This window comes from Roseovarius nanhaiticus (genome assembly GCF_900156535.1).
In the GTDB taxonomy this organism is placed as follows: domain Bacteria; phylum Pseudomonadota; class Alphaproteobacteria; order Rhodobacterales; family Rhodobacteraceae; genus Roseovarius; species Roseovarius nanhaiticus.
Map to the genome: position 1 here is coordinate 57,672 of NZ_FTNV01000002.1, position 57,671 is coordinate 115,342.

Sequence of the window (57,671 nt, forward strand, 5' to 3'; positions counted from 1 at the left end):
GCGGTGGGCAAGGTACGCGTGGCGGGCATGTGCTATCCGGGTTTTGCGATGGTAATCTGTGTCACGTCGCAGTTTCCCGCGTGAAACGATCCGGCGCAAGAGGTCAGGTAGAAATTCCACATCCGCCGAAACCGCTCGTCAAAACCCAGAGCGGCGACACTGTCCCATTGATCGTTGAAACGCTCATGCCAGCGGCGCAGCGTCTGGCTGTAACTCTCGCCGAATTCAAAGGAGCCGGCCACAGTCAGGCCCGCGCGCTCGACCTCCTGGCGCAGCACCGTGGGGCTGGGCAGCATACCGCCCGGAAATATGTATTTCTGTATGAAATCAACGCCCTTGCGATAGACATCCCAGCGCGCGTCGCTGATCGTGATGATCTGCAACGTCGCACGCTTGCCGGGGCGCAGCCGATCGCGCACGGTCTGGAAATAAACGGGCCAGTATTGCTGGCCCACCGCCTCGAACATCTCGATGCTGGCGATGCCGTCATAGATACCCCGCTCATCGCGGTAGTCCTGCATCTTGAATTCGACCAGATCCGACAGGCCCGCCTTCTCGATCCGCTCGCGCGCGTAATTCAACTGCTCGCGGCTGATGGTGAGTCCGGTCACCTTCAATCCGCGCTCGGCCGCGGCATATTCGGCAAAGCCCCCCCAGCCACAGCCGATCTCCAGCACATGATCACCCGGCTCCACGCCCATCCGGTCGACCATCGAGGCATATTTGGCGATTTGTGCCTTCTCCATACTCTCCTGGCCCGTCTCGAAGATGGCACTAGAATAGGTCATCGTTTCGTCCAGCCAGAGCTTGTAGAAATCATTGCCCAGATCGTAGTGGTGGCTGATGTTCTTGCGCGCCTGCCCCTTGGAGTTCTTGCGCAGCCAGTGGCGCGCGCGTTCGAAGGCGCGGACAAAGCTCATCCCCGGAAAGCCGTCATAGACGTCCTCGTTGTCGGTGCAGATGAAATCCATCAACGCCTGCAGATCGGGTGTGGACCACCAGCCGTCGAGATAGGCGTCACAAAATCCCAGATCCCCCTCGCGGATCAGCCGCGCAAAGACGTCCGTGTTGTGCAGGTGCACCTCGCCCACCGGGCCCGGATTGGGACCCTCGGCGCGAAAGACGCGTCCGTCGGGCAGCACAAAGTCAAGCCGCCCGCGATTGACATGGCGCGCCTTGTCAAAAACAGCGGCAAAATAGCGGGGCAGATCTTTCTGGCCGTTGGTCGAAGTCAGGATCATGGCAGCGGTCATTCCATTTTTTATCGGCGTGATACGCGTCCGCGTACTGGCCTGTCATCTTCAATCGCTCAGAACGAACGACCTTTATAGGCATCGAGCGCGCGCTGGCGCCCCTCGCTCAGGCCCACGACAGGCTCGGGATAGGCATCATCCGGCCCGATGTCCCAACTGCGCGGGATCGCGTCGAAATAACTCAGCGCGCTCTCGCTCGGCTCGTCTTGTCCTTCCACGATCCACGCGCGGGTATAGTTTCCCTTTTTATCAAATTTTTCCAGCTGCGTCTCGGGGTTGAAGATGCGGAAATAGGGCGAAGCGTCCGGCCCGCAGCCAGCCGCCCATTGCCAGCCCATCGCGTTGCTGGCGATGTCCCAGTCCGTCAGGTGATCATCGAACCATGCCTGCCCGACACGCCAATGGGTCATCAGATGCTTGGTCAGGTAGCTGGCCACGATCATGCGGGCGCGGTTGTGCATGCGGCCGGTCACATACATCTCGCGCATGGCGGCATCGACGAACTTGATGCCCGTCCGCCCCTGTTTCCACGCCATCACCTCGGGCGTATCGCCATCCTCGTTCCAGGGAAACTCGTCCCATTTTTCCCGCCAGTTGCGCGTGGCGATTTGCGGCGTGTGATAGATGAGATGATATGCGAATTCGCGCCAGACCAGCTCTTTCAGCCATGCCTCGGCGCCTTTCGACCCCATGTTCAGCTTGCGCATGCCGGCGTGCCAGCATTGCGCCGGGCTGATCTCGCCGAGGCTCAGGTTCTCCGACAGGCCGGACGTGCCGTTGACGGCAGGTTTGTCGCGCGCGTCGTTGTAGTCATTGATCGGATCATCGATGAACCACGCGAGCCGGTCCTGCGCGGCCTCTTCTCCGATCGTTTGATAGGGCAGAACGATATCGGCGCCCCGGTCCATGGCGGCGCCCATGCGCCAGTCCTTCAGATCGTCCGTGCCCGGCCAGCTCTCAGGCGGGCGCAGATCCGTGGGCGCCTTCAGCGGCTCGGCCACGTCGCGGTCCTTCACCGCGCGCCACATGGGCGTGTAGACCTTGTAATAGCCGCCATCCTTCGTCTCGACCGTCCACGGCTCGAACATCAGATGGCCCGCATGGCTTACGGCATCGATGCCGTCCTCCTTGAGGGCGGATTTCACGGCCTTGTCCCGCTCGATCGCGTCCGGATCATAAAGGCGCGACCAATGCACCGCCCCTGCCCCGGTTTCCTCGATCAGATCCCGTAGCACCTGTAGCGCCTCGCCCTTGCGCAGGATCAGGCGGCTGCCCTTCTCGTCCAGCGTCTCGGCCAACTTCCCAAGGCCAAGGCCAAGCCGCCATTTCGGCGCGGCGCCCAGCGACGCGACGGTATCATCATGAATGAAGACCGGAATGACCGGCCCGCCAGCCTTGAGCGCGGCCGCCCATGCGGGATGGTCGCTCAGCCGCAGATCGCGGCGGAGCCATAGGAGGGTTGGTTTGCTATCGCTCATGTCAGGTCCGGTTTGTGCACTCGCGCATGACATAGGGCGCGGCGCACGGGATCAAAGAACTTCGTCCAGCGCATTCATCAACTTATCAACTTCGGCCGGGCTGGTGTAGTGAACAAAGCTGAGGCGCAGAACACCATGCGCCGGATCTACGCCCATCGCCCGCAGCGCGCGCACAGCGTAGAAATCGCCGCCCCCCGCCATGATGCCATAATGGCTGAGATCGCGCGCGACCTCCTCGCCCGGGCGGTCGGTGCGCAGGGCGACGGTAGGCGCGCGGCCTGCTGCGTCACCGGGACCGATCAAACGCACCGAATTGCGCGAGGACGCATAGTCCAGCAGCGGCTGCAGCAGCGCCTCCTCATGGGCACGCATCATGTCATGCACGCCGCGCCCCCGCGCCGCAGCATCGCCCTCCAACCCGTGATGATCCGCCAGCGCATCGATATAATCCGCCATGCCCGCACAGGCCGCGACCTGCGCATGATCCGGGCCCGCGGGGGTAAAGCGTTTGTAGAGGCTGTCCTCGTTGAAGTAGTGACCTTGGTTGGGCAGCATCATTCCAAGGCTGCGCCGGATCGCCATGATACCCTGATGCGGCCCGTAGGTCTTGTACGCCGAAAAGAGGTATATATCCGCGCCCAGCGCACCTACATCCGGGATGCCGTGGGGCGCATAGCTGACCCCATCAACGCAGACGAAGGCGCCTGCCGCATGCGCGAGTGCGGTGATCTCAGTGACGGGATTGATCTCGCCCACCACGTTCGAGCAATGGGGAAAGCAGACAAGCCGCACCCGCTCATCCAGCAGATCCTCCAGATCGCCGGGGTCCAGATGGCCGGTCTCCGGGTTTATGCACCATTCGCGCACCTCATATCCCTCATCGGCCAAACGCCGCCACGGCCCGGTATTGGCCTCGTGGTCCTGATTGGTCACGATGATTGCGTCGCCGGGCCGCATCCACTGGGCAAAGGCGCGTGCCAGCACATAGGTATTCTGAGTGGTCGAGGGGCCGAAGCTCAGCTCGTCCGTGTCGATGCCCATGATGGCGGCGAGCCGCGCACGAGCCTCATCCATCTCGGCGCCGCCCAATGTGCTGGCCTCATAGGGCGCATAGGGCTGCACCTTGCGCTGGCGATAAAAACGGGTCAGTCGATCAATGACGGGCGCGCATGCGTAAGAGCCGCCCGCATTCTCGAAAAAAGCCTGCCCCGCCAGAGACGGTTCGGCGAAGGCCGGGAACTGCCCGCGTACGAATTCAACGTCCAAATTGCTGCCCATCTCGGCCCCTCCTTCTGCGTTCGGGGCAGCAAACAACAAAGCCCCCCGACGCGCAAGCATCGGGGGGCCTTGTCAGATCGGCTGAAGCTGCCTTGTGCCTAGGCGCGTTTTTCGGATTGCAGGCCGCGGAAGATGGCCCAGCACATGACCAGCAGCACCATTGTGAATGGCAGGCCCGTCGAGATGACAGCCGATTGCAACGCTGCCAACCCACCTCCGATCAACAGCACGATCGCGACCGCACCCTCGAAGATGCACCAGAACACACGCTGCGTGACCGGCGCATCCACCTTGCCACCCGCCGTGATCGTATCGATCACGAGAGAGCCGGAGTCGGACGAGGTCACGAAGAACACCACCACGAGGATGATCCCGATGGTCGAGGTGATCGTCGCCAATGGCAGCTGATCGAGCATGTAAAAGAGCTTCAGCTCGAGCGAGGCTTCCTTGGCCGCCGTGTAGCCGTCATTGACGACCTGGCTGATGGCCGTACCGCCAAAGACACTCATCCACAGCACGCAGACCAGGCTGGGGATCAGCAGCACGCAGATCAGGAATTCACGGACGCTGCGGCCCCGGCTGACGCGGGCGATGAACATGCCCACGAAGGGTGACCAGCTGATCCACCAGGCCCAGTAGAATGCCGTCCAGCCTTGCACGAAGTTGGTATCGTCACGCCCGAACGGATTGCTGAGCGGGATGAGGTTTTGCAGATAGGCCCAGAGGCTGTCCGCAAAGAAGGTCAGCAAGAAAATCGGACCGCCCACGATCAGGGTAAAGAGGAGCAGAAGGCCCGCAAGGCCCATGTTGATCTCCGACAGCACCTTGACCCCGCCATCCAGACCGCGCGCCACCGAAATCAGCGCGATCGCGGTGATGCCCGTGATCAGCAGAACCAGCAGCGTGCTGCTATCCGCGACTCCCGATTCTTCGCTGTTGCCATAGGCGATGCCAAGGAAACTGCGCGTGCCTTCTGCGGCGTCGCCCGATCCGTAAAGGAAGGTCAGGCCCGATGCCGCTTGCTCGGCGCCAAAGCCCAGCGATGTTGCCAGACCAAAGAGCGTGGCAAAAACGGCCAGCGTGTCGATGATATGGCCGGTCCAGCCCCAGACCCGCTCGCCAAAGATGGGGTAGAACGCGCTACGCAGCGTCAGGGGCAGGCCCTTGTTGTAGCTGAACAGCGCCAGCGCCAACGCCACAACCGCATAGATCGCCCAAGGGTGCAGACCCCAATGAAAGATCGTCGCCGCCATGCCAAGGCGCGTCGCTTCGGCCTCGGATGCCGCCGCGCCCAAGGGAGCCCAGTCGGTGCGCAGACCGTTTTCAACGCTTGTCCCGCCCAGCGAACTGCCGAAATGGCTCATGGGCTCGGACACGCCGAAGAACATGAGGCCAATGCCCATGCCCGCCGCGAAAAGCATCGCAAACCAGCCGATGTAGCTGTAGTCGGGCGTCGCCTCGGTCCCGCCCAGCCGGATCGAGCCGTAGGGGCTGACGATCAGGAAGAGGCAGAAAATCACAAAGATATTGGCGGCGCTGAGGAAAAACCAATCGAATGTCTTGGTCACGAAGTCGAACGACCATGAAAACATGGCATTCGCCTGATCCGGCAGCGCCAACGCGAAAAATACGAAGGCGACAATAGAGATGCCGGCCATCGCAAAGACAGGGTTGTGAAAGTCCAGGCCGAAAGGCCCGATCTTCGTTTCGAAATTGTCCTGACCGATTTCGTAATCTGTTTCGATGATGTCGGAATTTCCTTCTGGAGCAGGTATTCCCTGATCGTCAACTGTGTCGACCATGCGTTATCCTTTCCCTGGTGGCCATGCCCCGTCTGCGCAACCTGCGCCGTCCGGAACCGTGCCAACCGTTTCCTTTTTGCGCGCAGCAGTTTTTGCGCGATCTTGCCGTCTGAAGCTGTACGACCCAATGCCGCCCAGCTTCGACAGAGCGATATTCGCCTGAACCTTGACGACGAAGTAGAGTGGTACAGTAACAAGACATCACAGGGGATCGCAACCAAAGCGGCACCGATCGGTCCAAAAGCGACCTCAGGCTGGCGCAGCGCGGCGTACCCAAAGGCCAAAAGACCCCACCAAGCATCCTTGGCGGGGGCCTCGTCCGAACCTGCAAGCGGTCAAAACCGGTGGGCGGTTACTCCTCGGACAGGGTCAGCGCGACAAAGCGCGGCTGCCCGTTCGAGCGCACCAACAGCAGGATCGACTTGCGGCCCGCCTCGCGCGCGTCCTCGATGCGGCTTTCCAGCTCGGCAATGCTGGTCAGGGCTTGCTGGCCTGCCTCGGTGATCACGTCGCCCGCGCGCATGCCCTTTTCAAAGGCTTCAGAGACCTGATCGACATCCTGCACCACAAGGCCGGTTGCATCGCTGTCGAGCTCGAGCTGGCCGCGCAAATCGTCGTCCAGCGGCGCCAGCGTCATACCCATCAGAGTTTGGGGCTCGGGTGCGGCGTCGGGTGTGCTTTCGTCGCCCGAGGATCCACCTTCGGCCTCTTCGCGGCGGCCCAGCGTCACTTTCAGAGTCTTGGTGCCACCATCGCGAAAGACGACGACGCGGACGGTCTTGCCCACCTCGGTCTCGCCCACCTGGCGAACCAATTCGCGCGTGTCGGGCACCTTGACGCCGTCAAAGGAGGTGATGACATCACCCGCCATCATGCCTGCGTCCTTTGCGGGGCCCGGCGGGACATCCGTCACCAGTGCGCCTGCGGCTATATCGAGACCCATGGCCTCGGCAACATCCGGGGTCACATCCTGAATGCGCACGCCCAGCCAGCCGCGGCGCGTCTCGCCGAACTCCTGAAGCTGATCGACGACGCGGGTCACCACATTCGACGCCATCGAGAAACCGATACCGATCGAGCCGCCATTGGGGCTGAGGATCGCGGTATTTACCCCTACGACCTTCCCATCCATGTCGAACAGCGGCCCCCCTGAATTGCCTTGGTTGATCGCCGCATCGGTCTGGATGTAATCGTCATACGTGCCCGAAAGCGCCCGGTTGCGCGCCGATACGATGCCCGCACTGACCGAGAAGCCCTGGCCCAGCGGATTGCCCATGGCGATCACCCAATCTCCGACGCGCGCCGTGTCACTGTCGCCAAAGCTGACGAAGGGAAGCGGATTATCCGCCTCGACCTTCAGAAGGGCGATGTCGGTCTTGGGGTCGGTGCCGATGACCGTGGCTTCCAGCTCGCCGCCCTCGTAGAACTCGATGATGATCTCATCCGCGCTTTCGATGACGTGGTTGTTGGTGACGATATAGCCATCCTCCGAGATCACGAAGCCCGAACCAAGCGCCGAACCGCGCCGCTGGCGCGGTGCGGGGGCGTCGTCATTACCCCGGTCTCGGAATTGGCGAAAGAGATCTTCCAGCGGCGAACCTTCGGGCACGATGGGCCCGGCGCCACGGCCATCGGCCACGGTCGTCGAGGTAGTGATGTTGACCACCGCGGGGCTGATCTTTTGCGCCAGATCGGCGAAGCTTTCGGGGCGGGCCTGTGCAGCCAGCGCCTGCGCCAGCACCAGTGCCGAAACCAGCATGGCCAGCGCCATCGCCTTGAAAGTCGCGGTATTCGGACGGGCCATCGCTGCGCTTTGGTGTCTCAAGATCGTTCTCCTCGGTTGCGTTTCATCCTACGCCTTGACTGCGAGTGTAGGCACAGACGCGGCGAGTGCAAACGGTGATTGCATGCTTCACGTGAGCGTGACGCGCCTCATGCCCCCAGCGACTTGGCGATCCAAACGAGCGCGAGCCCCGCCGCAATCGCGGCGAGACCCATCAATCTGCGTGTCTCGTGCGGCATGGCACGCATCGCCTCCAACATCCGGTCCACGATGCCGGGGGCCAGTGCATAAATCAGCCCCTCAACGATCAGCACAAGGCCAAGCGCAAGCGCACCGGTCGCCAGCATCACTCGGCTGCGGGTTGATCGTCGCCGGCAGTGCCGCCATTGGACAGCACACCGCTGGTTGACGCGCCCGAAGCCGCGTCCCCGCCTGTCCCTACATCCGCGCCATCCGTGCCGGCATCGGTTTCGGGCTCAGCCTCTGCGCCGCTGCTGCTCCCGGCGGTGACTGCTTGCGCGGCTTCCGCTGCTGCGGCCTGCCCGGCTGCACCCAAGGGCGGAACGGGCCCGCCGACCGAGTTGAAGTAGCTGAAGAAATCGCTGTCGGGCGACATCACGATGGAAGAGTTGCTGCCCTGCAGCGCGGCACGATAGGCATCCAGCGAGCGATAAAATTCAAAGAATTCCGCATCCGCACCAAAGGCTTCGTTGAAGATCGCGTTCGACAGGGCATCCGCCTCGCCTCGGGTGATCTCGGCCTGACGGCGCGCATCCGACACCAGCTCGACCTGCGTCCGGTCGGCCTGCGCACGCACACGCTGCGCCGCCTCGTTACCGCGCGCGATCTCGTCCGCCGCCTCGCGTTCACGCTCGGCCCGCATCCGGGCGAAGGTGGCGTCGAGGTTCTGCGCCGGAAGGTCGGTACGCTTCAGGCGCACGTCCACCACTTCGATGCCCAGCTCGCGCGCCTCTGAGATCGCGGCGTTGCGGATGCGCAGCATCAGCGCGGCACGGTCCGTGCTGAGGATGTCGTTAGAGCTGACCGAACCCAGAACTTCGCGGGTCCGCGAGCGCAGGATCGAGTCAAGCCGGCTCTCGGCAAAGGGGATACCCCCATCACCGACGGCCTCGCGGAAACGGCGCACATCCACGATGCGATAGCGCGCAAAGGCGTCCACGACGAGGCGCCGGTCATCCAGCGGTGTCACCTCGAGCGGGTCGATGTCCCGGCTCAGAATCCGGTCGTCATAGCGCACGACCTGCTGAATGAACGGGATCTTGAAGCCGAGACCCGGCTCTTCCTTTACGTCGATGATCTTGGAGAATTGCAGCACCAGCGCGCTTTCGCGCTCGTCCACGATAAAGATGGACAGCATGCCGACGACACCGGCCACCGCGACTGCGGGAAGGATGAATGCGGATTTGCTCATATTACTGGTTTCCCGAATTATTGCGCAGCTCATTGAGCGGCAGGTAGGGGACGACGCCTTGGTTGCCCGAGCTGTTCTGGTCGAGGATGATCTTGTCCATATCGCCCAGCACTTCCTCCATCGCCTCCAGATACAGACGCTTGCGTGTCACCTCGGGGGCCTTGGTGTATTCGCCCAGAACCGCGCTAAAGCGGCTGGCCTCACCTTCGGCCTCGTTGACGACACGGGCGCGATAGCCTTCGGCCTCTTCCAGCGTCTGCGCTGCCTGACCGCGCGCTTCGGCGAGGATACGGGCGGCATAGGCATCAGCCTCTTTTTCGAGGCGGTCGCGCTGCTGCTCGGCGGCCTGCACTTCGCGGAAGGCGTCGATCACCTCTTGCGGGGGATCGGCCTTGTCAAAGTTGATACGGACCACGTTGATCCCGCTGGCGTAACTGTCGAGCGTGTTCTGGATCAGATCCTCAAGGCGCGAGGCGATGACACCCCGGTCGCGGTTGAGGATGGGCGCAAGCTGCGACTGCGCGATGATTTCACGCATGGCCGATTCCGACACGGCGCGGATCGTCGCGCGCGGGTCGCGCAGGTTGAATAGCAGCATGGCCGGATCATTGATGTTCCAAACCACCTGGAAGTCGATGTCGACGATATTCTCGTCGCCCGTCAGCATGAGACCAGCTTCGCCGCCGCGTCCGCCGACGCCGATATCTTCGCTTCGCTCGGACGTCACGACAACCTTCTCATACGTCACGAAGGGCCATGGCGCGAGATGCGGGCCCGAGCCGGTCGTGCGATGATACTCACCCAAGAACAACTCTACGGCGCGCTCTTCGGGCTTGACCGTATAGAAACTTGCAAAGAGCCAGAGCGCGACAACACCCAGAAGGCCGAGGATGACCATGCCACGTGTGACGCGCGGGCCTTCGCCCCCGCCACTGCCGCCGGCACCGCCGCCGCCGCCACGACCGCCCATCAAAACGCGCAGCTGATCTTGGCCCTTGCGGACCAGCTCATCGATTTCCGGCATCTGGCCGCTGCCGCCGGGCCGCCGCCCGCCGCGGTCGCCACCACTCTGGTCGCCACCATTTTGACCATTGCCCCGGCCACCGCCCGAGCCTCCGCCCGAATTACCGCCGCCGCCCCACGGGCCGCCCGACTGTCCTGCCATGAAGATCATCCCCTTGAAATTCCCTGGCCGCGGTGCTGTGGCACCGCCGCCCTTTGTAAACTGTATAGCGCAGCCCGGAATTCAACCCAAATCCGGCCAAGCGGCGCCGATAATCGACATTGCGCCCGGTCCTAGCCCGTGCGCACCGGCGCCTTCATCGTCACCAATTCTTCTGACATGGTGGGATGCACTGCGCAAACACGGTCGAAATCCTCTTTCGTGGCGCCCATCTTGACCGCGATCCCGGCCATCTGGATCATCTCGCCCGCGCCAGGCGCGACGATGTGACACCCCAAGACGCGGCGCGTCGCCTGGCTGACCACCAGCTTCATCAGCACGCGGCCCGGGCTGCCGATAAAGGCGGTCTTCATCGGCCGGAACGAGGTACAATAGACTTCGATCGGCTCCAGATCGCGGGCGGCCTCCTCGCTGAGGCCGACGGTGCCGATTTCGGGCTGGGTAAAGATGGCTGTCGGGATAAGGTCGTGATCCACCGGCGTCGGATTGCCTTTGAATACCGTTTCGACAAAGGCCATCCCCTCGCGGATGGCCACGGGCGTCAGGTTAACCCGGTCCGTCACATCGCCGATCGCGTAGATCGAGGGCACGGCCGTCTGGCTATACTCATCGACTTCGATCTGGCCGTTCCGGCCAAGCCTTACGCCGAGATCCTCAAGGCCCAGATCCGCGCTGCTCGGCCTGCGGCCCGTGGCAAAGAACACCTTGTCGAACCGCTGCTCGGACCCGTTGGTCGGCTTGACCACATAGCCATCCCCATCGGACGCGATGTTCATGATATTGGTGCCCAGCTTCAGATTGATCCCGTTTTCGATCATGTCCTCGGCCACGAGGCCACGCGCCTCTTCGTCGAATCCGCGCAGGATCTGCGCGCCGCGGTAGAACTGGGTGACATTGACGCCAAGGCCGTTGAGGATGCAGGCAAATTCGCAAGCGATATAGCCGCCGCCGACCACGAGAATGCTGCGCGGCAACTGATCCAGATGGAAAATGTCATCGCTGACGATGCCATGCTCGGCGCCGGGCATGTCGGGCCGCACCGGCGCGCCGCCGGTCGCGATCAGGATATGCTTGGCGGTAAAGCTCTCGCCGGTCGAGAGGGTCACGGTATGCGCATCGCTGAGGCGCGCGCGGGCGTCGTAGGTCGTCACACCGCTGTTTTTCAAAAGGCCGCGATAGATCTCCTCCAGCCGGTCCAACTCGGAGTGCAGATGCGTGCGGAACGCGGTCCAGTCGAAACCACCGGAATGGACGGTCCAGCCGTAGGATTGCGCATTCTGGATCTCGGCGGGAAATTCACTGGCAAAGACCATCAGCTTTTTGGGCACGCAGCCGCGAATGACGCAGGTGCCGCCGTAACGGCTTTGCTCGGCCAGCGCGACGCTGGCCCCCGTCGCCGCCGCGACGCGCGCCGCGCGCACCCCGCCCGAGCCGCCGCCGATCACGAAGAGATCATAGTCGAATGTCATTCAGATGCCTTTCTGTTCCGTAGCGGCGACCCGCGCCTGCCCCATCGCCGCCTCGATACCGCCCAGCCGCTTTTCCAGGCCAGGCCGCCGCGCCATCAGCGCCGCGTGAAACCGTGCCGCCGCATCGGCGCCCATGACGCGCAGCGACACGATGCCGAAGCGCTCCGCCTTGCCGACTTGAGCGGGCACGGCAAAGAGAACGCCCACCCGGTTCGCCGGATCAATCGTATGCGCGATCAGATCCTCCCAGGCAAAGCTCTGCACCTTGCCGAGATTGCCGGTCACCTCAACCGCGTCCGGCGTCATGCGCGCCACCCAGCGGCGCCGCAAGAGCGACACGGCGGTGAATATCGCGCCCGAGGCGCAGAGTGCGCCGAAGAAAGCCCAGCCCACGCTGCCGCCATCCTGCCACAGCCATAGCGCCATACCCGCAGCCACCGAATAGGCGACGATGTTGAACATCATCGCCGCGCGCCGTCTCGGCGCAATCGGGAAAATCTGGACGCCGTCATCCATGCAGGGTCAATCCATCATATCCTTGAAAAGATTGTCGGATTCGACGAAATCCAGCCGGTCCTGCTCGACCGTGCCCTCGTTGATGTCACGGAGCACGACACGTCCGTCGCCATGGCCGATCACGACCACGTCGCAGATATCCACGAAAAGACCATTTTCAACGACGCCGGGGATTTGGTTCAGCACCATCGCCAGCTGGCGCGCGTTGCCGATACGGCCCAGATGCAGATCGAGGATATGATTGCCCTCGTCGGTGACATAAGGATGATCGCCGTTCATGCGCAGCGTCACATCGCGGCCCAGCACGTCGACCGAAATCAGCATCTCCTCGATCAGGGCGCGGCTGGTTTGCCAGCCGAAGGGAATGACCTCGACCGGCAGGGGAAAGGCGCCCAGATGGCCCACTTCCTTGGCCGCGTCCGCGATCACGATCATCTGGTCGCTGGCCGTGGCCACGATCTTTTCCTGCAGAAGCGCACCGCCGCCGCCCTTGATCAGATTGAGCTCACCGTCGAATTCGTCGGCGCCGTCGATCGTCAGGTCCAGCCACTTGGCTTCGTCGAGGCTGATCACCTCGATACCGACCTCACGCGCCAGTTCGGCTGTGCGGGTGGAGGTGGGCACGCCGCGGATCTTCAGCCCGTCCTCGCGCACCAGCTCCCCCAGGCAGCGCACCATCCAGGCAGCGGTTGATCCCGTGCCCAGACCGACGCGCATGCCGTCCTCGACATAATCGACCGCCTTCTTGGCGGCGACGAATTTGGCCTTGTCGATGGGCGACAATTGTCCGGTCATGGCAGCGACTCCCCGTAGCATCAGCGCATCCCGGTATAGGCACTAAGCCCATATGGTGCGAGAGGCAATCCGGGGCGCGCCGGGCTTTGCGCTTCTATCGGGGCGGGCGGCGTGTTTAACTTGGCCTCATGAGCCTAATTCTGCATTACGCCCCCGACAATGCGTCGCTGATCGTGCGCCTCGCGCTCGAAGAGCTGGGCCTGCCGTATCAGACCCGCCTCGTCGACCGAGCGGCCCGCGCGCAAGAGGGCGCAGCCTACCGCGCGATCAACCCGCATGGCCTGATCCCCGCCATCGAGACGCCCCATGGCGCGATATTCGAGACGGCGGCGATCCTTTTGTGGCTCGATGAGCAGAAACCCGGACAGCTGTCGCCGATGCCCTGCGCGCAGGGGCGCGGAGATCACCTGAAATGGCTGCTCTTCATCGCCAATACGCTGCATCCTGCGCTGCGCATGACCTTCTACTCCGAAAAATATTGCCCAGGCTCCGAAGCCGCGCTGCGCGCCCACATGCGCGGGCAGATCCTGCAGTATCTGGCGCGGATCGAGGCGGCGGCGCGGGGGCCGTTCTTCGCCGGCGACGCGCCCGGCATGATCGACCTCTACCTCGCGCCGCTCTTGCGCTGGTGCGCGCTTTATCCCGGCGGCGCGGATGGCGCGCTGGACCTCGCACCGTTTCCGGCGCTTCTGGCGATGTGCCGGACGCTGGAGCGGCGTCCCGCCGCGCAGCGCGCCGCGTTGGCCGAAGGGCTGGGCGCCGCCCCCTACAGCGCGCCCAGGCCGCCGAACCCACCCGAGGGCAGCGCGACATAAGCGCCGCGCCGATTGCATCTTGGGCGCGCTTGGGAAACTATCGGGTGGCCCGATGCGCCGATTTCCCGGCGCGGGCCACCCCCGGAGACGACCCCGCATGAGTCCGCACCGCACCAGACGCCCCCTGCCCGATTGGCTGACCCGGCACGCCCGGCGATTGCGGCAAGGCGGCGCGGCGGCGGACTCGCCGGACCGGCGCGAATTCCTGGCCATGGCCAGCGCCTTTGGCGCCAGCAGCGCGGCGGCCTACGCCATGCTGGGCCTGCCTACCCCTGCCGCCGCGCAGCGGGCCGAGCCAGCGGCGAGCGGACCGGGCACCGGCACGGTGCGCATTCAGATGCTGGTGCGCGATATCGGCGATCCTCGCACGCTCGACTGGTTTCAGGCGGCGAATTTCACGCGCGGCTGGCTGGAATATCTCGTCAGCTACGAGAACGACGGCACGTTCCGTCCGCGCCTGCTCGAAGGCTGGCAGATCTCCGAGGATGCTTCGGAATATACGCTCATCGTCCGGCGGGGCGTCACCTGGAACGACGGCAGCCAATTCACCGCCGCCGATGTCGTGCGCAATATCCGCCGCTGGTGCGACCGCACCGCGCCGGGCAATTCAATGGCGGGCCGCTTTGACGTGCTGATCGATCCGGCCACAGGCCAGGCACTGGAAGGCGCGATCAACCAGACCGGCAGCCATGAGGTCGTGCTGAGCCTACCGCGCCCCGACATCTCGCTGATTGCGGGTATGGCGGATTATCCCGCCGCCATCGTGCCCGAGGGATTTGACCCCGAAACGATGCTGGAAAACCCCATTGGCACCGGCCCTTACCTGCCAGAGACGCTCGAGCCGGGGCGCCGCGCGGTTCTGGTGCGCAATGATGCGCATGACTGGTGGGGCGCCGGGGACGGCGCTTGGATGGAGCGGATCGAGTTCATCGACACCGGGACGGACCCGCTGGCCGCCCTTGCCGCCGCAGAAGCCGGTCTGATCGACATGACTCACACGGTCGAAGGGACGTATCTTGATCCGTTCGAGGCGCTGGAGGATTGGCGCACCCACGACATTCGCACCGCCGCGACGGTGGTGATCCGCCCCAACCAGCTGGCCGAAGTCGATGGGCGCCGCCCTTATGCGGACATCCGTGTGCGCCGCGCGCTGCAACTGGCGATGAGCAACGCCGTCCTGTTGGAGCTGGGCCATGCGGACAGGGGCGAGGTGGCCGAGAACCATCACGTCTCGCCGCTGCACCCCGCCTATGCGCCGATGCCCGCGCCGGAATACGATCCGATGCAGGCGCGCCAGCTGATGATCAAGGCAGGCATGTATGACTTCGAGCATGAGCTGATCTCGATCGACGACAGCTGGCGGCGCAACACCGCCGACGCGGCCGAAGCCCTGCTGCTGGATGCGGGCATCAAGGTGCGCCGCCGCATCCTGCCCGGCCCGCTTTTCTGGGAGGGATGGGCGACACTTCCGTTCAGCGTCACCGATTGGGGGCATCGCCCGCTGGCGGTTCAGACCTATGCGCTGGCCTATCGTTCGGGCGAGCCCTGGAACGAGTTTGGCTGGTCCAATCCCGAATTCGACGCCCTGCTGAGCGACGCTTTGGCGACACTCGACATCGACGCACGCCGCGCGATCATGGCCAAGCTGGAGGCGCTGGTGCGCGAGGACGCGGTCACGGTACAGCCCTATTGGCGCACGCTGACCAATCACACGCGAGAAGGGCTGGAGGGCGGCGCGCACCACATCGCGTTCGAGATTAGGCCCGCGGAATTGCGCTGGACCTGAGGCGCGACGGGGCGTAGGTGCCCACTGGGCCAAACGCGGCCCACAGCATTGAAAGCCCCGCCATGCAACGTCCCGTCACACCTTTGCCGCTCACCGAATTCGTCATCATGCTGGCGATGATGATCTCGATCGTGGCGCTGTCGACCGACATGATGCTGCCCGGTCTGGCGACCATCGGGCATGATCTGGGCGTGGATGATCTCAATGATACACAACTCATCGTGTCCTCCCTCTTTCTCGGGTTCGCCTGCGGTCAGGCACTGGCCGGGCCGCTCTCGGATACGTTCGGGCGCAAGCCTGTGATCTACCTCGGATATGCGATTTTCATCCTCGGCTGTCTTTTGTCGCTGACCGCAACCAGCTGGACCGCGATGATCGCGGGGCGGGTGCTGCAAGGGCTGGGCGCGGCCAGCCCGCGCATCGTGTCCCTGGCCCTTGTGCGCGACGGATATGGCGGACGGGCGATGGCGCGCATCATGTCGATCGTCATGGCCGTGTTCGTTCTGGTGCCGACGATTGCACCTGCCCTCGGCCAAGGGGTGATCTGGCTTGCCGGCTGGCGCGCGACGTTTCTTGTGCTGATCGTGATGGCCCTGCTTGCGGGGCTGTGGTTCGCCCTGCGCCAGCCCGAAACCTTGCCACTGCACGAGCGCCGCCCCTTTTCAGCGCGCGCCATCGGGCGCGGCCTGCGCGAGATCCTGTGCAACCGCACCTCCATGGGCGCCACTATCGCGCTTGGGTTCATTTTTGGCGCATTTCTGGCCTATCTCAGCACCGCGCAGCAGGTCTATGAGGGTGTTTATGATGCCGGATCGCTCTTTGCGCTCTATTTCGGTATGGCGGCGCTTTCGATCGGGGGCGCCGCAGTCGCCAACTCCATGCTGGTGATGCGGCTTGGAATGCGTTTCCTGACGCGCTACGCGCTGATCGGCCTCATCGCGTTGGCGGCCCTTTTCGCGGTGCCTGCGCTGGCCTGGGGCGGGGTTCCACCGCTTGCGCTCTTCATCGGGTGGCTGATCGCGTCATTCTTCTGCGTCGGGCTTCTCTTTGGCAATCTCAACGCCCTCGCCATGGAGCCATTGGGCCATATGGCAGGCCTTGGCGCCGCATTGATTGGATCAGTGTCAAATTTCATCGCGCTGCCGATCTCCTATGTCATCGGGCATGCCTTCAACGGCACGGTCTATCCGCTTCTGGCAGGATTTGCCGTTGTCGGAGCGCTCGCACTCGCCGTGTTTCTGTGGGCCGAGCGTGGCACTACACCCGCGCCGCAAACTGGTGCATAACGTCACGCAAATTCCGATTCATCCCTCCGAGGAGCCCCCGCCATGCATGACATCCGCGCCATCCGCGAAAACCCTGCCGAGTTTGACGCGGCCCTGAGCCGCCGCAATGGCAAAGGGGCGTCGGACGCAATCCTCGCCCTCGACGAGGCGCGCCGCGCCAAGATCGCCGCCGCCGAGGGCGCGCAGGCCGAGCAGAACAAGGCCTCGAAGGAAGTGGGCGCGGCCAAGGCCAAGGGCGATGAGGCCGAATTCGAGCGCCTGCGCGCCCTTGTCGGCGAAAAGAAGGCAGAGGTCGCCCAAATGCAGACCGAGGCCAAGGAGCTGGACGCGCAGCTGACCGCGATGCTGATGGAGCTGCCGAACCTGCCCTTCGACGACGTGCCGGACGGCGCCGACGAGGCCGATAACGTCGAGCTGCGCCGCTGGGGCACGCCCGCCACCTACGACTTCACCCCGAAAGAGCATTACGAGCTGGCGGGCGTCATCCCCGGTATGGATTTCGAGGCGGGCGCGAAACTGTCTGGCACGCGCTTTGTGGTCCTTTCGGGCGCGGTCGCGCGGATCCACAGGGCACTGGCGCAGTTCATGCTGGACACGCATGTGGACGAGAACGGCCTCAGCGAGACATGGACCCCCGTGCTGGTGCGCGAAGAGATGATGTACGGCACCGGACAGCTGCCGAAATTCGGCGAGGACAGCTATCGCACCGATGATGGCTGGTGGCTGGTCCCGACCGCCGAGGTCACGCTGACGAACCTCGTCAATGGCGAGGTAGTCGAGCAATCCACCCTGCCCCGCCGCATGGTGGCGCATACGCAATGCTTCCGCTCCGAGGCCGGATCAGCGGGACGTGACACATCCGGCATGCTGCGCCAACACCAGTTCGAGAAGGTCGAGATGGTCAGCATAACCCATCCCGATAGCAGCCGCGACGAGCTTGACCGCATGACGGGCTGCGCCGAGGGCATCCTGCAAAAGCTGGGCCTGCCTTACCGCACCATCGTGCTTTGCACCGGCGACATGGGCTTTGGCGCGCGGCGCACGCATGACATCGAGGTGTGGCTGCCCGGCCAAGACACCTACCGCGAGATCAGCTCGGTCTCGGTCTGCGGCGATTTTCAGGCGCGGCGCATGAATGCGCGGTTCAAGCCCGCGGATAGCGGCAAGCCGCAATTCGTGCATACGCTGAACGGCTCGGGTCTGGCCGTGGGCCGGTGCCTGATCGCGGTTCTGGAGAATGGCCAGCAAAAGGACGGCGCCGTACGCCTGCCCGAGGCGCTGCACCCCTATATGGGTGGCAAGACCTTGCTCAGCGCGGATGGCCAGCTGGTCTGAGCGACCCCGTATCCTCGGGGCCGGGAACCGCAGCCGTGCGGCGGCGGTTCTCATTCGACAGCTTTTCCAGTCAGGACATACCCCATGCCCATCCTCGTCCTTCTCGCAACCATCGCCTTCGCGCTATCGCCGCTGCTTGCGCCCGATTTCGGCGGCTTCGATGCCGATCAATTCCCGATTTCGCAGGTCGATCCGCCGGTGCAGCCCGCAGGTTATGCCTTTGGCATCTGGGGGCTGATCTACCTGCTGCTGATCGCGGGCGCAGTCTATGGCCTCTGGCAGCGGCGGAGTGACGCCAGTTGGGCCGCGATGCGGGTGCCGCTTCTTGCGTCGCTGGTGGTGGGCACCGCATGGCTGCCCGTCGCCGTGACCAGCGCAATCTGGGCGACGGTGCTGATCTGGATCATGTGGGCCTTCGCCGTCTGGGCGGTGCTGCGGGCACCCGCGGGCAATGGGATCGATGCATGGCTGGGCCGCATGCCCGTCGCGCTCTATGCTGGCTGGCTGACCGCGGCCTCCTGCGTGTCGCTGGGCCTGATGGCCGCAGGGTACGGCCTGATGGGCCAAGCGCCCGCCGCGCTGATCGCGCTGGCGATCGCGCTGGTGCTGACGGTGCTGATCGCGCGGCAGCGGCCTGATGCGTTCGGCTATCTGGCCGCAGTCATCTGGGCGCTGGTGGGCGTTTGCGTGCAGAACGCCCAAGGCGGGGCGATGCCGGTGCTGATCCTGGCCGCGGTCGGGGCTGCGGCCCTCGTCGCGCTCGGCGGACGCAATATCACTCGCACCTGAGCCGGGGCGCGGGCAGCGTCCTAGCTGCCCGGTTTGCCCAGATGCTTGCGCAATGCCGAGGGACCGGCCTTCTTGCGCGCCTTGTAGGGGTTCTTGTCGTTCTGGCTGCGCATATGCAGGCGGATCGGCGTACCCGGCATATCGAAATCGACGCGCAGGCCATTGACCAAATAGCGGGTATAGCTCTCGGGCAGCTTGTCGGGATGGCTGCACATCACGACAAAGCCGGGGGGCCGCGTCTTGGCCTGCGTCATGTAGCGCAGCTTGATGCGCTTGCCGCCCGGCGCGGGGGGCGGGTGCTGCTCGAGCATGCCCGTCAGCCAGCGGTTAAGCTGCGCCGTGCTGACGCGGCGGTTCCAAACGTCATGCGCCTTCTCGACAGCTGCGCGCAGCCTGTCCAACCCCTTGCCTGTCTTGGCCGAAACCGTGACCATGGGCGTGCCGCGCAGCTGCGGCAGCAGACGCTCGAAGCTCTCGCGCAGATCACGCAGCTTTTGCTGCTTTTCCGGCTCGACGTCCCATTTGTTGACAGCAACGACCACGGCGCGGCCCTCACGCTCGGCCAGATCGGCGATGCGCAGATCCTGCTGCTCGAACGGGATCGCAGCATCCAGAAGGACGATCACGACCTCCGCGAATTTCACCGCGCGCAGACCGTCTCCAACGCTCAACTTCTCCAGCTTTTCCAGCACGCGGGCCTTTTTGCGCATGCCCGCCGTGTCGAAAATGCGGGTGTGGAGCCCGTCCCACTCGATCTGAAGCGAGATGGCGTCGCGCGTGATGCCGGCCTCGGGGCCGGTCAGCAGGCGCTCTTCGCCGAGGATCTTGTTGATCAGGGTGGATTTCCCGGCATTCGGGCGGCCGACCACGGCGATCTGCAGCGGCTTTTTCGCGGTCGGCACACGGGGCGCGTCGACATCGCCCTCCTCGTCCACAGCCACGTCGGTCTCGGGCGCGTCGTGCTTGGCGCGTTCCTCGAACCCGTCTGCAAGCGGCATCAGAACGGAATAGAGATCATTCAGACCCTCGCCATGTTCCGCGGACAGACGGATCGGCTCGCCCAGACCCAAGCCATAGGCCTCGATCACACCACCATCGGCGGCGGAGCCTTCAGCCTTGTTGGCGGCAAGGATCACATGCTTGGACCGCTTGCGTAGAATATCGGCAAAGACCTCGTCAGTCGGCGTCACACCAGTGCGGGCGTCGATCATGAAAAGGCAGATATCGGCCATGTCCACCGCGCGCTCGGTCAGCTTGCGCATGCGGCCTTGCAACGATTCGTCCGTCGCCTCCTCGAGACCGGCAGTGTCGATCACGGTAAAGCGCAGATCGCCCAGACGCGCGGCGCCTTCGCGCAGGTCGCGTGTGACGCCCGGCTGGTCATCGACCAGCGCCAGACGCTTGCCCACAAGGCGGTTGAACAGCGTGGATTTGCCCACATTGGGGCGCCCCACGATAGCGAGGCTGAAAGTCATCAAAGTGCTCCGAGACGGATCAAGCCGCCCTCTTAGTGCAATACGGCGTCAGCGGAAAGCGTGCAGTTGCCCATTCGTGCCGACCACGTACAGAACGCCGCCCGCGACCACCGGATTGGTCGTCGCGCCGCCGGGTACCTCGACGCGGCCGCGCAGCGCACCATTGACCGGATCAAAGAACCGCAGGAAGCCGTCATTCGAGGCGACCACCAGCTGACCACCGGCCATGACGGGGCCGTAATGCGCGAAGACCTCGGCCTGACGCTTGGGCTTGGACTTGACGAAAAGGGGCAGCTTGGTGCCCCAGACGCGACTGCCATCGCCCGCGTCGAGGCGCACCAGCTCGTTCTTGTCCGAGACGAGGAAGACCGAATCCGCAGTCGGCCAAACGGGGCTCATCGGGCCCTCATTGGCGGTCCAGATCCGTTCGCCGTTGGCAATGCTCAGAGCGGCCATGCGGCCCGACTGATTGCCCACATAGACGCGGTCGCCGTAAATCACCGGATCGCCCGTGATGTCTGTCACGCGGCTTTGCGCCAGGCCGTCGCGCTGGCCCGCGATTGCCGCATCCCAAAGACGCAGACCGCCCTTGCGGAACGCGCCCTGCACCTCGCCCGAGCCGAAGGCAAAGATCGCGTATTTATCCGATACCGCTGGCGCGGGGCCGCCGAGCACGTTGTTGATATTGGGCGCCGCCGTCAGCTGCCATTCGATCCGGCCAGTATCCGTATCCAGCGCCCAGGCGGTGCCGTCGCCTGCCACCACGTAAACGAGCTTGCCATAAACGCTGGGCGATGCGGTCGCCGTTTCCATCAGCTCCTGCTCCCACAGGACGCCGCCTGTGGCGGGGTCAAGTGCGGTCAGGCGGCCAAAGCCGGAGGACGCAAAGAGTTTGCCGTCGCCATAAGCGAGGCCGCCACCGCTGCCGTCCGAAGGCGAATCGGTGCCCGGCACAAGACTGGAGGTCCAGAGCGTCGCCCCATTCGGCGCCGTGGCGCTGACCGTGGCAAGCGCGTCCATTGCAAAGATCCGCCCGCCTGCAACCACCGGGTCAGCGGTGACGCGGCGGCGCGCGCCGTCGCCCGCGCCGATCGCGCTGGACCACACAAGGCTGGGCGCGGTTGACAGTGCGGGATGTGCCGGGCGGGATGCGGGAGATCCGATGCGCTGCGTCCATTCGGCATTCGCGCTGGCACGCGGAAGGCTGACGGGGGCGGCGCGGTTTGGCCCGGCAGCACCGACAACCTCGGTCGCAGCCGCTTCGGCCTGATCCGTCTTGAGAACCTCACGCAGGCCCTCGCGCTTGCCCGGCAGGATAGGGTCCGGTTCAGAACAGGCAGCCACAAGGGCCAGCATTGACAGAAGGCTCAGCGCCTTGGCGCGCGAAGATCCAAGTCGCAGGATCATGGAAGTCTGTTTCGCCGCATGCATGTCGTGTCGTCCCCAATTTCCGTTCGCGCCTCTTACGGCACCTGACCGGGGCCGCTCAGCACACGCGCAGCGCCGGCTTATTCGCCGCCCTCTGCCGTTCCTGCATCCACCGCGCCTACCGCTGCGTCGCCGGGCACACTGGCCTCGGTGCCGCCCGGCAATTGTGGCTCACCGCCCAGCGCCACAATCACTTGTGTCGCACGGCGACGCAAGCCCGGCGTCGCGCCCGCATCGGCGGAAATCGCGTTCATGCGCTCGATGGCTCCGGCCTCGTTGCCGGTTTCGATGTCCAGATAGGCCAACTGCTCTTCGGCCAGAAGTCGGATCACACCGCCGCCCAGCGCCAGATCTTCAAGGCGCGCGCGCCGGGTCTCCGCGTCCATTCCGCCCTCTTCGATCATCACCGCCTTCAGCGTTGCGATCTGGCGATAAACCAGAGGGATGTCGCTCATTTGAGCAATGCCCATCAGCCGTTCGGCGGCGCCCGCCGGGTCATCTTCCAGCGCCTCGGCGGCGGCCATCATCTGCAAAATCGCGGCGCTGCCCGGACCGGCGGGCGTCACGGCGTCCAGCGCCTCCGCGCGGTCGCCGCGCTCTTCGGTTTCCAGCGCGGCCAGCATCGCGTCGCCCAGCGCCTCGGCGCTCGCGCGCTCCTGCGCCTTGCGCCATTCGTTATAGGCAGCGCCGCCCACGATCAGCAGAACCAGCACAACGGCGATCCAGCCATAACGGCGCATGAGGCCGAAAAGACGGTCGCGGCGGACCTCTTCGCTCACCTCTTCGATGAAACTGTCAGAATTGCTCACGGGAGGGGCGCCTGCCTTGCCTTGCTGCGGTTTTCCCCCTCTTAGCGGTTCGTACCGCGCGTGCCAAGGCCCGCTGGCCCGGCTATATTGCGCGCGCGGCAGGCCGAACTGCGCGCAGGCACCAAGAAAATAAATCTGAACTCGCGGGTTTAGCGTATAGTGTTCACCACGGAACGGGCACGGCACGGTCGTGCGGCGCGGCGCGAATGACAAATGACGAACGCGCGCAAATGCGCTAAGAGCGCGCCAGGCGGTAGTGGACTGGCCCCGAGATGGGCATGAGAAGGACTGGCATGAGACTGTTTTCGATCCTGGCCGCGGTGGTGGCTGCGCTGCTGATTTATGCCTTCGTTTTTGAAAGGGATCGTCTGACGGCCTCGCTGGGCATGGTGGATACGGCCGAAACACAAGCGGACACCACCGACACAAGCGGCGCACCCGAGGCGGACGGAACCGAAGGCACCGATGGCGCCGACGAAACCAGCGCAGCTATCGGCGTGGTTGCCGTTCACAGCCGGGCCGAGATGATCGACAATGCCGTGATCGTGCGGGGCCAGACCGAAGCGCAGCGACAAGTCGACGCCCGCGCCGAAACCTCGGGCCGCGTGATATCCGAGCCATTGCGCAAAGGCGCCTTCGTCGAGGCGGGCCAGATCATGTGCGAGCTGGATCCCGGCACCCGCAAGGCCGCGCTGGCCGAAGCCGAGGCACGCCGCGCCGAGGCCGAGGCGCGCATCCCCGAGGCCGAAGCGCGACTGGCCGAGGCGCAGGCGCGGCTGGCCGAGGCCGAGATCAACGATACCGCTGCATCGCGCCTCAGCGAGAGCGGCTTTGCCTCGGACACGCGCGTTGCGGGCACGCGGGCCGCGCTGAGCGCGGGCAAGGCGGCGGTGGAGGCCGCGAAATCCGGCCTCGACGCCGCGCGCACCGGCATCCAGAGCGCCGCCGCCGGCGTCGCCGCCGCACGCGAAGAGCTGGAGCGTCTCAAGATCGCGGCGCCGTTTGCGGGATTGCTGGAATCGGACACCGCCGAGCTGGGCAGCCTTCTGCAGCCGGGCGCGCTCTGCGCGACGGTCATTCAGCTGGATCCGATCAAACTGGTCGGTTTTGTGCCCGAAACCGCGGTGGACCGGATCGAGACCGGCAGCATGGCGCGCGCACAGCTCGTCTCGGGGCGCGAGGTGACGGGCCAGGTCAGCTTTCTGTCGCGCTCGGCCGATCCCGAAACGCGCACGTTTCGCGTCGAGGTGACGGTACCCAATCCCGACCTCGCGCTGCGCGATGGTCAGACTGCCGAAATTGCCATCGCCTCCGAGGGGACCTCGGCGCATCTGTTGCCGCAATCCGCGCTGACCCTGAACGATAATGGCGTGCTGGGTGTGCGTATCGTCAGCGAAACGGATGAGGGCGCACGCGCCGAGTTCGTGGCCGTGACCCTCTTGCGCGATACGCCGAATGGCATCTGGGTGGCGGGACTACCCGAGGCCGCCGACGTCATCGTCATCGGGCAGGAATACGTCATCGACGGCGTGCCCGTCGCCGCAACCTTCCGCGAAGACAAGGCCGGCGGCGCCCTCACCGAGGCGCCCCGGACAGAGGCGATCCAATGACCGGCCTCGTCGATTGGGCCGCCAGCCGCGCGCGCATGGTTCTGGCCTTTATCGTGCTCAGCCTCATGGCGGGCGCGTTGGCCTATACCGGCCTGCCCAAGGAGGGCGAGCCCGATATCGAGATCCCCGCCCTCTTCGTGTCGGTCCCCTTTCCCGGCATTTCCGCAGAGGATAGCGAAAAGCTGCTGGTCAAGGTCATGGAGACCGAGCTGAGCGATCTGGACGGGCTCAAGGACATGAGCGGCACCGCGTCCGAGAATTTTGCCGGCATCGCGCTGGAATTCGAGTTTGGCTGGGACAAGACCGCCATCATGGCAGATGTGCGCGACGCGATGAACGCCGCCGAGGCCAAGTTTCCCTCAGGCGCCGAGAAATACACGCTGACCGAGATCAACTTCAGCGAATTCCCGATCATCATCGTCAACCTCACTGGCGACGTGCCCGAGCGAACGATGGCACAGGTGGCGGACGATCTGCAGGACCGGCTGGAAGGGTTGGAGCCCATTCTGGAAGCCGGCATCGCGGGCAAACGCGACGAGATGGTCGAGGTCCTGATCGACCCTCTGCGCCTTGAATCCTACGACGTGACAGCGGGTGATCTGATCAACGCAGTCAGCAACAACAACCTGCTCATCGCCGCAGGCGAGGTGCGCACCGCGGGCGGCGCCTTTTCGGTCAAGATCCCCTCCTCCTTCGACGACACGCGCGATATCTACGCCCTGCCCGTGAAGGTAAACGGCGACCGCGTGGTGACGCTTGGGAATGTGGCGCGCATCAATCTGACCTTCGAGGATCGCGCCGGCACCGCGCGCTTCAACTCCGAGACTTCGGTCGCGCTGCAGGTCGTCAAGCGCAAGGGCTTCAACATCATCGACACCGCCGCACTGGTGCGCGAAACGGTCGCCGAGGCGAGTGACGCGTGGCCCGACGGCCTCAAGGCCGCGGTCGAGGTGGGCACCTCGAACGATCAGTCACGCATCGTCGCCTCGATGGTCACGCAACTGGAAGGATCGGTGCTGACCGCTATCGCGCTGGTCATGATCGTGATGCTGGCCACCTTGGGTGTGCGCCCCGCGCTGCTTGTCGGATTTGCGATTCCTACATCGTTTCTCATCTGTTTTGCACTGATGGGGGTCATGGGCATTACAATTTCGAACATGGTGATGTTCGGTCTCATTCTGGCCGTGGGCATGCTGGTCGATGGCGCGATCGTCGTTGTGGAATACGCCGACCGGCGGATGGAGGAGGGCGCGGGGCCGATGACGGCCTATGTCGAGGCGGCCAAACGGATGTTCTGGCCCGTTGTGAGCTCGACCGCGACGACGCTTTGCGCGTTCCTGCCCATGCTCTTCTGGCCGGGCGTGCCGGGGCAGTTCATGGGCATGCTGCCGGTCACGCTGATCTTCGTGTTGTCGGCCTCGCTGCTGGTGGCGCTGGTCTACCTGCCCGTTCTGGGCGGCGTCACCGGACGGCTGGAGAATTGGATCAACGCGCGGCTCGACCAGATCGCGGGCGGCTGGTGGCTTTTGCATCTCGCGCTTTTCCCGCTGGCGGCGGGCGCCGTCGTGGCGGCGGGCACCGCAGTGCCGCTGTTGCTGGCGCAGATCGGCAGCGTCATTGGAGGCATCGACCGCAGCGAAATCATCGGCTCGGTCATCCCGTCACTGGCGGGCGCCTTCGCGCTTTGCACTGTCGCGGCGCTCATGGCGGCGCTCGGCGTTGCGGGCATTACGGCGATCCTCCTGGGCGCGGCGGCGCTCTGGCGCAGGGCGCGTCTCGGCCTTGGCTGGCTGCGCCGCCGCGCGCTACCCCAGGCGCTGCAACGGCGCCCCGCCCCGGTGCGCTCGGGCTATCGTCGCAGTCCCTTCGGCTGGTTCATCCACGCCATCGTCGGCAATCCGGTCATGCCGCTGGTGTCCTTCGGGGTGATCTTTGTCATCGTCGGCACGACGCTGTTCTACTATATGCAAAACAACAACGGCACCGAGTTCTTTGTCGAATCCGAGCCCGAGCAGGCCATCGTCTATGTCCGCGCGCGCGGCAACCTCTCGATCGAGCAGAAGGACGATCTGGTATCCCAAGTCGAGGATATCGTGCTCGCGCAAAAAGGCGTCGCCTCGGCCTTCGCCTTTGCCGGTGATGGCGGCCTCAACAACAACACCGGCGGCGCGACACCGCCGCTCGACACGATCGGGCAGGTTCAGTTCGAGACAACCCCCTGGGACGAGCGCGGCACCGTCACCGATCCGTGGCTTTGGGGCCTCTGGGACCGCAAAATCAGCGATCCCTCGATCGACGGCGACGAGATCATCCAAGAGCTGGAAGCCAAGCTGGCCCGCATTCCGGGCATCAAGACCGAGATTCTGGGTCAGACCGGTGGTCCCGCCTCGGCGAAACCGGTGCATTTGCGCCTGTCGGGCGACAATTGGGTGGACTTGCAGGCCGCCACCCGCATGGCGCGCGCCAAGTTCGAGGAAACCCGCGGCCTGACCCTTATCGAAGACACGCTGCCCCTGCCCGGCATCGACTGGCAGATCGACGTCGATGTCGAGCGCGCAGGCCAATTCGGTGCCGATGTGGCCACCGTGGGCGCGATGGTTCAGCTGGTCACGCGCGGCCTGATGCTGGGCGAGATGCGCGTGCCCTCCTCTGACGAGGAGATCGACATACGCGTGCGCCTGCCAGAAGAGGACCGCGTGCTCAGTACGCTCGACACGCTGAAGGTCCGTACGAATGACGGGCTTGTGCCGCTGTCGAACTTTATCACGCGCCAACCGGTGCCCAAGCTGGCGCAGATCGACCGTATCGACCAGCAGCGCTATTTCGACGTGAAAGCAGGGGTGGCCACCGGCCTCACGACCCCCGCCGCGGAGGGCGGCACGCGCGACGTTCCCATCACCGCAAACGAACGGATCGAAGGGCTGACGAAATGGCTCGAGTCGGGCGCGCTACCGGCCTCGGTCAGTTACGAATGGACCGGTGATCAGGAAGAGCAGGAGGAATCCGGTGCGTTCCTGATGAAGGCCTTCGCCGGTGCGCTCGGCCTTATGTTCATTATCCTGCTGGCGCAGTTCAACAGCGTCTACAACGCCGTGCTGGTCCTGCTGGCCGTGGTGCTGAGCACCACGGGCGTTTTGATTGGCATGCTGGTCATGGGGCAGACCTTTTCGATCATCATGACCGGGACGGGCATCGTCGCGCTGGCGGGGATCGTGGTGAACAATAACATCGTTCTCATTGATACTTATCAGGAATTCAGCCGTTACATGCCCCGCGATGAGGCGATTACGCGCACCGCAGAGGCGCGTATCCGCCCCGTGCTGCTGACCACCGTGACCACGATGGCGGGCCTCGCGCCCATGATGTTCGGCCTCAGCCTCGATTTCGTGAATGGCGGCTACAGCTTTGACAGCCCAACCGCGCTTTGGTGGAAACAGCTGGCCACCGCCGTCGTCTTTGGCCTTGGCATCGCGACGGTTCTGACGCTGGTCTTCACACCCTCGATGCTGGCGCTGCGCGTTTGGCTCGGCACCTATGCGGGCTGGCTGGCGCGGGCGCTGGCGGCGCTTTCGATGGGCCGGGCCAGCCGCGCCGCGCGCGACTGGTCATTGGAACGCGCGGCGCGCCGTGTCCGGGCGCCCGAAATCATCTGGGACGACGGCAGCGCGGCCATGCCGCAAAGCGGCTATATGGAAATCGAAGGCAGCGATCTGGAGCTGAGTGATCTCAAGCGCATTATCTCGGTGCGCAGCGATTCCGATGACGAGGACGCGGGCAATGAAGAGGACGGCTCGGGCCGCCCCCCTTCCAGCCCGCTGCGCGCAGCGGAGTAGCAATCCGGCGCGGCTATTCGCCCCGCGCGCGCTCGGCCTCGCTCAGCGCGTGCCACCACTCTGCATAGCTGCTGTTCTTGGGGTGAAACCCGCCCTCGTCGGGCGCGCCATCATCCCACCAGACGGGGCCGCGCTCGCCAAGCCTGCGCTTGGCCGCATCGACACCTGCCCGCGCCTCAGCCTCCGCATCGGCATCGTCTCCGGCCAGTTGCACCGCGCGGCGCGCCTTCATCAACGCCTTGACTGCCGCGCGCCGCGCACTGTCATCGAGGGATGGATCTGTGCAGCGCCAGAGCCGTCCGCGCGAGACGAAATACCGCCCGTCCGGCGTCTGCGGATAATCCTGTTGCGGCATCAGGCGGCCTCATCCGATTGCTGGCGATACCACAGCCCCGCGTAGCGGCCATCCTTCTCCAGAAGGTCCGCATGGCTGCCCTGCTCGACGATGCGGCCATCGTCCAGCACGACGATCCTGTCGGCATCCGCGACGGTGCTCAGCCGGTGGGCAATGATCAGCACCGTGCGTCCCTGACTGGCGCGCGCCAAAGCGCCTTGGATATCCCGCTCGGTCGCTGTATCCAGCGCGCTTGTCGCCTCGTCCAGCAGCAATATGGGCGGGTTCTTGAGCAGCGTGCGCGCGATGCCGACGCGCTGCTTCTCCCCGCCCGAAAGCTTGAGCCCCCGCTCGCCCACTGTCGTGTCGTAACCGTCCGGCAATGAGGAGATGAAATCGTGGATCGACGCCGCCTTGGCCGCCTCGATCACCTCATCCTGCGTTGCGCCACCTTTGCCATAGGCGATGTTGTAGCCGATGGTATCGTTGAAGAGGACAGTATCCTGCGGCACAACGCCGATGGCGTCATGCAGGCTGCGCTGCGTGACATCGCGCACGTCCTGCCCGTCGATGCACAGCGCGCCGGCGCTGACATCGTAGAAGCGGAACAGGAGCCGCCCGATGGTCGACTTGCCAGACCCGGTGGGGCCGACAATGGCCACTGTCTCGCCCGGCTTTGCGGTCAGGGTGATCCCCTTGAGGATCTCGCGCTCCGGGTCGTAGCCGAAATGCACGTCCCGCAGCTCGATCTTGCCGCCCGAGACGTCCAGCGGCTGCGCACCATCCGCCTCGGTCACGTCCGGCGCCTGGTCCAGCAGGCCGAACATTTCGCCCATATCCACCAGCGCCTGACGGATCTCGCGGTAGACGGTGCCAAGGAAATTGAGCGGCATGGTAATCTGGATCATGTAGGCGTTGACCATGACGAAATCGCCTACGGTCAGACTGCCGTTCTGCACGCCAATGGCGGCCATGACCATCACGATCACAAGGCCCGAGGTGATCAGGAACGCCTGACCGAAATTGAGGAACGAAAGCGAATAGGAGGTGCGCACGGCGGCACGCTCGTACCCCTCCATGGCGATATCGTAGCGGGCGGCCTCGCGGTCTTCGGCGCCGAAATACTTGACGGTCTCGTAGTTCAGCAGGCTGTCGATGGCCTTCTGGTTGGCGTCCGTATCGCTGTCATTCATCTGGCGGCGCAGCTTGACGCGCCATTCGGTCACCTTGAACGTGAAGGCGACATAGAGCGCGATGACCACCACCACGACGAAAAGATACCAGAAGTCGAAAGCGGCCCAAAGGACGATGCCGACGAGGAAAAGCTCGAGGATAAGCGGGAAGATCGAGAAGATGAGGAAGCGCAGAAGGAAATCGACGCCTTTGACGCCCCGCTCGATGATGCGGCTGAGCCCGCCGGTCTTGCGCGTGATGTGATAGCGCATCGACATGCGGTGAATGTGCCGGAAGGTGCGCAGCGCCACCTTGCGCAGCGCGCGCTGGCCAACGGGTGCAAAAAGCGCGTCGCGCAGTTGTTGCAGGCCGGTATTCATCAGGCGCGCCATGCCGTAGGCCACCGTCAGGCCAATGGCGCCCGCGCCCAATGTCCAGGCGGCGTCCGCCGTTCCCTCGCCCGAAAGCGTGTCGACTGCGGCCTTGTAGAAAAAAGGCGTAGCGACCGCGATCAGCTTGGCCGCGACCAGCGCGACCAATGCCAGGACCACCCGCCGCTTGACCCAGCCCCCGCCCTCCTTGGGCCAGATATACGGCGCAACGCGGATGATGGTGGCCCAGCCGGAGGCGGACGTCTCTTCGCTGTCGGTGGGCGGTGATTGGCGCATGAAAATCCCTGGCGTGATGCAAGAGGTCACATTTAGGCCGGTCAGGCCGGGATATCCAGAGACGGCTCGCAAAGCGTCAGGCGATAGGCCCGGCACGCATGGCTGAATTTGAATATTTGCGGAACAATGAAAGTGCTACTCGGGCAGTTCGAACACCTGGCCGGGATAGATGAGGTCCGGATCGCGAATGCGGTCCGAATTGGCCTCGAATACGCGCACGTAAAGGATCCCCTCGCCATAGGTCTCGCGCGAGATGGCCCAAAGCGTATTGCCGGGCTGAACGGTAATGGCGCGGATCGGCTGTGCCAGTTGCACACTGTCTGTGATACCCGCCCCGGTCTGCGCCGGATCTGCGCCGGACACGCTGATCTCCTGCTCTGCCGATAGCTCGGCCAGCAGGGCGCGGTCCTCGCGTTTGAATGGCGTCTCGACGCGGCTGGTGACGGCGCCGTCCTGGCTGACCTCGTCGATGCGCAGCGTGTAGATACCGGTATCGACCTGCGGCAGATCAGTGCGCCATGTGCCGGCTTCGGTGATGCGCGACGTGGTGACAGGCGTGTTGTCCAGATAGACCCGCACAAACCCGCGCCCCACCGCCCGGCCTGCAAGCTGCACCTCGCCCGTGCTGGAATAGCCGATCGTATCGAGCGCGACCGACGACATGACCTGCGGTTTGGCGGCGCGCGACGCGGGCTGCATGACGCTTACACCTTCGGCATCCGCCAGAAGGACTGTCGGTGTTTGGTCCGCACTCGGCGGACTGCCAAGGACCGGCTCTTCTCCAGGAGGCGTGCTGGCCTCTGCACTCTGGGGATTGAGGGGGCCGCCGGCGACGTCGCGGGGCGCTTGCGGCGCGGCAGCGGCCTTGGCCAGATCGGGGGCAGTCCGGCCTGCAGCACTGACCGGGGGATCCGCTTCGCCAGGCAGGTCTTGGGGTGCCGCCTGGTCGGTCCCGGCGCCCGCGCGGGTGGTGGCCTTTCGGACACCTGGTGCGGCGCCGCCGGTCGCCTTCGCAACATTCGCGGCAGGGCTGGGTGCGATGATGATCTCTGTCTCGCCGCGAATGGATGCGCCGTATTCGGGCGCACTCATCTCCAAGGTCAGGATCCGCGGCTGATCGCTGGAGGGTACGTCGACGAATTGGGCGAACGCACCGTCACCACCGGGCGCCGCCGTGGCCAGCGGCGCACCATCGAGAAGGAGCGTGACCTGCCAACCCGGCGCGGCGCGGCCAGCGACCATCGCACTGCCATCCGCCTCGAGCCGGAAGATGTCGATGCGAGGCGCCTCGGGGACGGGCTTCGGCGCAACCTCTTCCGTGCGGGCGGCAGGTTCGGCCTCTGCAATGATATCCTTCTGGGACGCGCCGCTTACCTCGGCCTCAAGCGTCTTTTGGTCCGAGACCTCGTCAATCGGGGCTTTCTGCTCGGCACGGCTGGGGACGTCACTCGTGCTTTGCGGCCCGATTACGCCCCCCATATAGAGCCCGCCAACAACTGCCACGGCCAGAAGTGCGGCAGCGCTTACCCAGAAAGCAGAGCCTGCGTTGGCGTTGATGCGCATTTTCAGACGTCCTCTTCCCCAAATTTCAAGGCGCCACCGCGCGCAGGCCACCAAGGCCAATGCTGGCGCCGGCTGTCGCCTGTGGCGGCCCGCATCTGGCGTGCGGGTCCGCTGCGACAACGACGCAGGCGGGCGCGGTGCCGCGCAGCTTGATAGAGCGTAGCAACATGGCATACACGCGTCAAAACACTCCGCCGCGAAAGGATGTCCCTGCCATGACCCGCCTGTCCATCTGTGTCTTTTGCGGCGCACGCGAGGGCGCGCGCCCGGCCTACGGCGCTGCCGCCGATAGGCTGGGAGAAGGAATCGCGCGTGCAGGATGGCGGCTTGTCTATGGCGCGGGTGATGTCGGGCTGATGGGCCGCTGCGCGCGTGCGGCGCAAGCAGAGGGCGGCGAGCTGCTGGGCGTCATCCCGCAGCACCTCGTGGGCCGCGAGACGCGGGCCGATATGGGCGACACCCGTATTGTTACCGAGACGATGCATGAGCGTAAGAAAGTGATGTTCATGAATTGCGACGCCATCGCGCTCCTTCCCGGCGGCGGCGGATCGCTGGACGAGCTCTTCGAGGTGCTGACATGGCGCCAGCTGGGCCTGCATACCAAGCCGGTCGTCCTGATCGACGTAGACGGATATTGGCGGCCGCTCATCGCCCTGCTCGAGCATGTGGTCGCCGAGGGATTTGCCGGTGATGACCTGTCCGGTGGCTATACGGTGGTTCCGGATGTGGACGCCGCCCTTGATGCCTTGCGCGCGGCACGGCCGCGGCGCCATGACGAGGCGGTGTAGATCGCAAGCGCTGTCCAGATCAGACCAAAGGCAATGGCATGCCACAAAGTGAAAACCTCCCGGAAGATCAGCGTTGCGACCAGGAACTGGAGCGTCGGATTGAGGTATTGCACCAGGCCGATCGTGGCCAGCGACACCCGGCGCGTTGCGTAGGAAAAGAGGATCAGCGGGATTGACGTGATGATACCCGCAAAGATCAGCAGCCCTGTCGTGATGAAATTGGCACCGAAATGGCCGGTGCCCTGCAACTGGATCACGACCAGCCAAGCGGCCGCGAACGGTGACAGCAGCGCCACCTCGGCCGTGACGGACACAATGGGACCGGTATCGAGGCTCTTCTTGACCACGCCATATGCGGCAAAGGAGAAGGCCAGGATCAGCGCGACCCAAGGCGCCACCTGCAAACCCACTGACAGGATGACAACTGCCAAGGTCGCAAGCCCGACCGATATCATCTGCGGTCTGTTCAATTTTTCACGGTAGAAAAGCGCGCCCGCCAGAACCGCGGTCAGCGGGAAAATGTAGTACCCCATCGACGCCTCGGTCGCGTAACCGAAAAGGATGGACGAGATGAAGACGAACCAGTTGATCGAGATCATCAGCGCGGCGATGGCGACGATGCCAAAGGTGCGCGGCGTCGCTATCGCACGGGGCAAGGCGCGTAAGCGGCCTTGGAAGGCGAGTACCAGCAGAAAAAACAAAAATGCCCAAAGGGTACGATGCACGAGGATTTCCAAGGGCGGAACATGGTCGAGCAGCTTGTAATAGACACCAGACAAGCCCCAGACGACGCAGGCACCGATCATGGCAAGAACGCCCTTGGCTTCTTCGGTCATATCCACTGCCCTTTCCGCGCGACCCCCGAATTGCTTAGCCGAGCGGGCACCGCTTAGGAAGGGCATAGAAGGCCGGGCGCATGAGGGTCCTCACGCGCCCGGCATGGCTCACATCTCTGCAAGCTCGTCCTTGATCATCTGCTCGACCTTGTCGAGCGGGTGGTTCGTCAGATCCTTGTCGATCTCTGCGATGATTTTGCTTTGTACTTCTTTATGCAATTCACCGCGCAGCGCGCCCAAGGTCTTGGCGGCTGCGACAATCACGATGCGGTCAAACTTGCCGGAATGCGCCTGCTTGTAGAGGCGATCAGCAAGGTCCGAGGCAAAACGCTCTTTCGCCAACTCATGCCAATCGGTGTCATCAAAGGCAGAGCGGTGCCCAACCCCGTCGTCCTTCATCCGTCCGGGCCGATTGGCCGATTGGTCGATATCCTTGGGGTTGTCCTGCTCGTCGATGCGGACGACATTCAGATCGGGCGCCTGCGCATCGCCATCGTTGCGCAGGAAGAGCGCCTTTTCACCGTCGCAGATCAAGACCCACGTGCCTGGTTTCAATTCGGCCATTTAGCTATCCTCCTCGGGTGCGTGACCCGTTTCGCGGCTGTCTTGCCCGGTGACCCGGGTGGCCCCTGCGGGCTTTTCCTTGGCGCGTTTTTCTTCGTCGCGGGTTGCGACGCGGCGCTCGATATCGCCGCCTTTGCGGCCCGATTGTGAAATATCGGCAGCCTCGCCGATGATTTCCTCAGTTTCGCGGTGTCCATCCTTGGAGCGGTGACGCTCGGCCATGGTGTCCTCCTTTTGCGTTGTTCGCTGTGGGGAAAACGGCGGGGCACTGGCCCCGGTTCCGACGGCGCGCCCTATTAAGTACGAGAAAGCCCCCGGCGGGGTGATCCACCGGGGGCTATATTTCAGAGGTCTGCGCCAAGCTTACATGCGGCTTGCGACGTTTTCCCAGTTGACCAACTTGTTCAGGAAGTTGTCCAAGTAAGCCGGGCGCTTGTTGCGGAAGTCGATGTAGTAGGAATGCTCCCACACGTCGCAACCCAGCAAAGCTGTCTGGCCGAAACAGACGGGGTTCACGCCGTTCTCGGTCTTGGTGACCTTGAGGCTGCCATCCGTATCCTTGACCAGCCAAGCCCAGCCTGAGCCGAACTGACCTGCGCCAGCGGCCGCAAATGCCTTCTTGAAATCATCGACGCTGCCAAAACTCTCTTTCAGGGCGTTCTCGACCTCGGAGGGCATCTTGCTGTCGCCGGGGCTCATCATTTCCCAAAACTGGTTGTGGTTCCAAAGCTGGCTGATGTTGTTGAAGATCCCGGATTGTGCCACGGCATTCTTGTCGTAGGTGCCCTTGATGATCTCCTCGAGGGACTTGCCCTCCCACTCGGTGCCCGAGATCGCCTTGTTGCCATTGTCGACATAGGCCTTGTGGTGGATGTCGTGGTGGTATTCCAGCGTCTCGCGGCTCATGCCGTTATCGGCCAGCGCGTCGTGGGAATATGGAAGATCGGGAAGTTGGAATGTCATGGGTGGATCCCCTTCTGAAATGAAAAACTCTGTGGCCACCAAATGGTAGCCTTGGGGGGAGAACGTCAAGGGCGCGGTGCAGGTTCCTGCGCCGCGCCCCATCAGTTAGATCACCCGGCGGGATATCGCCCGCCAATGGCGCATTTTCAGAGGTAACGCACTTCACTGCCGGGCGCCGCGGCCCCCTTGAGCAGGTCGAACACATACTGCGCGACCGAGCGGAAGCAGACGACGCGCGCCTCGCCTTCGCCCGCCATCCAGACAGCGGCGGCCACCTGCGCCATCCGCGAGCGGCGGAACTGGCCCGGTTTGAACGCCTCGGGGCTGAAATCCACCGGCATCAGCTTGGCCAGGGCCTCGCGCACCAGCGCGTCCTCACCGGCAATGCTGAACATGCAGCGCGCGTCCGACACATCGACTGCCAGATGATGCACGCCGCCAAGGCCCGAGGCGATCTCGTCCAGTTTGGTCTTAACCTGCGGATAGGGCACGACGATCAGCAATTCGTCCGGCGACATCCACGCTGTATTGCCGCCATCGCTGACATTGATCTGCCCCGGTCCGGGCATCTCGCCGCCAATCGCGCCAAAGACACCTTTCTTGAACTGGGAGGCCGAGAGATCGCCGCGCAGGGTGATCATGCCCTGCAGACCCATGTCGCGGATCTGGACAAAGCCTTGCGCACTGGCGCCGTTCAAGGCGCTGACTGTATTAGACATTCTGCTTCTCCCCTTCGCGGTCAAAGAAGACCGGATCGACGATCTTGGCCCGCATCACCGTTCCATCGACGCGCGGAAACTCCAGCACCTCGCCCATCCGGTCCGGCCCGTTCAGCACGAGGCCCATGGCAATCCCGCGGTCCAGCGTGGGCGAATGGTAGGTCGAGGTGACCCGCCCTTGCGTCTCGCGCTGGCCGTTGTCGTTGGTGCCCTCGGCGGTCGCATAGGCGCCATCGGGCAGCACCTTGCCATCCACCGTCTCAAGCCCGACCAGCTTCCAACGCTTGGGATCGGTCATGTGGCTGCGCGCCTGCGCCCGCTTGCCGATATAGTCTTCCTTCTTCTTGGAAATGGCCCAGTCAAGGCCCAGATCCTGCGGGATGACGGTGCCGTCGGTCTCGTCCCCGATCATGATAAAGCCCTTCTCGGCCCGCATGATATGCAGCGCCTCGGTGCCGTAGGGCGTGATATTGGCCGTCTGCCCCGCCGCCAGCAGCGCATCCCAGAGCGCGCGGCCCTCGGACGCCTTGACGGCGATCTCGTAGCTCAGCTCGCCCGAGAAGGAGATGCGATAGACCCGCGCCTGCATGCCCGCAAGCGTGATATCGGTCCACGCCATGAAGGGCAGCGCCTCGGCGCTGATATCATCGGTGGTCAGCTTTTGCAGCGTCTCGCGTGCCTTGGGGCCGACCACGGCGATTTGGGCGTATTGCTCGGTCAGGTTGGCGACATAGACGTTCCAATCCCACCACTCGGTCTGAAGCCATTCCTCCATGTGACCATGGATGCTGTCGGCGCCGCCCGTGGTGGTGTGGCACAAGAACGCGTCTTCACCCACACGCGCAACAACGCCGTCATCCACAAGAAAGCCGTTCTCGCTGCACATAAGACCATAGCGGCAACGACCCACTTTCAACGTGCTCATCATGTTGGTGTAGAGCATGTCGAGGAATTTGCCCGCATCCGGCCCCTTGACCAAGAGCTTGCCCAGGGTCGAGGCGTCCAGCATGCCAAGGCTCTGGCGCGTCGCCTTGACCTCGCGCGCAACGGCCTCTTCGATCGTCTCGGGGCCGCGCTGGTAGGTATAGGGGCGGCGCCACTGGCCCACGGGCTCGAAATAGGCGCCGTTTTCCACATGCCAGTCATAGAGCGGCGTGCGGCGGATCGGCTGGAACCGCTCGTCGCGCGCCTCGCCCGCGATGGAGGCCATCGAGATGGGCGTGTAGGGCGGGCGGAACGTGGTCGTGCCAGTCTGCGGGATAGGTTGACCCAAAGCATCAGAAAGGATCGCGAGACCGTTGATGTTGCTCAGCTTTCCCTGATCCGTCGCCATGCCGAGCGTCGTGTAGCGCTTGGCATGCTCGACAGACTCGAAGCCTTCCTGCGCGGCCAGCTGCACGTCGGACACTTTGACATCGTTCTGATAATCCAGCCACGCCTTCTGCCGCTTGGCGATGCCCGCACCCTGCGGCATCATCCAGACGGGGGCCATCGGCGCCTCGTCTTCGGCCCCGGCCTCGGGCGCCTTGGGCGCGTCGCCCTTGTGACCTGCGGCCTTGGCGGCCTTGGCACCGGCGGCGACCGCGTCGCTCAGGATTTCGGACAGGCGATACGCACCATTCGCCGCGCCTGCGGGCGTGACGAACGCCTCGCCATCGGCGCCCGTGGGCGCCTTGTTCGAATCGGGACGGAAGGCGGCGCTCGCCTCGTCCCATGTCAGCTTGCCGCCGCAATGGGACCAAAGATGCACCACCGGCGACCAGCCGCCCGACATGGCGACCACATCGCAGGCGATCTCTTCCAGCACGGCGCCTTCACCGGCCTGGCTACAGACGCCGACGCCGGTCACGCGCTTGCCGCCCTGAACGGACGAGATGCCGTGGCCCATCAGGACACGGATGCCCATGGATTTCGCCTGTGCCATCAGCGCGCTATCCTGCGCCGTCACCCGCGCATCGAGGATCACAGGCACGTCCAGGCCGTTTTCCTTGAGCGTGATCGCGGTGCGGTAGGCGTCGTCATTGTTGGTGACCACAACCGTGCGATCCCCGATGGAGACGCCGTAATCCACCACATAATCCCGCACGGCCGACGCCAGCATGACGCCCGGAATGTCGTTACCCGCAAAGCTGAGCGGGCGTTCGATGGCACCCGTGGCCGTAACAATCTGCCCGGCGCGGATGCGCCAGAGGCGATGGCGCGGGCCGGCCGCCTTGGGGTCGTGATCGGTGCAGCGCTCGTAGCCCAGAACATAGCCGTGGTCATAGACGCCCGCGCCCATCATGCGGTTGCGCAAGGTGACGTTGTCCATCGCCTCGAGATCGGCGACGAGGCCGTCGATATACTCGGCCACAGGCTTGCCATCGACGGTGCCGCCATCTACGGGCGCACGGCCGCCCCAATGCGCCGTCTGCTCGATCAGCATGACCTTGGCCCCGGTCGTCGCGGCCGCATGAGCCGCTTGCAAACCCGCGATACCGCCGCCGATGACCAGCACGTCGCAGAATGCGTAGAAATGCTCGTATGTGTCGTTGTCGCGCTGATCGGGCGCGGCGCCAAGACCCGCCGATTTGCGAATGATCGGCTCATACACGTGCTTCCACAAGGGACGTGGATGGATGAACATCTTGTAGTAGAAGCCCGCGGGCAAGAAACGCGCCAGCTTGGTGTTGATCGCGCCTACGTCGAACTCGAGGCTCGGCCAGTGGTTCTGGCTGGCGCAGGTCAGACCGTCGAAAAGCTCGGTCGTGGTGACGCGCTGGTTCGGCTCAAAGCTGGCGCCGCTGCCCATGCCGACAAGGCCATTCGGCTCTTCGGCGCCAGAGGCGACCACGCCGCGCGGGCGGTGATACTTGAACGAGCGGCCCATCAGCATCTGGTCATTGGCCAGAAGCGCCGAGGCGATCGTGTCGCCAGCAAAGCCCTTGAACCGCTTGCCGTTGAAGGTGAAATCCATCCGGCGCGCCTTGTCGATCAGGCGGCCGCCATTTGCCAGACGTGTGCTCATGCCCGTGCCTCCGCGCGTGTGATTGACGCCGTTTGAGTATTTTTGGAACAATGAAAGGTCATGAGAACTCCCTCCAGGACCAGCCGGGCCGCTTGGCGGTGATGGCGTCCTTGATTTCCTGTGGCGGCTCGGTCGTCTGCGCCGAATACGTGCCGTAGATTTCCAGCGTCACCGTATCGCGCGCCGCGTGAAACCACTTGCCGCAGCCGTTATTGTGGCGCCAACGCTCCAGGTGGACGCCCTTGGGGTTCACCTTGGAAAAAAGGTAGTCGTGGAACTCCTGCTCGGACGAGCCGGGGCCATGGCGCTTGAGATGCGCCTCGCCGCCGCCGTGGAATTCGGTCTCCTCGCCGGTCACGCCGCAGCAGGGGCAGGTCAGGATCAGCATGTCGTATCTCCGGATGTCTGGGTGCGCAGAGTTTTCGAAAACTCTGAACAGAATTCTTCGAAGAATTTTGGAGGGTGGATCATCAATGTGCCACCCCTGCCGCGACGCTCTCGTCGATGAAGCGGCCCTCGTGGAAGCGGTTGAGGCCGAACGCGTCGGTCAGCGGCGAATGGCCCTTGGCCATCAGCTCGGCCATGGCCCAGCCCGAGCCGGGGATCGCCTTGAAGCCACCGGTGCCCCAGCCGCAGTTGACGAAGACACCGTCCACGGGCGTTTTCGACAGGATCGGCGAGCGGTCGCCTGTCACGTCCACGATGCCACCCCATTGCCGCAGCATCTTGAGGCGCGCGATCATCGGGAAGGTCTCGACCAGGGCGCGCACCGTTTCCTCGATATGATGGAAGGCGCCGCGCTGGGTGTAGTTATTGTAACCGTCGGTGCCGCCGCCGATCACCATCTCGCCCTTGTCGGACTGGCTCATGTAGCCGTGCACGGTATTGGCCATGACAACCACGTCCATGCAGGGTTTGATCGGCTCGCTGACGAGGGCCTGAAGAGACACACTTTCGATCGGCATGCGGAAGCCCGCCATATCGGCAAGATGGCCCGAATGGCCTGCAACGACCATGCCAAGCTTGTCACAGCCAATGGTGCCGCGGTTGGTGTTGACGCCCGTCACCTTGCCGTTCGACTGCTCGATCCCCGTGACCTCGCATTTCTGGATGACATGCATGCCCATGTCCGAACAAGCCCGCGCATAGCCCCAGGCCACCGCATCGTGACGTGCGGTCCCGGCCCGTGCCTGCCACAGCGCGCCAAGCACCGGATAACGTGGCCCGTCGATATTGATGATCGGCACCAGCTGTTTGACCCGCTCGGGGCCGATGAATTCGGTCTTGACCCCCTGCAGCGCGTTTGCGTGTGCGGTACGCTCGTAGCCGCGCACCTCATGCTGGGTCTGGGCCAGCATCATGCAGCCACGCGGGGAAAACATGACGTTATAGTTCAGATCCTGGCTCATCGTCTCGTAAAGCGAGCGGGATTTTTCGTAAATCGCGGCCGAGGGATCCTGCAAATAGTTCGAGCGGATGATGGTCGTGTTGCGGCCCGTGTTGCCGCCGCCCAGCCAGCCCTTCTCCAGAATTGCGACATTGGTAATGCCGAAATTCTTGCCAAGGTAATAGGCGGTTGCCAGGCCATGACCGCCCGCGCCGATGATGATCACGTCATATTTCTTCTTGGGCTCGGGCGATGCCCAGGCGCGCTCCCACCCTGTGTGGTTGCGAAGCGCCTCACGGGCGACGGCGAAGGCAGAATAGCGTTTCATGCGCGGTCTCACTCTGGATGGATTCGCTTGGATGCGCGGATTACATAGCATATGGGCGCGTCGCGCTCTCAACAACATACACGGTGCGGCGCAGAGTATGCAGTTTGCGACAATGCGCGCGGCGCAGCCTTGGGATCAGGCGGATGCGACAACATGCAGCGGCCCATAGGTGCCTCGCTTGTCGTCTCAAAAGCGGCTCGGCCCCCTTCCCCCCTTTCGCATGTAGCGCCGCGCCGCTATGTGAACTGGGATATTCGGGAGGGACGCCATGACATTCTGGATCGTCGCGACACTGCTGGCCCTCGGGGCGGGTGCGCTGATCGCCGCTGCCCTGCTGCGCGGTCGCGCCAGTGCCGCGCCGCCCGCCGCCTATGACCTCGAGATTTACCGCGTCCAACTGGCGGGCGTCGACAAGGATCTGGCGCGCGGCGTCATCACCCAAACCGAGGCGGGCCGCCTGCGCGCCGAGGTGTCGCGCCGCATTCTGGCCGCCGATGCGCAGCTGCGCGCGCATGGCGCCGATGGCGGCCAGCCGCGCGGCGCGGGACGTGTCATGGCGGCGTTTCTGGTGATTGCGGTGGGCGCGGGCACGATCTTTGGCTACTGGCAGTTGGGCGCGCCCGGCTATCCTGACCAGCCGCGCGGCGCGCGCCTCGCGGCATCGGACGCCGAGCGCGCGAACCGGCTAAGCCAGGCCGAGGCCGAAGAGCGCTTTGGCCCCAAGGATGCGGCCATCACCCCGCCCGAGGATTTCGCCCAGCTGATGGTGCAGTTGCGCGCGGCGGTCGAGCAGCGCCCGGATGATGTGCGCGGTCTCGCCCTTCTGGCCCGAAACGAGGCGAGCCTTGGCAATACCGGGGCCGCGCAGCGCGCGCAGGAGCGTCTGATCGCCGCCAAGGGCGACGATGTGCTGGCCGCCGATCATGCTTTTCTGGCCGATCTGATGATCACTGCGGCGGGGGGATATGTCTCGGCAGAGGCCGAGGCGAGCCTGCGCGCCGCGCTTGCCATCGACCCGGCCCAGCCCGAGGCACGCTACTACCTCGGCGTCTACTTCGCCCAGGTAGACAGGGCGGATGCCGCGTTCCGCACGTGGGAGAAACTTCTGAGCGAGAGCCCCCCCGACGCGGTCTGGGTTGCGCCGCTACGCGGCCAGATCGAGGAGGTCGCAGAGCGCGCGGGTATCAATTACACCCTGCCCCCGCAGGCGCAGGCTGATCTGACCGCGCCGCGCGGCCCCTCCGCCGATGATATCGAAGCCGCAAGCGAGATGACCGAGGCCGAGCGCCAGACTTTCGTGCGCAGCATGGTCGACGGTCTGCTGGCGCGGCTGGCCAGTGAGGGCGGCCCGCCGCAGGATTGGGCCCGGCTTATTGTTGCGCTCGGTGTCATCGGCGAGACAGAGCGCGCCGCCGCCATTCTGGACGAGGCGCGCGGCACCTTCGCCGAAGATGCCGAGGCGATGGCCTTGCTGGACGGCGCTGCCGAGCGCGCGGGATTGCCCCCCGCTGGCGCGGCGCCCGCCACAGGCACCGCTGAATGATCCACGAGGACATCACCGACTTCGCCGCCGCCCTGCCGCCGATGCGCGCGCTCATGGGCCTTGACCTGGGCGACAAGACAATCGGCGTCGCCGTATCGGACGGGCTGTGGTCGGTGGCCAGCCCGCTCGAGACGGTGAAGCGTCGCAAATTCACCCTCGATGCCGCGCGCCTGTGCGAGCTGATCGCGGCGCGCCAGGTAGGCGGGCTGATCCTGGGTCTGCCGCGCAACATGGACGGAAGCGAAGGGCCGCGCTGCCAATCCACGCGCGCCTTTGCCCGCAACCTCAGCCGCCTGCCGGATCTGGTGGACTTGCCCATCGGCTATTGGGACGAGCGTTTGTCGACCGTGGCCGCCGAAAGGGCGCTGCTCGAGGCGGATACGTCTCGCAAACGTCGCGCCGAGAGGATCGACAACATTGCGGCCTCATATATCCTTCAAGGGGTTCTGGACCGTTTGGGACATATGAGGGCGGCGCTATGATGGACGCAAGCGATACACCGGAAGATCCGGTCTGGAGCCGCGATGAAGTGCAATCGCCGTGTATTCGCGTCTGCGTTGTGCATCCTGAGGCGCGCATCTGCACCGGATGCCTGCGCAGTATCGACGAGATCACTCGCTGGTCCCGCATGACGAATGATCAGCGCAGTCAGGTCATGGACGAATTGCCGGATCGCGCCGGACTTTTGCGCAAACGGCGCGGCGGGCGCGCCGCCCGGCTCACGCGCGGCGAAGGCTAGGCACGCCCGCCCGCCATGCCGCCCCGGTCACTCGGGCTGCGCGTTACAGGTCAAAGGCTCCGCATCGCCCAGCTCGTCGGTCAGGATCGCCTCATCACCTTTGCTGTGCCAATCCAGCGCACCCGAGACATACCGCGCCCCCGAACCCGCGACGACGCCGGCAAAAATCAGAACTTCGCCTTTCAGCGGGATCAGCGCGAGGCTGTTGGACCCGGCAGTCACATAGCGCACCACCAATTCGCTGCCGTCGGTGCACGTGTAGGGCACGGCTGTCAGCGATCCGTCCGGCCCCAAATCGAGCGCAAGGGTAAGATCGGCCTGCGCAGCGGCTGCACCGCCGCTGAAGACCGCGGCCAGCGATGCAAGTGTGAGCGCTTTGGCGCGGCGTTTGAAATCGAGGTTTCTATCCATGAGTCGCATCCTATCAGTGAGTTGGCCGCACGCTATCGACGCGTCGCAGTGTCGGCAAGCGCAGCTTGGCGCAGACCTGCGATGATCTGCCATTCGCCTGCGATCTGCGTCAGGGCGCGCACAGCCAATCATCGCCCGAGCCTCTGAACTCCGGCCTGAAATAGGCGATCATGCGGCCCTCGGGCGGCGCCTCGGCCCCCGCCTCCCACGGGGCAACCCCGTGCAGCGCAAGCCGGTGAACAAGGATCGCCTCTCCCGGCCGAGCGGCCAGAGGCACGCGCCTGCAGCGGTCAAAGACGTCGCGGCGCGCGGCCTTGTAGACCTCGGTCAGATCGACATCGCCCCACTTTTCGGACGGCGTATCCGCCAGCGCCTCCGCGAAGGCGGCGCGCATGATCTCGTGACTGCCCTCCCAGACGGTCAGCGGACTGGCGCCGGCGCCCGCTTCGGTCAGGGGCAAGCCCAGAATATAGGCGTGGCGCTCTTTCAGCATGCGGAGGCGGTCCGGGCCGATGGCCAGAAGCCCGTCCACATGCGCCGCATCGCGCCGCTGGCGATAGCGAAAGGCGGCTTCGCCCTCGCCCTTGCGCGGCTGAGGATAGCCCGGCCAGGTGACCGAGACCTGTCCAGCATGCAGCGGCAGATCACCGTAGAGCCGCCGCGCCAGATCGTATCCCGGCCCGGTCAGAGGACCGCTGCCCGCGACGGAACCATCAGCATCGTTGGGCAAGGTATCAACGCCCACGAACCACGTGCCGCCGCATTGCAGCCACTCTGCGCGATGCGCAGGCTCGGCCATACGGATCAGTGCCGCCGCCTTGGCCGCCTCGGCCCACCGCGCGAGTCCGGCATCATGGGCAAACCGCGTCCACCCCGCAGATTGCAGGGCACCTTCTACCATCCCACCGCCTTGCGCAGCATGTTGAGCGCGATCAGCGTCAGGAAGACACCGAATATCCGCTTGAGCGGTTTCGGATCCATCGCATGGGCCAGCCGCGCGCCCAGCGGCGCGGTGATCAGCGTCATGGCGATGACGATCAGGAAGGCGGGGCCGTTCACAGCGCCCAGCGTGAAGGGCGGGCGCCCCTCGGCGCCGACATTCAGCATCAGAAAGCCGATGACCGACGGCACCGCAATGGCTGCGCCGAACCCTGCCGCCGTCGCGACCGCGCGGTGAATGGGCACGGCATGCAGGCTCATTAGCGGCACGCCGAAGCTGCCACCGCCGATGCCCATCAGGACCGACAGGAAACCGACCACAGGCGATACGAGCGCCCGGCGCCACCCGCCCGGCATCGCCGCGCCCAGCCGCCAATGCGCGCGCCCAAAGGTCATGTAGATGCCCACGGCAAATGCCAGAATGCCGAAGATGCCCTGCAGCGTCGCGGATCTGAGGCCCGCCGCCACGACGACACCCAAAACCGCCCCCAGCGCGATGCCCGGCGCCCAGCGGCGAAGGATGTCCCAATCGACGGCCCCGCGGCGGTGATGCGCCAGAACCGACCGCACAGACGTCACGATGATGGTCGCCAGCGAGGTGGCAAGGCACACCTGCATCAATTGCGGCCCGCCATAGCCTAGCGTGGTGAAGGCATAGAAAAACGCGGGCACAAGGATGATACCGCCCCCCACGCCCAAGAGCCCGGCCAGAACACCCGCAAAGGCCCCGATGGCCAGCAGCATGGCGGTCATCGCCATCAAAAGGGAGGGATCTGGCATGGGTCTAGGTCCTTGGCTGACGGCCGCTCTGGCGCCGTTGTGTTTGGCCGGACTAGACCGGGTTTGCCGCAGGGGTGCAATCGGAATTGGCCGCCTCCTGCGCCTCGGTGACTTGCGCCAGCGCCTGCGCGATCAGCTCGGGCCCCGCGCCGGGCAGATGCGCGCCCTCCGACAGCATGCGCCGCCACGCCCGCGCACCGGGACGCCCGGTAAAAAGCCCCAGCATATGGCGTGTGATCTGACCCAACCGCCCGCCTTGGGCCAGATGCGCCTCGGCATAGTCCATCATGGCGCGCGCCGCGTCCTCGGGGGTGCTGTCCGGCGTATCCGCACCAAAGATGCGCCGGTCGGCAGCGCAGAGGATCTGTGCGGGCGCGTGATAGGCCGCGCGTCCGATCATGACGCCATCCATGCCCGCCGCCAGATGCGCCTCGGCGGCGTCCAGACTGTCAATTCCGCCATTGACTGACAGATGCAGCGCGGGAAACGCCTCTTTCATGCGGTGGACCAGCGGGTAGTCAAGCGGAGGGATATCGCGGTTTTCCTTCGGGCTCAGCCCCTGCAGCCACGCCATACGCGCGTGGATCGCCATGCGCGTGACGCCCGAGGCCGCAACGCGCTCTATGAAGTCCGGCAGGACCACGTGTGGATCCTGATCGTCCACCCCGATGCGGCATTTCACCGTGACCGGCAGATCCGTCACCGCGCGCATCGCGGCACAGCATTCGGCGACCAGATCGGGCGATTTCATCAGCACGGCGCCAAATGTGCCCGACTGCACCCGGTCACTGGGGCAGCCCACGTTGAGATTGATCTCGCGGTAGCCTGCCTCTGCACCCAGCCTTGTAGCCTCTGCCAGCTCCGCCGGATCCGAGCCGCCAAGCTGCAGCGCCACGGGATGCTCCGCCGCCCCGTGATCCAGAAGGTGCACCGCCCCGCCACGCACCAGCGCCGGCGCGGTGACCATCTCGGTGTATAGCAGCGCATGACGACTGAGCAGACGGTGCAGATGCCGGCAATGGCGGTCCGTCCAGTCCATCATCGGGGCGACAGAAAGCCGAGAAGAAGCATTTACGTTTAATTTCATATACCTAAACAAATCCTCGACCGACATCCAAAGATTGGGATTTCATTGGGCTCCCAGGGTTTTCCTCGGTCTCTATGGAATTTCCGACATCGCTTGCGCCCGAGTACCAACATCTGGCGCGCGCGTCACCTCCGAACCAGAGCTTCGCCACGCTCACGCTGCGCATCCCGGCGTGGAACCACAGTAACTTACCCCACTCGACCGGTTTCCGGCCAGATCGGAACGCCCCCAAAATTTTCGAAAGTCAGCGAAAGAGGAGACCGTGATGCCTCACAAAATCCGTGTGGACTTCTCAACTCTACCTTCTAACGATGCTTCGTCGATCTCTCGTTACATCCTGCGCCCTACTCGGCACCTTGGGCCGCCATGCTTGCGAGAGTTCTCGTCCATCTCGAACTCAGAGTTGATACCTTTCCTGTCGATCAACCAGTCTAGACGACGGGGGCCTTGCCTCAACAGGGCTTTGTCGGCCAGACTGGCCACGATCAGGACCCAAAATTGCAAGAGACCGTCATGATGAAAATCGTTCTTCTTCCGGCCTGTTTTGTACTCGCTTCCGTTCATGCGCTGGCTGCGCAGACAATATCGCTGGACGAGCTAAAAGCGCAGATCGAACAGAAAGTCTCTAGCGAGGACGAATTCCGAACGCTGCTCAATGATCCGGATCCGGCCCGCAGCATTGCGGCGATGGAACTCATGATGGCATCGGGCGATCCCGGCCTCGAGCGTATGGCACGCGAATTCGGTGTCTTCAGCAGTGATCCTGTGGTTCGGCGTTTGGCCATCGAGGCATGGTTGAAATCCGGTCCTGTGTTGAACATCACCTATGACGGCTCGGGCACGGAAAGCGCCTATTTCAAGAGTTATTTTCAGAACAACAAAGGTTCGGTCGACGGAGACAAGCGGGGTTTCACGAGCTTTCCCATCAATGGGTATGATGAGGCGAATGACTGTTACGTCTATGCCGCAGGCAACGCTTGCGCGATGCGCATCACGGATGTCGGGCCATCCGTTTTTCTATCGGATTCCTGGTCGCCGCTCACGCTTGGCGAGGACGGCTACATGAGAGGTCAGACAAATCTTTATCGTGTAGACGAGCCCATTCCGATCGAAATACCGGTGACGGACTAGACGCCGACGCGCTTCATTCAAATACAATCTGCTGGATACCGACGGGCCCGGGCGCATCGGCGCTGTAGATGCTGACGCTGATGCGCCGCACGCGTGTCCCGATTGCACGAGGTCCGGTATCCAGAATGCCGTCGCTGCCCATCTGCCCTGACCAGAAGGTGCGCATACGGCCAGTCTTTGCACCTGAAACGGCGATCCGGACGCGCAGCGGCATCGCATAATCTGCGTCCGGATCAGACTTTATCCTCACCCGGGCCAGATCAGCGGCAGACTCCCCTGGTACCTGGAACTCCATTTCGACAACGCCCTCTGGCTGAAACACGAATGTCCCTTCCTCGCGCAGAAGATTTTCCGGGCCTGAATTTGCGTCCACGGGCAGGACGCCAACTTCTTCCAGAGCGACTTCAAAACCGGTGGCCTGGCGAACTGGCGCCAGCTCGGCGTCGCGGGCAAAGACCGCGCCGCGATCGCCAAGCCAACGGTTCAGGTTCATGGCCACTTCCTCGATCCGGATGAACCGGGCATGGTCCGCGGAATCGGACTGGATCGCCATGCCAACAGGGCGGTCGTTCTGAAACAGGAATGCGCCGCTCATTCCCTCGGGGACCGTCCCCTGATCGACATTTGCCTCAATGAAGAGGTATCCGATATCGGCAATGCGCACCTGAAGACGGGCTATCTCTCCTTTTGGCAACAGATACTCCATGTCGGCCGTGTGCCTTGCGGGGCTGATGCCGGCGGCGTTCTGGAGGCTTGCCGTGCAGCGGGCCGCGACATCGCCGCGCGCCACCGCCACGGCCAGGTCCAGACCATCCCAGAATGGCGCATATGCATCTGCCGTCCCGGTGACGACAGGAGCTGCGGTGCTCAAGCGGATTTTGGGAAAGAGACCTCGCACATGGCGCGGCATCGCGACGTAACAGGAGCCCGCGTAGCGGAACATGTAACCATGCCCCACTTCGCCCTCCCCATTTTCAATCGCGACCGTCTGCGCATTTGCCACTGGATCGAAAAAGGCGATCAGGGTTATGATCGAGATTAAAAAGCGATGGATTGCCGTCATGTCCAACCCATTTCGATTGTCTCTAATCTTGGGCCTGCTTTTAGCGCCTTGTGTCAACGCGCAACAGACCGATGACGCGATCTTCGTCAATCAGGCGAGCAATTTCAACGTAACTGTTCGCCAGACGGCGGAAATATCAGGCGCCCGTGTTCTGGGGGTGCTGCGTGCGCGGCATACATATGGCGACCGGCCCGAACTCTATGCGCATGTGCCCAGCGATTGGAAGGGTGCGTTTTGCGCACGGCTGGTCACCGCGGACGGGTTTCTCGAGGCGACGGGAACCTACGACACGCAAGGTCGCACCGGCAGTTTTCACCGACTGGAATTCGGGTCCGACCAACAAAGCAATCGGGCATGGATGGACCGTTTACGCGATCTGCCGATCGACTCGGTTGCGATACGGGTGCGCGCAGGCGCGTGTGACGCCCCCGCCGGGCCTGATACCGTTGCGTTCTGGAACATGCCACCCAGCGGTGCCGGAGCCGAGCCGGCGAAACTCTACTTCAACTCGCTGCGCGCCAGCGATGTCATCCTTTATCAGGGCGACGCCGCAAAACCGGTGAAGTGCTCGATGATACGGACGGGCCTGCGCAAGGCGTATGACACGATTTGTCCGATCGAGGGCATGGCGGGGGCCGAGGGTCTTCCGATGGAGATCAAACTCTTCGCGCTTCGCAATGGCGATGTCGATCCTCCGGTCATCTTTTCGCTGCATGGTCTGCCGCGCCCGTGATCAGCCGCGCTGGCATATATCGCGCGCGCCGGATCTCTGGGCTGGCGGGCGCGTTGCTCACACCGTTATGCCTCGTTTTTGTTCTCGTCGCAGTGATCCTGTCGGCACATCGGCAGCATTCGATCGTTCTGGGCGCCGAGACGACGTCGCTCGATATCATGTTTTCAGCGGGCGAAAATTACTGGCGGGTCGATGGGCCGGTGGAGCTGTGCCAATTCGGCGCGATGGGTGCGGGCGTGCGGAACGCCGAATTTGCCTGTGGCCCACCGCTATTCAAACGTACCGAGATCCGCGGCTTCGAGGTGAAATGGACGGAGGGTGCGTCGCTCAGGCTCTATGCCGACTACACCGGCGAGCTGCGCATCTTCATGGATAACGCGCCTGCGCGCTTCGAAGATATCGATGGCACGCCGTATGAGGTGCCTCCGGGCAGTTTCGTCAAGATGGGTCCAGATACTGCACGCAAGGCAGGGCTCTTCGCCTTCCTCGGCACGGCCTCCATGGGCCGGCCGGCCGGACCAAACGAGACCAATTTCATCTACGACGGCAGTTACGAGGTTCGGCTGCCGGTGAACCGCTGGCTCTTTTTCGGATCGGACCGCGACGTGACCATCAAGAGCGGCGCGCTGGTGCGAGGGCACACGGCGTCGATAATGAAGGACGCCAAAAACGGTCCGGTGCTTGCCGAAGGGTTTGGTCATGTCGCTCTTGATCGCCGGGACACGGGCGACTACGCGCTTTCGGCGGTTTTCGTCGCCGCAAAGGACAAGACCCATCTGGAAGTGCAGCAATGGGGCCGAAGTTCCCCGGTTGTGGTCCGGCCAAATTGGATTGACGTGACCCTGAACAGCCCATTCATTCTGGGCTTTCTTGCCATCGCCGCTCTGGCACTCTCCGGTGCGCAGGTCTTCTACGATGCACTGGAGGCGCTGCTCGACTCCGATGACAAGCCCAGGACATGATTTCTGCGCGCCCAGATCTTTGCGACGCTGCCGCTTGCGCTGCGGCAGCGGTGTATCAGGATCGCCCGGTCGGAGCAGCCATCCCCCGGCTGCCCGGATATCACATTTTCGACTGTTTTGACTGCTCGACGGGACAGACGGGTTTCCAGGCCGCGCTGCTGCGCTGCGCGGCAACCGAAACGGCAATCGTTGCGTTTCGAGGCTCGGACGAGCATCTGGACCTGGCGGCGGGCATCAATCTCGGGCTCTGCCAATACGGCGCAAATCGGGACAATCTGCTGGATGCAGTGACGTCGTTGCATGCATCTCATGTTCTGGTGTGCGGGCATTCTCTGGGCGGGGCGCTGGCGCAGTACTTCGCTTATGATCTGATGGCGAAAAAGAAGGTGTCCGCTCAACGCGCGTTATCTCTTGTGACGTTCAACGGCGTCGGCGGTGTGGCGGGGCTGATGCGTCTTCACGGGAGTATTGATCCCGAGATGCGGGCAAAGCTCGAAACCGTCCATTTCGCGCATCCGGACGATATCGTTGTGGATATCGGCGGAAATCTGGGCTCGCAAATCCATCTACTGCCGGATGCCGACCCGGCTCCTGCGCCACTTCTCAAATGCCACGGGATGGATAATTTTCTGCCGGCGCAGGACGGTCAATCTCGACTGACCGGACTTGCGGCAAGGCCGGACCGGCCGCTTCGTCTGGACCGCACCGCAGATCTTATCGGCCCGGAGCTTCAGCTTCTTATTCTGGAATGGATGGGCGGCCGCCGGGCATCCGCCACATTCAGGTTCCTGCGCTTGCTTCCGCGTATTCCGTCCGATGAAAGACGAGATGCCCTCAGGCTCATTTCGGCGCTGTCACCGGTCCGCCCGAATTGGCGCGCCGTTGAACACTAAGCCGGTGCCGGGCGATGATCCGTTTGCGCCCCGTTTCCTGACGTTTGCCCTTCACAAGGCCAAGATTCTCAGAACTCGATCTCGAAATCTTCTGCGGCAGGCTCCTTTGGGGAAAGCGCGATTTGCGCTTGCTCGAGCCGGTCAAAATCCATGAGGATCACGCTAAAGCCTGAATGCCCGCTCGAGGCGTGCCTCTCTTCCATGTAGCTCAGCACCTCGCCGCAGCCTTCATACATGCCCGCGATGCTCTCGGGGAAATCCGGCATGCCCATCCTGTGGGCCGCCCCCTGAAAGTGCTGAAACCGCGTCTCGCCGCCATCTGCCGGAACCAGCCGCTGCTGGGCCTGCATGCCGAATGGCATGACATAGCAATGCTCTCTGGGGGCGTTCCAGCCGCGCAACTCTTCTCCGGGTGTGACGAAATCCGGCTCTCCGTATTTTTCGGCCAGGGCGGCCACGATACGGTCGTAGGGCAGCACGCCATCCGTCAGAACCATGCGGCGCATTATTCCGACGACTTTGCCGTCCGGCGCCCATGAGGCCAGCGTCAGCGCCTCCGTGCCGTTGCGCCTCAAGTAAACGCGCTGGTAGCCAAGCGCGCGCTGCGCAGCAGTTGCAGTCTCGCCCGGCGCAATCGATGTCGCGAACTCGGCGTCTATATCGTCGAATTCCGAGAGGACTGCAGCCGCGTCTTCCATGTCCTGGCCAGTCGCTATGCCCAGAAGATCGTACTTGGCCTCGCCGTCATCCTCCACCGTGATTTCCGGCCACTGGGCGGTGGCTTTTGGCGCGGGCGTGGCCGTGGCCGTGGCCGTGGCCGTGGATGGCTGGATAATCGCCTGTGCCGCGGCAAGCTGGTTGGGGTCCGCCTCGGTCACATTCTCCTCGCCCGACGCCGCCACGGGTTCGGACATGTCCGGCGCCTCCGGCTCGGTTTTTGCCTGCGTCGCCAGGAGGGGCCGCAAAGTGCCGTCGCTGATCTCGATCCGCGCGCCCGCCGCATCCCCCTTTAGAACGAGGCCATCCACGCGGCCTGCGCCCTCCACGCTCTCGACGGAGGTCAAGGTAAAGTCGATATGCGCGGCGATTGCATCTCTCGCAGAGCGACCTTCGTGAAGCGCGTCCTCGAGCACCAGCGCGGTCATCGCGCTTGTGCAGTGGTCGTCCGTCGCGTGGGGCCGGGTGTGCGAGATCGCATATCGCCGCGGAACCATGATCGGTCCTTCGCGCTCGCGCAGAAGCTGCGCAAGCTGGTTCTGATCCTCGCGCAGCGACGGGACCGCGGCCATGAGCTCTTGGGACATATGCCCGTACGCCTCGACAAATGCGCCGCAGGTGCGATCGGCATTCGCCATGATCCGCGCCGTGAAATCCTGCCCCAGCGCAGCGGCCTTGGCTTCGAGCCAGGATCGGCTCATCACGCGGTGGCGTGTCACCCACACCGTGTCCGGCAGAGGCTGCTCCGCATCGAAGAGGGACGGGCCCGGCACGTCGACATGGCGATCCGCCCAAGCGGCCGAGAGCAGAAGAGGCAGCCTTTCGTCCGTCGGCGTATAGCCGCCTCGGATCGCCAGAAGGTCGGCGACATGAGATGTCACCTGCAACCGGCGTTCGCTGAGGCCTGCAAATTCCTTCGCGTCGAACCTCCGGGTGATCCGCTCTTCGGCCCGTGCGTTCGCCTCACCGAACTGCCGTTCACCAAGGATCCGGGGCAAGTTGTTCTCGTCCTGCGTGTAGAACACTATCCGCTCCGGACGGACCAGAAGCGACACCTGATGCGCGCGCGACTGCGGCCTCGCTGCGGTTTCGGGCGTCAGCTCGGCAAGAAACATGATGTTGCGCGAACGCTGCTCGGCTATGAAACGCGCGGTCGCCTGATCCATTTCCAGTGGCTCAAACGGGGTCGGGCCGACAAGGTTTATCGTCACCTGCAACCCGCCATGGCCTGCGCGGATGTTCAATGCGTCATGGCGAAACGCAAAGGTGCCCTTCTCGAGATCGTAAGTGTCCAGCGCAACACCGCTGCGGATGACAAGTGGATTGTCTGCCCCGGCACGCAATTGCGCGATCGTGGCTTGCGTGATTGCGGGCGCGTCGAACTCGTTGGCCTGCTGGACCTCCGGCATGAGGCTGGCAACGGTCTCGAAGCCACCCTCTCCGAGAAGTCGCGCAACATGGCCCGCGATAGCAATCCGGTCCGACGCCTCGGCGTCCGCCACCCTGCGCGCAAGATCGGATGCGACCGGAGTGGGCCGCTCTGCCGGGGACTGAGGGGCGGCGATGAGCATCTCTTCGACCGGAAAGGACATCACCTCCCACTCGAGGTTCGGGCCGGCATAGATACCTACACGCCGCAGCGTTCCCTGCCCGGTCTGCATCGCGCTGTTGCGGGGACTGCCAAACGCTTGCTCGACGTCTGACGTGTCCACGGAATAGTCGAAATTGGCCCACCAGACCAACCGCACCAAGCGGTCCTGTGACATCTGGCGCAAGGCGCGCGCCTGATCGGTCGGGATCCGGATCTCTTCGGGCAGGTTGCCGAACCGCTCGGCGGAGGCAAGCCCCGCTTCGCGGCCATCAGTGGGAAGATCAACGACACGGTACTGCTGTTCGGAGAGGTTGCCCTGAATTGGAAAGCTCTCTTTGTCGAAATCATACTGACCGAGCGTCAGGACGACGCTGTGGCGCACCTGGACGGGCCAGGTCGGTGCCTGGGACAGAATTGAGTTGTAGTAGCGCTCGAAGAAGACCCGCTTGGCGTCACGTCGGACGAATTCATCCGGAAAGGGATCTGACACGCGGCGCGCATCGGTCACCATAAGGGCAATGTTGGACCGCCCATAGCGAGGCTGCCCGAAAAAGCTTCGGTGATCGGTTTCCGACAGCAGGCCCTGAGCCACACCGATAAAGCCATTGCCTTCGCGGGGCACATCGGGATTCTGGCCCAGCCAGGCCAGCGCGGTGAACCGCCCCCACGCCGCCTCATGACCGCGCGCTGCGGGCAGTGGTACATCCAGCGCCTCGCCAGCAAGCGGCAGACCGAGGGATTGCGCCAGCGCAAGGGCGCTCTGCCCGCCTTCAACTTGCGCACCCCCATCACCCAACTGCCAGCGATAGACCGGATCGCTGCCGTGTTCGAGCGGCATGATCGAGCGGCGACGACTGTCCTGTGCCACGAAATGCAATTCAGCGCGCTGCGGCTCGAGAGTGGCCGGGACACCGCGCGATGTGGGTTGTTGTGCGAACGCCTCTACGCTCTCATCCCGCCCGATGCGCGTGATCCGCCCCCAGATCACGATCCGGGGCTGATTGCCTTGTGTATTCTCTTCGGCAACGCGGTCGATGAAGGCCGCAGCCTCGGACCGTTCGATGGCAAGCGGGCTGGAAATCTCGCTTGGCAATGTCACGACCATCGATCCGATCGGATAAGGCCGGGCGCTCAGGATCAATTGTGATGCGCCCCCGGTCAGCTCGAGCCCCGAGCCTTCCACGAAATCACGGGGCCGCGCGTGCAGATAGAGCGTCACGTCAATCGGATCCTCGGGCGTCACCGATCTGGCGGTCTCTGCTTCTTGCAACAGCGCAGTGCGCAGGGCCGCGCGGGAATCTTCCTTTTCAATCGGGTTCAAGGCGTTGAAAACACGGTCGGCGGGATCAGACTCGGCATTCTGCAATCGCCGGATGGCATCGAGAACATCGGTGTCGTCAAGCACGGAAGGATCTCGCTTGATCGCCAGCAGGGCAAGTCGGCGCGCGAGGCCTTCGGGCGCATCCACCAGTGTGCTTTGGTCGAAATGCGCGCGCGGCCCGGCCGGAATGGGAGCGTCATTTGAGGTGATTGATTGCGGCAAGAAACTGCCGGAATTGTTTGTCCCAGGTTGCCCGCTCAACGCGAATTGGCTGCCAGACGGGATCGGCTCGACCGTGCCTCCGAGGGCATGAACGCGCACCCTCATACTGTGCGTGAGGCACTCCGCATCATCACGGCAAGCGTCCCGGCTCCGGAGCCAGGCCGACTGGTCGGCAGGGCGCCCACTTGACTTCCACGCCCTTGCAACAGCGCGGTCGAGCGCCGCGAGCGAGGGGTTGGCGCAGATCGCGATCTCGGTCGGGGTCTGGGCACGGCGACAGTCAAAGCTCGGCCCCGGGTCAGGCGCACCACCAGTCAACAGCACCAGTTCCGAGCGCGTCAGCGTCCCGGTGGGCGCTGTGCCGATACTGTTTTGGAACGCGGCAATGGCCGATCGCGTGCGCTGACCGGGTTGGCCATCGACCGGGCCTGCATCAAAGCCTCTCGCGTTGAGCGCCGATTGAATGCCGCGCGCCGCTTGTGCCAACTCCGCAGGGCTTAAACGCGTATCGCCGGGGGTGGCCGGTGACAATCCAGCGACATCCACGGTCACATGAGACGGCGTCGTGCCCTGCCCCCAGACCTGAACCTGTAACTTAACGGCCGAGCCTGACCGAAGTGCCGCCTGCGCTGCGGGGGATATGCCGCCGCGTGCCACAAGGGACGGCATCCGCGCGCGCATCTCGCGGCTTTGGAAAAGCCCGTCGATTGTGTCGCCGGGCTGCTGCATGCCGAAACGGTGCACATTGGCACGATCCTGGGTCAGGATCGCTGCCGGATCGGACAGAACCGCCCCCGAAGAATTACGCAGATCTACGTTCCCAATCTCGGCGACATAGCTCTCGATCAAGGATTGTGAGAGCACCGGGGAGACCAGCGCCGCAAATACCGCCGCGAACGCGGCCGTCCACTTTCGAGCGATCATTGTCCGGCTCCTTCCATCAATCTGCTGTAGAGGATCAATTCGGGTCGATATTCGAAATGCATGCCGTCAAAATGGTGCCACTTGCCGCCCCAGATGAAGCCGCGACGCTCCATCGCTTCGACCAGCGCCCAAGGCACCTTGTTTTCATAAGTACCGACTGCGCCTTCGGTCGCGCCGGACCAGCGCCAATAGCCGCCAATCGCTGCGTTCACGTCGACAGCTATGCCGTAGGAATGTGCACTCAGGCGGTCTGTGCCCGCGATGCGTCGCCAGTTGTAGCTTCCCCCGACATCCCGAAAGAGCGGCGCAATCTCGGCGGCACCAAGATCCAGATCCGCAACGGCGACGGCAAGTTGGCAGGCAACGCCGTGTCGGCGCGTGACACGAAACCGGGCGGGACCGGCAGCGACCGTTTCGAGATCTTGCTCTACCGCGCCGGCGGTTTCGCCGTAGAGCAGCCCGAAAAAGCGTTCGCTTCGCGCGCGACCGGGATCATAAAATGGCGCCAACCGCAAATCCAGATTGCGCGACAGGGGATACAGGATGGCGAACTGATCACCGATTGTCGGCGTCTCGATAATTTGCCTGGCCGGACGCGATGTGGGGCCGTCCACGGAGATTACCGCTCCGCGATATGACATCCGCGGCGACGGCGCTGTTTGGAGGTCTGCCTCTGGATACGCGACGCTGATTGCCACTTGCCAGGGCGTTTGCCAGGACGCGGCGGGCAGAGGCTCTTGCAGGAAGTCACGGGGCGCGCAGCCCTGAGACACTGCAGGGCCATCGGGAACACCCACCAAAACCATCAGGGCAACGGCCCCGAGCACTCTCGCAAACGACTGTTCCAATGTCCTGTTCGCCCTGATTGAAGCGAGCAGGTATGCCCGCGCGAAGGTCGAGGAATTGAAGGATCGACTCAAACTACTTTGGTGATGATATTGCAAAGAAGGATTCAAAAGCCACAAATCTTTAAATTATGCAGCTTCAGGGAGAGTGCAGTATCAATGGCTTCGACTTGCCGTACCTGGGTTTCGTCGTGCCGCCTGTGGGCGCCCGCTGCCATAAATATGGGACGATCCATTCGGTGCGGACACGCTACTTTACCTCGGCTGCTTCCGTTCGGCTCAGTGCAAGTCCGCGCAAAAAGTCCTTGGCCCGCTCGGACCAGGGAAGGCGATCCAGCATAGGATGAGACCTTTGGACTTGGGACTGTGAGGAATGCTTTGGTGAACTCATGGATAACAATACCATCCCAAAGACCGCCCCTCTCGGCCTTTGCAATGGCCGGCCTTCGGCTTGCAGCCAGGCTGGCAGCTTTACAAAAAATTTGGATATTCTTTGCGCAAGACGTGTCTAATCACCTCAGCGCCGTGCGTCATCAATGCTGTCGCTGGATACGCCAATCAAACCCCAGCGATCGATGCCCCAGCGACCAAAGCGCGGCCTGAGACGCCATCGGGGATCACCACTACTGCACTATGCGAGGTGTTCGGGTCCCGCATGCGGTTACCGGTGGTTATGGTTTGTCTCGGTCTCAGCACCTTGGCTGTCCTGAACAATGTCCAGACAGCCTCAGCGGGCACAGATTGGCTGGCTTACGCTCTTCTCTTTCCTGACTTACAGATCACCGTGATGATCCTCCGGCGCTCGATTGCGCCATTCAGGGGCGGATCGCCCCCCTCTCCCATCCTCGTGCTGCTCTCGGCGGCGTTCCATTTATTTTCAGCGGGGACCACTGCCACCCTATCCCTTGGTCGCCGTCCTTTTGAGATGGGCTACGGAATGGCATATCTGACAATCGTTCCACGGCCACAAACGGCGCCCAACCGGACGACTGCACCCTCGCGGGCGCCGAGACCCTGAGCGAACAAAGAGCCATTGAATGCGCCGCGCGGGCGGGCGATACCTTGGGCCATGACACAAGCGTTCCAGACCCCGCGCGCCACCCGATGAACAAGACCCCAAGCATACGGCGCTACACGCCAGATGATGCCGAGGCGTGGAACGCTTTCGTTGCGGCCTCCGGCAACGGCACATTCCTGCATGATCGCGGCTTTATGGAGTATCACGCGGACCGGTTCACCGATCATTCACTCGTCGTAGAGGCGGAAGGCGTCATCGTGGCGCTAC

Annotated in this window: 49 protein-coding genes (2 of these 49 cut by a window edge); 16 read left to right on the plus strand and 33 right to left on the minus strand. The window is 63.9% G+C overall.

Annotated features, from left to right (window positions below):
- The 12 genes from BW975_RS10480 to rpiA all read right to left on the minus strand — a co-directional run.
- A protein-coding gene (locus BW975_RS10480; protein ID WP_083687077.1) for a TrgA family protein crosses the window boundary here: on the minus strand, positions 1-29 show its beginning. It extends 430 nt beyond the left edge of the window; only the first 29 of its 459 coding nucleotides appear in the window; it begins with the start codon at positions 27-29; its stop codon lies beyond the left edge, outside the window.
- Positions 30-32: 3 nt separating this feature from the next.
- The gene (locus tag BW975_RS10485; protein WP_076533760.1) at positions 33-1,241 is read right to left on the minus strand and encodes an SAM-dependent methyltransferase; all 1,209 of its coding nucleotides are present in this window, start codon (positions 1,239-1,241) and stop codon (positions 33-35) included.
- A 68-nt stretch (positions 1,242-1,309) separates the two neighbouring features.
- On the minus strand, positions 1,310-2,731 hold the full coding sequence (locus tag BW975_RS10490; protein ID WP_076533762.1) for a cryptochrome/photolyase family protein: 1,422 nt from the start codon (positions 2,729-2,731) through the stop codon (positions 1,310-1,312).
- A 51-nt stretch (positions 2,732-2,782) separates the two neighbouring features.
- On the minus strand, positions 2,783-4,009 hold the full coding sequence (locus BW975_RS10495; protein WP_076533764.1) for an aminotransferase class V-fold PLP-dependent enzyme: 1,227 nt from the start codon (positions 4,007-4,009) through the stop codon (positions 2,783-2,785).
- A gap of 98 nt (positions 4,010-4,107) precedes the next feature.
- Positions 4,108-5,811, minus strand: coding sequence for a BCCT family transporter (locus tag BW975_RS10500; RefSeq protein WP_076533766.1), 1,704 nt, complete (start codon positions 5,809-5,811; stop codon positions 4,108-4,110).
- Between the two features lie 352 nt (positions 5,812-6,163).
- A complete protein-coding gene (locus BW975_RS10505; protein WP_076533767.1) occupies positions 6,164-7,615 on the minus strand; it encodes a Do family serine endopeptidase in 1,452 nt (483 codons plus the stop codon).
- Positions 7,616-7,743: 128 nt separating this feature from the next.
- Positions 7,744-7,941: a DUF2065 family protein gene (locus BW975_RS10510; RefSeq protein ID WP_076533769.1), complete on the minus strand. Its 198-nt coding sequence runs from the start codon at positions 7,939-7,941 to the stop codon at positions 7,744-7,746.
- On the minus strand, positions 7,941-9,026 hold the full coding sequence (gene hflC / locus BW975_RS10515) for a protease modulator HflC (RefSeq protein WP_083687079.1): 1,086 nt from the start codon (positions 9,024-9,026) through the stop codon (positions 7,941-7,943). The genes BW975_RS10510 and hflC overlap by 1 nt, the downstream gene beginning before the upstream one ends.
- A 1-nt stretch (position 9,027) precedes the next feature.
- The gene (gene hflK, locus BW975_RS10520) at positions 9,028-10,191 is read right to left on the minus strand and encodes an FtsH protease activity modulator HflK (RefSeq protein WP_076534720.1); all 1,164 of its coding nucleotides are present in this window, start codon (positions 10,189-10,191) and stop codon (positions 9,028-9,030) included.
- 131 nt (positions 10,192-10,322) lie between these two features.
- On the minus strand, positions 10,323-11,678 hold the full coding sequence (gene gor / locus BW975_RS10525; protein WP_076533772.1) for a glutathione-disulfide reductase: 1,356 nt from the start codon (positions 11,676-11,678) through the stop codon (positions 10,323-10,325).
- A complete protein-coding gene (locus BW975_RS10530; RefSeq protein WP_076533774.1) occupies positions 11,679-12,194 on the minus strand; it encodes a hypothetical protein in 516 nt (171 codons plus the stop codon).
- A gap of 6 nt (positions 12,195-12,200) precedes the next feature.
- A complete protein-coding gene (gene rpiA, locus BW975_RS10535) occupies positions 12,201-12,989 on the minus strand; it encodes a ribose-5-phosphate isomerase RpiA (protein WP_076533776.1) in 789 nt (262 codons plus the stop codon).
- A 128-nt stretch (positions 12,990-13,117) separates the two neighbouring features.
- On the opposite strand from rpiA, the gene BW975_RS10540 reads away from it, so the two are divergent.
- The 5 genes from BW975_RS10540 (at position 13,118) to BW975_RS10560 (ending at position 19,000) form a co-directional block, all read left to right on the plus strand.
- Positions 13,118-13,804, plus strand: a complete 687-nt coding sequence (locus BW975_RS10540; RefSeq protein WP_076533777.1) for a glutathione S-transferase family protein — start codon at positions 13,118-13,120, stop codon at positions 13,802-13,804.
- A gap of 97 nt (positions 13,805-13,901) precedes the next feature.
- Entirely contained in the window at positions 13,902-15,590 is a 1,689-nt protein-coding gene (locus BW975_RS10545; RefSeq protein ID WP_076533780.1) for an ABC transporter substrate-binding protein, read from the plus strand.
- 62 nt (positions 15,591-15,652) lie between these two features.
- The gene (locus BW975_RS10550) at positions 15,653-16,876 is read left to right on the plus strand and encodes a multidrug effflux MFS transporter (protein WP_076533782.1); all 1,224 of its coding nucleotides are present in this window, start codon (positions 15,653-15,655) and stop codon (positions 16,874-16,876) included.
- Positions 16,877-16,918: 42 nt separating this feature from the next.
- The gene (gene serS, locus BW975_RS10555; RefSeq protein WP_076533784.1) at positions 16,919-18,211 is read left to right on the plus strand and encodes a serine--tRNA ligase; all 1,293 of its coding nucleotides are present in this window, start codon (positions 16,919-16,921) and stop codon (positions 18,209-18,211) included.
- Positions 18,212-18,295: 84 nt separating this feature from the next.
- A complete protein-coding gene (locus tag BW975_RS10560; RefSeq protein ID WP_076533786.1) occupies positions 18,296-19,000 on the plus strand; it encodes a hypothetical protein in 705 nt (234 codons plus the stop codon).
- A 20-nt stretch (positions 19,001-19,020) separates the two neighbouring features.
- On the opposite strand, the gene der is transcribed toward BW975_RS10560, so the two are convergent.
- From der to BW975_RS10575, 3 genes are all read right to left on the minus strand, one after another.
- A complete protein-coding gene (gene der, locus BW975_RS10565; protein ID WP_076533788.1) occupies positions 19,021-20,475 on the minus strand; it encodes a ribosome biogenesis GTPase Der in 1,455 nt (484 codons plus the stop codon).
- Between the two features lie 48 nt (positions 20,476-20,523).
- On the minus strand, positions 20,524-21,882 hold the full coding sequence (locus BW975_RS10570; protein ID WP_076534722.1) for a PQQ-like beta-propeller repeat protein: 1,359 nt from the start codon (positions 21,880-21,882) through the stop codon (positions 20,524-20,526).
- Between the two features lie 101 nt (positions 21,883-21,983).
- Complete coding sequence (locus BW975_RS10575) at positions 21,984-22,712, minus strand: hypothetical protein (protein ID WP_076533790.1); 729 nt, start codon at positions 22,710-22,712, stop codon at positions 21,984-21,986.
- Positions 22,713-23,005: 293 nt separating this feature from the next.
- Here BW975_RS10575 and BW975_RS10580 point away from each other — a divergent pair, with 293 nt between their 5' ends.
- Positions 23,006-24,322 (plus strand): efflux RND transporter periplasmic adaptor subunit, encoded by a 1,317-nt coding sequence (locus BW975_RS10580; protein WP_076533791.1) that lies wholly within the window; start codon positions 23,006-23,008, stop codon positions 24,320-24,322.
- Complete coding sequence (locus BW975_RS10585) at positions 24,319-28,155, plus strand: efflux RND transporter permease subunit (RefSeq protein WP_083687080.1); 3,837 nt, start codon at positions 24,319-24,321, stop codon at positions 28,153-28,155. The genes BW975_RS10580 and BW975_RS10585 overlap by 4 nt, the downstream gene beginning before the upstream one ends.
- A gap of 13 nt (positions 28,156-28,168) precedes the next feature.
- Here BW975_RS10585 and BW975_RS10590 read toward each other — a convergent pair whose 3' ends face one another.
- The 3 genes from BW975_RS10590 to BW975_RS10600 form a co-directional block, all read right to left on the minus strand.
- The gene (locus BW975_RS10590; RefSeq protein ID WP_076533793.1) at positions 28,169-28,510 is read right to left on the minus strand and encodes a hypothetical protein; all 342 of its coding nucleotides are present in this window, start codon (positions 28,508-28,510) and stop codon (positions 28,169-28,171) included.
- Positions 28,510-30,330, minus strand: a complete 1,821-nt coding sequence (locus BW975_RS10595) for an ABCB family ABC transporter ATP-binding protein/permease (RefSeq protein WP_076533794.1) — start codon at positions 30,328-30,330, stop codon at positions 28,510-28,512. Before BW975_RS10595 ends, BW975_RS10590 begins: the two co-directional genes overlap by 1 nt.
- Positions 30,331-30,465: 135 nt before the next feature.
- Complete coding sequence (locus BW975_RS10600) at positions 30,466-31,893, minus strand: LysM peptidoglycan-binding domain-containing protein (RefSeq protein WP_076533796.1); 1,428 nt, start codon at positions 31,891-31,893, stop codon at positions 30,466-30,468.
- A 215-nt stretch (positions 31,894-32,108) separates the two neighbouring features.
- Between BW975_RS10600 and BW975_RS10605 the strand changes: the two genes are divergently transcribed.
- Complete coding sequence (locus BW975_RS10605; protein ID WP_076534724.1) at positions 32,109-32,681, plus strand: LOG family protein; 573 nt, start codon at positions 32,109-32,111, stop codon at positions 32,679-32,681.
- On the opposite strand, the gene rarD is transcribed toward BW975_RS10605, so the two are convergent.
- From rarD to BW975_RS10645, 8 genes are all read right to left on the minus strand, one after another.
- On the minus strand, positions 32,600-33,517 hold the full coding sequence (gene rarD / locus BW975_RS10610; protein ID WP_076533798.1) for an EamA family transporter RarD: 918 nt from the start codon (positions 33,515-33,517) through the stop codon (positions 32,600-32,602). The genes BW975_RS10605 and rarD overlap by 82 nt on opposite strands.
- A gap of 108 nt (positions 33,518-33,625) precedes the next feature.
- On the minus strand, positions 33,626-34,081 hold the full coding sequence (locus BW975_RS10615) for a baeRF12 domain-containing protein (protein WP_076533799.1): 456 nt from the start codon (positions 34,079-34,081) through the stop codon (positions 33,626-33,628).
- The gene (locus BW975_RS10620) at positions 34,082-34,303 is read right to left on the minus strand and encodes a hypothetical protein (RefSeq protein WP_076533801.1); all 222 of its coding nucleotides are present in this window, start codon (positions 34,301-34,303) and stop codon (positions 34,082-34,084) included.
- A 141-nt stretch (positions 34,304-34,444) separates the two neighbouring features.
- Positions 34,445-35,044, minus strand: a complete 600-nt coding sequence (locus tag BW975_RS10625) for a superoxide dismutase (protein WP_076533802.1) — start codon at positions 35,042-35,044, stop codon at positions 34,445-34,447.
- Between the two features lie 146 nt (positions 35,045-35,190).
- Entirely contained in the window at positions 35,191-35,763 is a 573-nt protein-coding gene (locus BW975_RS10630; RefSeq protein ID WP_076533804.1) for a sarcosine oxidase subunit gamma, read from the minus strand.
- Positions 35,756-38,770: a sarcosine oxidase subunit alpha family protein gene (locus BW975_RS10635; RefSeq protein WP_076534726.1), complete on the minus strand. Its 3,015-nt coding sequence runs from the start codon at positions 38,768-38,770 to the stop codon at positions 35,756-35,758. Before BW975_RS10635 ends, BW975_RS10630 begins: the two co-directional genes overlap by 8 nt.
- 58 nt (positions 38,771-38,828) lie before the next feature.
- The gene (locus tag BW975_RS10640; protein WP_076533806.1) at positions 38,829-39,158 is read right to left on the minus strand and encodes a sarcosine oxidase subunit delta; all 330 of its coding nucleotides are present in this window, start codon (positions 39,156-39,158) and stop codon (positions 38,829-38,831) included.
- 82 nt (positions 39,159-39,240) lie between these two features.
- The gene (locus tag BW975_RS10645) at positions 39,241-40,485 is read right to left on the minus strand and encodes a sarcosine oxidase subunit beta family protein (RefSeq protein WP_076533808.1); all 1,245 of its coding nucleotides are present in this window, start codon (positions 40,483-40,485) and stop codon (positions 39,241-39,243) included.
- A gap of 268 nt (positions 40,486-40,753) precedes the next feature.
- On the opposite strand from BW975_RS10645, the gene ccmI reads away from it, so the two are divergent.
- From ccmI to BW975_RS10660, 3 genes are read left to right on the plus strand one after another with little or no spacing between them, the layout of a single operon-like run.
- Complete coding sequence (ccmI, locus tag BW975_RS10650; protein WP_076533809.1) at positions 40,754-42,028, plus strand: c-type cytochrome biogenesis protein CcmI; 1,275 nt, start codon at positions 40,754-40,756, stop codon at positions 42,026-42,028.
- Positions 42,025-42,510: a Holliday junction resolvase RuvX gene (gene ruvX, locus BW975_RS10655; RefSeq protein ID WP_076533811.1), complete on the plus strand. Its 486-nt coding sequence runs from the start codon at positions 42,025-42,027 to the stop codon at positions 42,508-42,510. The genes ccmI and ruvX overlap by 4 nt, the downstream gene beginning before the upstream one ends.
- Positions 42,507-42,767 carry a DUF1289 domain-containing protein gene (locus tag BW975_RS10660; RefSeq protein WP_418314338.1) on the plus strand — a complete coding sequence of 87 codons (261 nt, stop codon included), beginning with the start codon at positions 42,507-42,509 and terminating at the stop codon, positions 42,765-42,767. Before ruvX ends, BW975_RS10660 begins: the two co-directional genes overlap by 4 nt.
- Positions 42,768-42,794: 27 nt before the next feature.
- Here BW975_RS10660 and BW975_RS10665 read toward each other — a convergent pair whose 3' ends face one another.
- From BW975_RS10665 to dusA, 4 genes are all read right to left on the minus strand, one after another.
- Positions 42,795-43,178 (minus strand): MliC family protein, encoded by a 384-nt coding sequence (locus BW975_RS10665; RefSeq protein WP_076533813.1) that lies wholly within the window; start codon positions 43,176-43,178, stop codon positions 42,795-42,797.
- 109 nt (positions 43,179-43,287) lie between these two features.
- On the minus strand, positions 43,288-44,079 hold the full coding sequence (locus BW975_RS10670; protein ID WP_076533815.1) for a hypothetical protein: 792 nt from the start codon (positions 44,077-44,079) through the stop codon (positions 43,288-43,290).
- Positions 44,073-44,897, minus strand: a complete 825-nt coding sequence (locus BW975_RS10675) for a sulfite exporter TauE/SafE family protein (RefSeq protein WP_076533817.1) — start codon at positions 44,895-44,897, stop codon at positions 44,073-44,075. Before BW975_RS10675 ends, BW975_RS10670 begins: the two co-directional genes overlap by 7 nt.
- 52 nt (positions 44,898-44,949) lie before the next feature.
- Positions 44,950-45,984, minus strand: a complete 1,035-nt coding sequence (gene dusA / locus BW975_RS10680) for a tRNA dihydrouridine(20/20a) synthase DusA (protein WP_076534729.1) — start codon at positions 45,982-45,984, stop codon at positions 44,950-44,952.
- 513 nt (positions 45,985-46,497) lie between these two features.
- Here dusA and BW975_RS10685 point away from each other — a divergent pair.
- Positions 46,498-47,115: a HEAT repeat domain-containing protein gene (locus tag BW975_RS10685; protein WP_076533819.1), complete on the plus strand. Its 618-nt coding sequence runs from the start codon at positions 46,498-46,500 to the stop codon at positions 47,113-47,115.
- A gap of 13 nt (positions 47,116-47,128) precedes the next feature.
- Here BW975_RS10685 and BW975_RS10690 read toward each other — a convergent pair whose 3' ends face one another.
- Entirely contained in the window at positions 47,129-48,178 is a 1,050-nt protein-coding gene (locus BW975_RS10690; protein ID WP_076533821.1) for a hypothetical protein, read from the minus strand.
- On the opposite strand from BW975_RS10690, the gene BW975_RS10695 reads away from it, so the two are divergent.
- From BW975_RS10695 to BW975_RS10705, 3 genes are read left to right on the plus strand one after another with little or no spacing between them, the layout of a single operon-like run.
- Positions 48,177-48,911 carry a hypothetical protein gene (locus tag BW975_RS10695; RefSeq protein ID WP_076533823.1) on the plus strand — a complete coding sequence of 245 codons (735 nt, stop codon included), beginning with the start codon at positions 48,177-48,179 and terminating at the stop codon, positions 48,909-48,911. The genes BW975_RS10690 and BW975_RS10695 overlap by 2 nt on opposite strands.
- Before the next feature lie 53 nt (positions 48,912-48,964).
- Complete coding sequence (locus BW975_RS10700; protein ID WP_139194263.1) at positions 48,965-49,873, plus strand: hypothetical protein; 909 nt, start codon at positions 48,965-48,967, stop codon at positions 49,871-49,873.
- Positions 49,870-50,766, plus strand: a complete 897-nt coding sequence (locus BW975_RS10705) for a lipase family protein (protein ID WP_076533828.1) — start codon at positions 49,870-49,872, stop codon at positions 50,764-50,766. The genes BW975_RS10700 and BW975_RS10705 overlap by 4 nt, the downstream gene beginning before the upstream one ends.
- Before the next feature lie 68 nt (positions 50,767-50,834).
- Here the strand turns inward: BW975_RS10705 and BW975_RS10710 are convergent, their stop codons facing one another.
- A complete protein-coding gene (locus BW975_RS10710; protein WP_076533829.1) occupies positions 50,835-55,541 on the minus strand; it encodes a peptidoglycan-binding protein in 4,707 nt (1,568 codons plus the stop codon).
- Complete coding sequence (locus tag BW975_RS18160; protein ID WP_139329168.1) at positions 55,538-56,497, minus strand: M15 family metallopeptidase; 960 nt, start codon at positions 56,495-56,497, stop codon at positions 55,538-55,540. The genes BW975_RS10710 and BW975_RS18160 overlap by 4 nt, the downstream gene beginning before the upstream one ends.
- 993 nt (positions 56,498-57,490) lie before the next feature.
- Between BW975_RS18160 and BW975_RS10720 the strand changes: the two genes are divergently transcribed.
- Positions 57,491-57,671, plus strand: partial view of a GNAT family N-acetyltransferase gene (locus tag BW975_RS10720; RefSeq protein WP_076533834.1) — the 5' portion only. It continues 776 nt past the right edge of the window; the window shows 181 of its 957 coding nt (coding positions 1-181); its start codon is at positions 57,491-57,493; its stop codon lies off the right edge, out of view.

Excerpts from the sequence above, each read along its gene's own strand:
- BW975_RS10510 (WP_076533769.1), bottom strand. The coding sequence starts at position 7,941 with ATGCTGGCGACCGGTGCGCTTGCGCTTGGCCTTGTGCTGATCGTTGAG.
- rpiA (WP_076533776.1), bottom strand. The coding sequence starts at position 12,989 with ATGACCGGACAATTGTCGCCCATCGACAAGGCCAAATTCGTCGCCGCC.
- BW975_RS10495 (WP_076533764.1), bottom strand. The coding sequence starts at position 4,009 with ATGGGCAGCAATTTGGACGTTGAATTCGTACGCGGGCAGTTCCCGGCC.
- rarD (WP_076533798.1), bottom strand. The coding sequence starts at position 33,517 with ATGACCGAAGAAGCCAAGGGCGTTCTTGCCATGATCGGTGCCTGCGTC.
- BW975_RS10605 (WP_076534724.1), top strand. The coding sequence starts at position 32,109 with ATGACCCGCCTGTCCATCTGTGTCTTTTGCGGCGCACGCGAGGGCGCG.
- BW975_RS10585 (WP_083687080.1), top strand. The coding sequence starts at position 24,319 with ATGACCGGCCTCGTCGATTGGGCCGCCAGCCGCGCGCGCATGGTTCTG.
- BW975_RS10710 (WP_076533829.1), bottom strand. The coding sequence starts at position 55,541 with ATGATCGCTCGAAAGTGGACGGCCGCGTTCGCGGCGGTATTTGCGGCG.
- BW975_RS10705 (WP_076533828.1), top strand. The coding sequence starts at position 49,870 with ATGATTTCTGCGCGCCCAGATCTTTGCGACGCTGCCGCTTGCGCTGCG.
- BW975_RS10570 (WP_076534722.1), bottom strand. The coding sequence starts at position 21,882 with ATGATCCTGCGACTTGGATCTTCGCGCGCCAAGGCGCTGAGCCTTCTG.
- ruvX (WP_076533811.1), top strand. The coding sequence starts at position 42,025 with ATGATCCACGAGGACATCACCGACTTCGCCGCCGCCCTGCCGCCGATG.
- BW975_RS10485 (WP_076533760.1), bottom strand. The coding sequence starts at position 1,241 with ATGATCCTGACTTCGACCAACGGCCAGAAAGATCTGCCCCGCTATTTT.
- BW975_RS10600 (WP_076533796.1), bottom strand. The coding sequence starts at position 31,893 with ATGCGCATCAACGCCAACGCAGGCTCTGCTTTCTGGGTAAGCGCTGCC.
- BW975_RS10540 (WP_076533777.1), top strand. The coding sequence starts at position 13,118 with ATGAGCCTAATTCTGCATTACGCCCCCGACAATGCGTCGCTGATCGTG.
- BW975_RS10620 (WP_076533801.1), bottom strand. The coding sequence starts at position 34,303 with ATGGCCGAGCGTCACCGCTCCAAGGATGGACACCGCGAAACTGAGGAA.
- BW975_RS10500 (WP_076533766.1), bottom strand. The coding sequence starts at position 5,811 with ATGGTCGACACAGTTGACGATCAGGGAATACCTGCTCCAGAAGGAAAT.
- BW975_RS10675 (WP_076533817.1), bottom strand. The coding sequence starts at position 44,897 with ATGCCAGATCCCTCCCTTTTGATGGCGATGACCGCCATGCTGCTGGCC.
- serS (WP_076533784.1), top strand. The coding sequence starts at position 16,919 with ATGCATGACATCCGCGCCATCCGCGAAAACCCTGCCGAGTTTGACGCG.
- BW975_RS10660 (WP_418314338.1), top strand. The coding sequence starts at position 42,507 with ATGATGGACGCAAGCGATACACCGGAAGATCCGGTCTGGAGCCGCGAT.
- BW975_RS10665 (WP_076533813.1), bottom strand. The coding sequence starts at position 43,178 with ATGGATAGAAACCTCGATTTCAAACGCCGCGCCAAAGCGCTCACACTT.
- BW975_RS10625 (WP_076533802.1), bottom strand. The coding sequence starts at position 35,044 with ATGACATTCCAACTTCCCGATCTTCCATATTCCCACGACGCGCTGGCC.
- dusA (WP_076534729.1), bottom strand. The coding sequence starts at position 45,984 with ATGAAATTAAACGTAAATGCTTCTTCTCGGCTTTCTGTCGCCCCGATG.
- BW975_RS10550 (WP_076533782.1), top strand. The coding sequence starts at position 15,653 with ATGCAACGTCCCGTCACACCTTTGCCGCTCACCGAATTCGTCATCATG.
- BW975_RS10545 (WP_076533780.1), top strand. The coding sequence starts at position 13,902 with ATGAGTCCGCACCGCACCAGACGCCCCCTGCCCGATTGGCTGACCCGG.
- BW975_RS10640 (WP_076533806.1), bottom strand. The coding sequence starts at position 39,158 with ATGCTGATCCTGACCTGCCCCTGCTGCGGCGTGACCGGCGAGGAGACC.
- BW975_RS10685 (WP_076533819.1), top strand. The coding sequence starts at position 46,498 with ATGATGAAAATCGTTCTTCTTCCGGCCTGTTTTGTACTCGCTTCCGTT.
- BW975_RS10635 (WP_076534726.1), bottom strand. The coding sequence starts at position 38,770 with ATGAGCACACGTCTGGCAAATGGCGGCCGCCTGATCGACAAGGCGCGC.
- BW975_RS10615 (WP_076533799.1), bottom strand. The coding sequence starts at position 34,081 with ATGGCCGAATTGAAACCAGGCACGTGGGTCTTGATCTGCGACGGTGAA.
- BW975_RS10670 (WP_076533815.1), bottom strand. The coding sequence starts at position 44,079 with ATGGTAGAAGGTGCCCTGCAATCTGCGGGGTGGACGCGGTTTGCCCAT.
- BW975_RS10560 (WP_076533786.1), top strand. The coding sequence starts at position 18,296 with ATGCCCATCCTCGTCCTTCTCGCAACCATCGCCTTCGCGCTATCGCCG.
- BW975_RS10690 (WP_076533821.1), bottom strand. The coding sequence starts at position 48,178 with ATGACGGCAATCCATCGCTTTTTAATCTCGATCATAACCCTGATCGCC.
- gor (WP_076533772.1), bottom strand. The coding sequence starts at position 11,678 with ATGACATTCGACTATGATCTCTTCGTGATCGGCGGCGGCTCGGGCGGG.
- der (WP_076533788.1), bottom strand. The coding sequence starts at position 20,475 with ATGACTTTCAGCCTCGCTATCGTGGGGCGCCCCAATGTGGGCAAATCC.
- BW975_RS10580 (WP_076533791.1), top strand. The coding sequence starts at position 23,006 with ATGAGACTGTTTTCGATCCTGGCCGCGGTGGTGGCTGCGCTGCTGATT.
- BW975_RS10590 (WP_076533793.1), bottom strand. The coding sequence starts at position 28,510 with ATGCCGCAACAGGATTATCCGCAGACGCCGGACGGGCGGTATTTCGTC.
- BW975_RS10595 (WP_076533794.1), bottom strand. The coding sequence starts at position 30,330 with ATGCGCCAATCACCGCCCACCGACAGCGAAGAGACGTCCGCCTCCGGC.
- BW975_RS10505 (WP_076533767.1), bottom strand. The coding sequence starts at position 7,615 with ATGGCCCGTCCGAATACCGCGACTTTCAAGGCGATGGCGCTGGCCATG.
- BW975_RS10645 (WP_076533808.1), bottom strand. The coding sequence starts at position 40,485 with ATGAAACGCTATTCTGCCTTCGCCGTCGCCCGTGAGGCGCTTCGCAAC.
- hflC (WP_083687079.1), bottom strand. The coding sequence starts at position 9,026 with ATGAGCAAATCCGCATTCATCCTTCCCGCAGTCGCGGTGGCCGGTGTC.
- ccmI (WP_076533809.1), top strand. The coding sequence starts at position 40,754 with ATGACATTCTGGATCGTCGCGACACTGCTGGCCCTCGGGGCGGGTGCG.
- BW975_RS10630 (WP_076533804.1), bottom strand. The coding sequence starts at position 35,763 with ATGTCTAATACAGTCAGCGCCTTGAACGGCGCCAGTGCGCAAGGCTTT.
- BW975_RS10530 (WP_076533774.1), bottom strand. The coding sequence starts at position 12,194 with ATGGATGACGGCGTCCAGATTTTCCCGATTGCGCCGAGACGGCGCGCG.
- hflK (WP_076534720.1), bottom strand. The coding sequence starts at position 10,191 with ATGGCAGGACAGTCGGGCGGCCCGTGGGGCGGCGGCGGTAATTCGGGC.
- BW975_RS10695 (WP_076533823.1), top strand. The coding sequence starts at position 48,177 with ATGTCCAACCCATTTCGATTGTCTCTAATCTTGGGCCTGCTTTTAGCG.
- BW975_RS10490 (WP_076533762.1), bottom strand. The coding sequence starts at position 2,731 with ATGAGCGATAGCAAACCAACCCTCCTATGGCTCCGCCGCGATCTGCGG.